A 43,137-nucleotide genomic window follows, 5' to 3' on the forward strand; every position below is an offset into this window, starting at 1 on the left:
GGCGCGTATGATCCGCGCCTACGCCCTCCCGGCGCTCGAAAACGTGGCTCTGTGGCACGAGCGCGATATCTCGCACTCTTCGGTCGAGCGTTTCATCGGACCCGATGCGACGATCACGCTCGATTTCGCCCTCGCCCGCCTCACCGGCGTGGTCGACAAGCTGCTCGTCTATCCCGAGCGCATGCAGGCGAACATGGACCGCATGGGTGGCCTGATCCATTCGCAGCGCGTTCTGCTTGCCCTCACCCAGAACGGCGTGAGCCGCGAGGACGCCTATCGCCTCGTCCAGCGCAACGCGATGAAGGTGTGGGAATCGGACGGCAAGCTGATGCTGCTCGACCTTCTCAAGCAGGACGAGGAGGTGACCGCCGCTCTCACCCACGAGCAGCTCGAGGAACGCTTCGACCTCGATTACCACTTCAAGCAGGTGGACACGATCTTCGACCGGGTGTTCGGCTAGACGGCGCGGTTTTCTGGGCCTAGCATCACTCTCAAACACAACGGGAGGCACGAACACATGCAAGTCGTCAGAACGGTCCTGTGGGTCTTCCTGCTGGTGGGCATTCTCGCCTTTTCCTTCGGCAATTGGGACAAGCAGATCGACGTGCGCATTTGGCCCAACATCGTTTGGGACACGCGCGTTCCCGCCCTTGTGATCGTCTCCTTCCTGATCGGCATCATCCCGATGTGGCTCTATCATCGCGGCGTGCGCTGGCGTCAGTCCCGGCGCATTTCGGCGCTTGAAACGGCCACGCAGAAGATGGCCGGCCCCAAGCCGATCGAAGCGACGCCCGCCCCGACCCCGACGCATGCATCCACCCCCGCCGAACCCGGCAATCCTATCGATCCGGAGCCCACGACAAACTCATGAGCAATCCCGTCTATCTCGCCCTGGATGTGCCGCGCCTTCGTGACGCGGTCGACCTGGCGGAGAAGGTCAAAGCGCATGTCGGCGGTATCAAGCTGGGGCTGGAATTCTTCAACGCCCACGGCGCGCACGGCGTGCATATGCTATCGCAAATCGGCCTGCCGATCTTCCTCGATCTGAAACTGCACGATATTCCCAACACCGTTGCCGCCGCGATGCAGGCGATCCACGTGCTCGAACCTTCCATCGTGACGATCCATGCCTGTGGCGGTCGTGCGATGATGGAAGATGCCAAGGCGGCCGCGGGCGAGCATACCAAGGTTGTCGGCGTCACCATGCTGACCAGCCTGGACGAGCGCGATCTTGCCGCCACGGGCGTTGGCGGCACGCCGCACGATCACGTCATGCGTCTGGCAGATCTCGCACACAAGGCCGGGCTCGACGGCGTCGTCTGCTCGGGCCACGAGGTGAAGGCAGTGCATGATCAATGGAAGGACGGCTTCTTTGTCGTGCCCGGACTGCGCCCCGAAGGCAGCGACGTGGGAGACCAGAAACGGGTGGTCACCCCGCGCCAGGCGCGCGATCACGGCGCCAGTGTCCTCGTCATCGGTCGTCCTATCAGCCGCGCCGAAGATCCCGAGGCCGCCGCCCGCGCCATCGAAGCGACGCTTTAGGCCTGATTTCCCATGCCAACCGCAATCAAGATCTGCGGCATCTCAAGTGTCGAGGCGCTCGACGCGGCAATCGAGGCGCGTGCCGACTACATTGGCCTCGTGTTCTTCCCGCCCTCCCCGCGCCATGTCGATGCGCACGCCGCGAGCGCGCTGGCCATGCGAGCCGGTGCCCGGATCGGGCGCGTCGGTCTATTCGTCGATGCCGATGACGGCCTGATTGCCGAAGGCATCGCAAGCGGGCGGCTGGATGCGGTACAATTGCATGGAGAGGAAACGCCCAAGCGCGTGGCCGAGGTCAAGGGCCGGTTCAAACTTCCCGTCTGGAAAGCGATATCGGTCGCCTCCGCCGGGGATGTGGCAGCAGCGGAGACTTATCGGGACGTGGCTGACCTGCTGCTGTTCGATGCCAAGACCCCGAAAGATGCCGCTCTCCCAGGCGGCATGGGCCTGCGTTTCGACTGGTCGTTACTGAAAGGCTGGAAGGGCCGTCACGGCTGGGGCCTTGCCGGCGGCCTGACCCCGGCAAATGTCGCCGATGCAGTGGCCCAGTCCGCAGCCCCGCTGGTTGATACGTCTTCGGGCGTCGAGAGCGCGCCGGGCATCAAGGACGCCGCCCTGATCCGTTCGTTCTGCGAAGCTGCACGCTCGATCTAGGGCCGCAAAAAAGGGGCGGAACCGCATAGCGGCCCGCCCCTTCGAGAACCGTGGCAGTTAGACCTTAGAAGGTCGCACCGATCACGAGGTTCAGCGCATCAGCATCTTCGAAATCAGCGAAGAAGTGACGGTATTCGGTGCCGATGTAGAGCGACTGGCCCAGCTTGTGGTGGTAGCCAGCACCGAGGTGCCATGCGTCGCCTGCGTCGTCGTCGAGGCCGAAGGTGTAGCCACCCGCTGCAAACAGCTTGCCGCTGTCGCCGAGGCGCGTACCAAAGCGAGCGGTCGTGCCGAATGCGACGTCCGCACCGTCAACGAGAACCTTGTCGCCCGACAGTTCGACACCGGCGAAAGTCGTTTCACCCAGGTCGAAATCGTAGCCCACAGCAGCACCGGCAGTCGCTTCGCTTTCGTCGAATGCCCAGATAATGCCACCGCGCACTTCTGCACGCACTTCGCCTTCAGCGGCGGCGGGGGTTGCGATGGTGGCAGCGCCGGCAGCAGCCAGCACCAGAGCGATCTTACGCATAAAGATATTCCTTTGTTTTTTGCCCAATTACGGGTCCCGCCAAGCGGGAGGCGGCATCTGGTCGCCAAGACTTAACAATTCAACTATGCGAAACTTAATTCCCTGAAAAGAATGCTTTGTGTGTTCCGTAGGTCACATTCGAATTGTCATAAATTAATTTAATGCCCGATCAATCGATGTCCCGGAAGCAGAGATTCGGCCTCGTCCCTTCCGATCCTGCTTGACGCAAATGCCAATCCTGCTATGCGCGCGCCTTCGCTGATTGGCTCCGCACCCCGGTGAAGCGGTAGCCGCGTCGAGATCCTCGGATTTTGGCGGTGCGATGCCGGGTTGGATGGCCGCCAATGGGGCGGCTCAGCAAATTGAAGGAAAGACTTATGTCGAAGCGCAAGAGCGCCAAGTACAAACTCGACCGCCGGATGGGTGAAAACATCTGGGGTCGTCCGAATTCCCCGGTTAACAAGCGTTCGTATGGCCCCGGCCAGCACGGCCAGCGCCGCAAGGGCAAGATGTCCGACTTCGGCCTGCAGCTGCGCGCCAAGCAGAAGCTCAAGGGCTACTACGGCGACGTGACCGAGAAGCAGTTCAAGCGCACCTACAAGGAAGCGTCGGCCATGAAGGGCGACACCGGTCAGAACCTGATCGGCCTGCTCGAACAGCGCCTCGATATGGTCGTGTACCGCGCCAAGTTCGCGCCGACCATCTTCGCTGCTCGCCAGCTGGTGAGCCACGGCCACATCTACCTGAACGGCGTGAAGACTAACATCGCATCGGCTCGCGTGCGCGTCGGCGACGTCGTCAGCCTCGGTAGCAAGGCCAAGGAAATGGCGCTGGTTATCGAAGCACAGAGCCTGCCCGAGCGTGAAATCCCCGACTACGTCGCACCCGACGGCAACGACAAGGTGACCTACACCCGCGTGCCGAAGCTCGACGAAGTGCCCTACCCGGTTACCATGGAACCGAACCTCGTGGTCGAGTTCTACTCGCGCTAAGAGGTCCGGCAACGGAACACGAAAGGGCGGTCCTTCGGGGCCGCTCTTTTCGTTTGCGCGCTATGCAGAATGCACGCGCTTCAGCGACCAGATGACCATCGCGCCGATAATGATGGTGATCATCCCGCCCCAGAACCAGTAGGGCAGGAAAAGTGCCTCGGCGATGTGTTGCGTGTCCGAGGCTTGCGGGCGGCCTTCCATGACGCCGCCTGCACTGAAGAGATATCCGAAGTCGCGGTAGATGGAGATGCATCCCTGCACTCCAAGGAACTGCACGGCGAAGCGGCGGTATTTCTCGCGGCCGTAGAAGGCGAGGACGAGGCTCGTCACGCCCAGTGCCGGTAGGATCAGCCATCCGGTCAGCGAGCGAACCCAGATTAATGTCGACAGGAGTAGCGCGAGGCCGAGCACGACCAGTGCAATCTGTGTCGACCTGTGGGTTCGCGCAGCCAGGATCAGCGCACACCCCGCTGCGGTAGGTCCCAAAAGGCCCGCTGCCGCGATCATGGCGCGTGAGAAGCGCGATGGTTCGGCTTCGGCATAATGAAGAGCGTAGCCCGAGCCATCGGGAAAAATTACCAATTGCTCGAAGTCGTTGCCGAACGACATGGCCATCAACCCATGGCCCATCTCGTGGAACCAGGTGGCAAGGATGCTGAAAGGGTAGAGAAGATATCCGCCCCCAGGCGCACCCCAGAGCACGATCGAAATGAAGGCGAGGCCGACAAGCAGGGTCACTTCCTGCTTGCCGGCCTCGCTTTGCCATGATGGCGGGCGGTAGGATCCCGGACCGTTGGTCGACGAACCCATTCCGCCCTTCCCCAATCAGTCAGCCAGTTCGCTCGAGAGGAACTGATCGATCCGCGTCAGCATTTCGTAGCGGGTCTTGCTCTCGGCGAGGCTGTGGGTGAGCTTGTCGAACTCGACATAGTCCACTTCCTTGCCAGCGCTCTCCAAAGCGCTGCGCATACGGCGCGACTGCATCACGTCCACGTTCTGGTCGTAGGTGCCGTGGAACAGAAGGACCGGCGACTGGAACCGATCAGCATTGCGAGCCGGGCTGCCGGCGGCAACATGCGGGCCTTGGCCAATGAACTGGTCGACGAGAGTGCCACTCGTATAGCGCATGGCCTCGCTGCGCAGCTGTTCGAGGTCGGCAACAGGCGCAATGGCCACGATGGCCTGGTAAAGCGACGGATCGAGCACCTGCGACTGGAGCGCAGCATACCCGCCGTAGGACCAGCCCACGATGGCAAGCTTCGAAGGATCCGCGATGCCCTGCGAAACAAGCCAACGGCCCGCATCGTTGACGTCGGAAATAGCCGTTTCCCAGGCCTGGAAACCGTTGCGGCCGAACCATTCGTTACCAAGACCCGCAGACCCGCGATAATTCGGCTGCAGCACGGCATAGCCGCGCGATGCGAAGAATTGCACCAGCCAGTCGAAACCCCACTCGTCGCGCGCCGAAGGTCCGCCATGCGGAAGGACGATTGCCGGGATATTCTTGCCGTCGGAACCCGGCGGAAGCGTCAAATAGCCCGGAACCTGGACTCCGTCGCCCGCCGGATAAGTGATCGATCGCATCTCACCGAGCGCCCGGTCATCCATGTGCGAGCGGATAGGGAGAAGCGGTTCAAGCCTACGGCCCGCCTTGTCATAGAGATAGGTCATGCCCGGATCGGTGTCGCTGGCAGCGACGATCAGCAGCTTGTTCTCATCGGCGCTGGCATCGATGATGTTGACCAGCGGCTTGCCCGGCAATGCCTGCGTGAGACCTCGCGCCAGGGCCGCGAGTTCGGTGTCGATATACTCCACCTGGCGCCGATCGGTCGCATAGCTTGCCCCAACCACGCGGCGCTGGCGACCGATCCGGATCAGCCCGTCAACCTCGACATTGTCCTTTGCGAGGACCAGCTGCGGCCGGCCACCTTCAACCAGCGGGATGGAATAGAGAGCTTCGAACCCGTCCTTGTCCGCAAAGGCATAGGCGACGTTCTTGGCGCCATCCACGGCCACCGGATAGAAACCGTCATAGGTCTGGCCGTCAACGGTGACTTTGGAAAGGAGTAGCCATTCGTTGGAATCCTGCGGGCGGAACCAGAATTCGCGGCGGTTGCCCATCATGCCCGTCGCCCGATCGGGCTGGCGGATCTTGAGGCGGACACGCCCGGTCTCATCGGCCACATAGGAAATGGTATCGGGCGAGGGTTTTTCCTCGCGCGAACGCTTGCCGGTGTGGATGTCCACACGTTCGACGCCAAGGCCCTCGTCCGTATTGGCAAGCCTTGTTGCGATGCTGCGTTCCTTGACCCACTGGCGGGTCATCAGGACGCGGTCTTCCTCTTCGAGATCGAGCGCGATCACATTGCCGCCATGCTGGATATAGCTAAGCGAACTCATGCTCTGATCTTCCGTCAGCATGATCGGATTGGACCCGTCAGCACTCACCGACATCACCCGGCTGAAGCCGAGCAGCAGCCCGTTATCGTCGTGGATGTAGCTCACGTAGCAGACGAGCCGCTCCTCGGTCGCCCACTCGCAAGACCACAGGCGCGCCTCTTCATCGTCGAATTTCATGATCGGCTTGGGCTGCCCGCCTTTGACCAGATCGACAATGAAGATCGCTTCGGTGGAGAAGCCGATCGACGAGATATAGGCGAGCTTCTGGCCCGATGGCGACAGGCTGACGTCGAGCAGCGCCTCGCGCTTGCCGAATACGGCCGCCGCTTCCTCGATATCGGTTTCAGCGATAGCAGGCTGAAGTGCGGTGCACGCAGCGAGCAGGCCAAGAACTAGACGTTTCATAATACGACCCCCAAAATCAAATCCGGGTCGACAATAACAAATCGCCCGCTTCATCCAAGGGTATTGCCCAAACTATTCGCAAAACGGAACAGTCCAGCAGTAGATTCATGCTTAAGGCGCTATTTCCTTCCCCGCCCAATCGAAACAGCGCCCGCTGTCCCCAGTCCCTAGGTGGGCGAGCACGTCCAGCAGTCTCTGCGCCGAATAGTCGGCTGTGAAGAGCTTTCCCTCGGGCACGTTGCTTTGGAAGGGTTCGCTGAGCTCCGTGTCGACGGTGCCCGGATGCAGCGCGACACAGAACGCATCGGGCTTCTTGCGCGCAAGTTCCACCGACAGAGTGCGGATCAACTGGTTCAGCGCCGCCTTGCTCGCGCGATAGGAATACCAGCCGCCAAGCCGGTTGTCGGAGATGCTCCCGACGCGGGCGGAGAGGGCTGCGAAGCCTGCTCGACCTTCCCTTGGTAAAAGCGGCAGGAAATGCTTCGCCACCAGCGCCGGTCCGGTCGCGTTAATGGCGAAGTTGCGGGCCAGTTCCTCAACCGAGAGGTGCCGCCAGTCTTTCTCCGGCCCCGCCCCCTCCTCGTGCAAATAGCCGGTGGCTACCAGCACCAGGTCCAAGGGACTGTCGCTGACGTGCAGCCTAGCCGCCGCTTCAATCGACGCCTCGTCGGTCAGGTCGAGATAGGCGTCGCCCGACATGCTCCGCGCGTAGCGATGAACGGTCGTTCCTGCCGCTTCGAGCCGGTCGGCAAGCGCCTTCCCGATCCCGCCCGAGGCGCCGATCACTGCCGCGCGCCGCCAGCTCAAGTGGCCGCGCTTCCAAGATAATCGCGCCGGAAGTCTACGGCGAACGCGGCAAACCGCTCCTCAGAAATCGCATCGCGCATCGCCTGCATCAGCTGCTGGTAGAAGGCGATATTGTGTTCGGTCATCAGCATCGCACCCAGGATTTCCTGCGATTTCACGAGGTGATGCAGATAGGCGCGGCTGTAGGTCCCGCAGGTATCGCAGCTGCAACGCGAATCGAGCGGCTCCCGGTCTTCGGCGAACCGCGCATTCCTGAGGTTGAGGGGACCGTCCCAGGTGAAGGCCTGCCCGTTGCGGCCCGAACGGCTCGGCAGGACGCAGTCGAACATGTCGACCCCGCGTTCGACCGCACCGACGAGGTCGTCGGGCTTGCCAACACCCATAAGGTATCGCGGCCGGTCGTCGGGCAGCTGGCCGGGAGCAAAATCGAGCGTGGCGAACATCGCCTCCTGACCCTCGCCCACCGCAAGGCCACCGATGGCATAGCCGTCGAAGCCGATCTCGGTCAGCTTCTCCGCGCTGATCTTGCGAAGCTCCTCGTCGAGTGCGCCCTGCTGGATACCGAACAGCGCTGCAGTCCGCGCATGATCGCCGCCCGCATCGAACCCATCGCGGCTCCGCTTTGCCCAGCGCATGCTCATTTCCATGCTCGCCGCGATCTCGTCACGCGGGCGGTCGGCGCGCGGACATTCATCGAAGGCCATGACGATATCGCTGCCGAGCAGTCGCTGGATTTCCATGCTGCGTTCGGGCGTGAGCATGTGCTTCGACCCATCGATATGGCTGCGGAATTCAACCCCCTCTTCAGTCAGCTTACGCAAGTCCGACAGGCTCATCACCTGGTACCCGCCACTGTCCGTCAGGATCGGCCGCTGCCAGTTCATGAAATTGTGCAGCCCACCCAGCTTCGCCACCCGCTCGGCACCGGGCCGCAGCATGAGGTGGTAGGTGTTGCCGAGGATGATGTCCGCACCCGTCTTGCGCACGGTCTGCGGCTTCATCGCCTTGACCGTCGCCGCCGTACCCACCGGCATGAAGGCCGGCGTACGGATATTGCCGCGCAGCATGCGGATCGTACCGGTGCGGGCAGCCCCGTCGCGGGCGTGGATGTCGAAAGCGAAACGGCTGCTCATTGCGTCAGAACCCGTAGATAATCGTGAAGCGTGTCAGCGTGTCGGTCTGCACCGCGTCATCGGGAGGATTGCTGTCGTAATCGACTGCATAAGAGAGGCGTGAGCGCAGCTTCTCCGAGATAGCGAAATCGAGACCGCTGACGAGGTTGATACTGGTGTTGGAGCCGTCGACCAGCACCTGCACCTCTCCCCCGCCTTCGGCCATAGCATTGGCGTCCTGCGTGAAAGTCAGCCCCTTGACGATTTCCCAGTCGAAGTCGGTCGCGAACAGGCCCGCAATCCTGCTCCTGCTCGTACCATCGCTGAATTCCGTGACGCGCCAGGCGGGCCCTGCCTTGACCGAAAACTTGAAGCCTTCCTCGTCGACGACCTTGTATCCGAGTCCGCCCGACACGGCGTAGCGCGCATCGAAACCTTGCAATCGGTCGCGCTCGAACTGGGCGAGTCCATAGAGGAACAGGTCCTCGCTGAACTGCCAGCGCGGTTCGTATGCCGCGAGGAACTGCTCGCGCTTGGTCTCGTCGTCCTGCCGCTGGTAGTCGAGCCGGGCGCGGAAGCGATGGCTCCAGTCGATCCCTTCGCGCTTGAGCTTGATCGAGGCGGAAAGACCCAAGCTGTCGGTATTGCCGGTCGACTGGAAGCCGCCGATCTCGCCCTCGCCGCTCCACCGGTCGAACAGGCCCGCCCGGCGGATTTCCTGCTCCTTGGCTGCTTCCTTCTCGGCAAGTTTCGCCGCCTGGGCAGCTTTCCATTCGGCCTCGATCGCGTCGAGCGTTTCGGCATCGTCAGGATTGGTCGCGCGTGCCAGTTCGAGCACCGTCACCACCTTTGCCGCATCGCCAGTCGCTATGGCGGCGTCGATCATGTCCTTCACGCCTTCCGGCAATTCGGCCACAGCAGGCGAGGCGGAAAACGCAAATGCGGCAGCGACCGCGAGATGGTGCAGCTTGGTCATGGCCCGCCGCCTAGCGGTTTGGAAGCGCGCTCGCCACCCCGCAAAACTATGGGGCGGACTTCAGAACGAAGCCCGCCCCACCAATTGTCCTTGCCGAAAGGCTTAGAACTTGAAACCGACACCTGCGGTTGCGCGAACGGTGTCGAAGCTGATCGTGTCGAGGTTGACGCGGATCAGCGAACCGCCGAGCGGAAAGTCCGCACCGAGGCCGAGGATGTAGTCACCGTCGTCATCGTCGAGGTCGAAACCGCTCAGATCTTCGTCGAAGATCTCGTCGAGGTCGAAGTCGACCTGCTGGTAGCCGCCACGAGCATAGAGCTTGGCGCCACCTGGCAGGCGGGTACCGATACGACCGGCGATGCCGTATTCGCTGTCAATCGCACCGAAGCCGGTGTTGTAGTTGACTTCGGCACCTACGAACGCGCCCGGACCCAGCGGAAGGTCGTACCCGGCAAAAACGCCGAGGATCGTGCCGCTGCTGTCGAGGTCGATGCCAAAGTCGTCTTCGATGTCGCCAAGGCCGAGGTCGTGGACACCGGCCTGGACGCCGATGAAGCCTTCACCCGGCAGAACGTCCTGCGCCTGTGCGGCGGTGGGAAGAGCGAAAGCTGCGGCTGCAGCGGCGGGAATTAGAAATTTGGTCTTCATGATAGCCCTCATTCTTGTCCTTGATTGGAGTGGACGGAGGGCGGTGTGCGCTTGCCGACATTGCAATTTTCTGAATGAAAAATGCTTACCGACGTAATAATCATTAATTCCCGTTCAGGCTCTAAGGCGCCATCCGGTCTTGAAGATGTAGGCAATCACGCCCGTACAAGCGGCAAGGAATGCCAGCGTGATCCCGAAACTGATCCAGATGTTCACATCGCTCGATCCGTAGAAGGTCCAGCGAAGGCCGCTCACCAGGTAGACGATCGGATTCGCCAGCGCGATCGTGTCCCAGGGCTCGGGCAACATGTCGATCGAATAGAAAGTGCCACCAAGGAATGTGAGCGGCGTGAGGAAAAGCATGGGAATGATGCCAAGCTTCTCGAAGTTGTCCGCCCAGATGCCGAGGATAAAGCCGAAGAGGCTGAAGGCTGCGGCCACCAGCATGATGTAGAGCACGGCAAGTAGGGGATACGCGATCGAGTAATCGACGAAGAGCCGCGCGGTAACGAGGATGATGGCCGCAAGGATCAGGCTCTTCGTCATCGCAGCTCCGACAAAGCCGATCAGCGTCTCGGCAACGCCAACAGGTGCGCTCAGCAGTTCGTAGATCGTGCCGGTAAAGCGCGGCATGTAGATGCCGAAAGAGGAATTGCTGGTCGTCTCGCCGAGCAGGGTCAGCATCAGCAAGCCGGGGATGATGAAGGCACCATAGTCCACTCCGCCAAGATCGGGCATGCGCCCGCCAATGGCCGCGCCGAAAACGATGAAATAGAGCGAGGTCGTTAGAACCGGCGCAAGCACTGACTGGAAGGCCGTGCGCAGGAAACGCATCAGCTCGCGCGTGTAGATGGACCAGGTGGAGCGCCAGCCGATCATGCCGCCTGCTCCTGTTCTTCGCCCAAGAGGGACACGAAGATGTCCTCGAGGCTGCTCTCGCGCACATCAATGCCGGTGTAGTCGATCCCCTCCGCGATCAGGACCTTGGTGATGTCGGCCACCTCCTGCTTGCCGCGCCCGGTCCCATCTCCGCCGCGATAGCAAAGCGAGGTACCGCCCTCCTCGATCTCGATCGGGTATCGGGCGAGTGCCGGAGGGAGCGCAGCAATTGGCGTAGAGAGCGAAATATGCGCCTCGGTCCGGCCGAGCCGCGCCATCATCGCCTCCTTCTCATCGACCATCAGCAGCTTACCGCGATCGATGATCCCCACGCGGTCAGCCATCAATTCGGCTTCCTCGATATAGTGTGTGGTCAGGATGATGGTGACGCCGCGATCGCGCATCTGGTCGATGATCGCCCACATGCCCTTGCGCAGTTCGACGTCGACTCCAGCCGTCGGCTCGTCGAGGAACAGCAGGTCCGGCTCGTGCGCCAATGCTTTGGCGATGAGGACGCGGCGTTTCATCCCGCCCGAGAGCGCCATGATCCTTTCGTCCTTCTTGTCCCACAGACTCAGCGAGCGAAGGATTTCCTCGATCCGCGCCGGATCGGGCGCAAGGCCGAAGAGCCCGCGCGAATAGGCGACCGCGCGATGGACGGGTTCGAACATGTCGGTCGAGAGTTCCTGCGGCACCAGCCCGATGCGAGAACGCGCTTTCCGCCAGTCGGACGCCATATCGTGACCGAATGCACGGATGCTGCCTGACGTCGGACGAACCAGTCCGCAGACCGCGCCGATCAGCGTGGTCTTGCCCGCGCCATTGGGGCCGAGAAGCGCGAAAATCTCGCCCCTCCGGATCGTGAGATCGACGTTGTCGAGCGCCTTGAGGCCGCCCGGATAGACCTTGGAGAGCCCTTCGAGCTCGAGGATCGGTTCGTTCATGCAACCGAGCTAGGGCAGCAGGAGCGAGGAGTCACCATAGGAATAGAAGCGATACTCATGCGCGATGGCATGCGCGTAGGCAGCTTGCATGTGTTCGCGGCCCATCAGCGCGCTCACCAGCATGAACAGCGTCGACTTGGGCAGGTGGAAATTGGTCATCAGCCCGTCGATCGCGCGGAAGCGGTAGCCGGGCGTGATGAAGATGTCCGTATCGCCAGAGAATGGCCGGATGATCCCGTCTTCACCGGTCGCGCTTTCAAGCAGGCGCAGGCTGGTGGTCCCGACCGAAATCACGCGATTGCCCCGCGCCCGCGCTGCGTTGAGACGGTCGCACACGTCCTGTTGGAGCCGACCGAACTCGGCATGCATCTTGTGATTGTCGGTATCGTCGGCCTTTACCGGCAGGAAAGTCCCCGCCCCCACATGCAGCGTAAGCGTCTCGGTCTCGATCCCGCGTTCCGCGATTGCCGCCATCAGCCTGTCGGTGAAATGAAGTGCCGCAGTTGGCGCAGCGACAGCGCCGTCCTCCCTGGCGAACATCGTTTGGTAATCTTCGCGGTCCTGCTCGTCGGTTGCGCGCTTGCCCGCGATATAGGGTGGCAGTGGCATGGTCCCCGCGCGGTCGAGCAGCACTTCGACCGGCTCCTCGCCTTCGAAGAACAGCACGAAGCTGCCGTCTTCCAGCCGCTCCTCGGCGATTGCAGTCACTCCGCCACCGAACATGGCGATATCGCCCACCCTCAGCCGCTTGGCGTTGCGCACGAAGGCCTGCCAGCGGCGCAGGTCGATGCGCTTGTGCAGCGTCGCGCCAATCCTGGCCTCGCCGCGGCGGCCTTCGAGCTGAGCGGGGATCACCCGCGTGTCGTTGAAGACAAGCACATCGCCCGGCTCGAGCAGGTCGGGCAGGTCGCGCACGGTCCGGTCGGCGAAGGGCTCGTCGCCCCGTAAAACCAGCATGCGCGCGGCATCGCGCGGCCGTGCCGGGCGCAGGGCTATCCGTTCGTTGGGAAGCTCGAAATCGAAGAGGTCGACGCGCATGACAGCGCCCCTAGACGCTGGCGCACCGCATGCAAGTCCTAGTTCTCGATCGGAGCGCTGAGGTCGTCGAGAGTGACTTCGGCTTCGCCCGCCGGGGCTGCTGCGGGCATCGGTGCCGGAACGGGCTTGTTCTGCGAGGCGATCGAAGCCTGCAAGATGCGTGTGGGGTTAGCCGGCGGCTCGCCACGATTGATTGCATCGACGGCGGCCATGTTCGAAATCACGCGGCCAAAGTTGGTGTACTTCTTGTCGAGGCTGAAGCGTGGGTAGAAAACGATGAAGAACTGGCTGTTGGCGCTGTCTTCGCTCGCCGCGCGAGCCATCGACAACGTACCGCGGATGTGCGGCATCGGGTTGAATTCTTCCTTGAGATCCGGAAGCTCGCTGCCGCCCTGACCCGTACCAGTCGGGTCGCCCGTCTGCGCCATGAAGCCATCGATGACGCGGTGGAAGATGATCCCGTCGTAAAAGCCCTGGCTGGCCAGCGTCTTGATCCGCTCGACATGCGCAGGAGCCCAGCTCGGCATCAGCCGAACTGCAACCCGCTCGCCATTGGAGAGATCGAGCAACAGGATGTTGTCGCGGTCTTCGGCAAGGTCGTAGCTGATTGGCTGGTAGACCCTGTTATCCTGCGGCGCGGCTTCGGCTTCCTGGGCCGTGGCAGCAAGCGGTGCGATCGCCGTAAGCGCGGCGGCAGCAAGGGCAAGCGAAGACTTGAACATCAAAATTTCCGTCGAATTATCCCGTATGGTCCACGCCCTAGCGGCGCGGCGCTGTCGGTTCAATGAATGGTTTGGCGAAGGCGGTCAGTAATCCCCGAGCCGGCCCTTTTCCTCCACGCGCGCAATCACATCCTCACACACATCCTTGCTCACGAAGGGGGTGATATCGCCGCCGAACAGGGCGATCTCCTTGACCAGCTTCGATGCGATCGGCTGCAATGAGACATCGGCCATGAGGAACACGGTTTCGATATCGTCGTCCAGTTGCTGGTTCATGCCGGCCATCTGGTACTCGTATTCGAAGTCGGCGACTGCGCGTAGCCCTCGGATCAGGACCGAGCCCCCCATCTTCTGCGCGAATTTCACCAGCAAAGCGTTGAACCCCTCGACCACGACATTGTCGAGACCCAGGTTGGCAATCTCGCGTTCGACCATGCGGAAGCGCTCTTCGGTCGAGAACATGGGATTTTTCGAAGGGTTGGTCGTCACCCCGATAATCAGCTTGTCGACCAACTTGCTCCCGCGCCGGATGATGTCGGCATGGCCGAGCGTGATGGGATCGAAGGTTCCGGGGTAAATGCCTATGCGTTGGGTCATTCCTCTGTCCACTATTCCTTGATCCAGACGATCCTCGAGACAGCGCCATCCTTGATGTATATTGCGACGAAATCCGGTTGGCGATGGGGCTTGCAGGTGTGCTCATGAATTCCTGGAAAGCAAGAATACTCTGCTGATCGGTCCAAATCTTGAAACCAACGCGACATGCATTCTTTCGAGCCAGTGAATCTCCAGTCGTAGCCTTTACCTTCTACACCTCCCCCAGGAATTCTCGCTACCGGTCGAATGCCTTCTACGTCGCAAGAAGGCAAATCGGCCAATTCAAAGAGCAGGTTTCGCAATCGCTCATCGTTCTGCTGATTGTTGCACGCGGCGGATAGTGCAACCATGGCAATAAGGCAGATGATGCGGATCAATGATCCCTCTTAACCACGAAATGTGCGAGTTCGACCAGCACGCGCGCGTCCTCGCCATAGCCTGCCAGATGGTCGCCTGCCTGGTCGACCAGCATCTCGGCCTGCGCCCGCGCCTTGTCGCGGCCCATCAGCGTGACGAATGTCTGCTTGCCCTGCCCCTCGTCCTTGCGCAGCGCCTTGCCAGCCTTCGCCTCGTCGCCTTCCACGTCGAGCAAATCATCGGCGATCTGGAAGGCGAGCCCAATGTCGCGCGAATAGGCGCGCAGGTGCGCGCGACCTTCGGGCGGAAGCTTGCCGAGGATAGCCCCCATCTCGACACTGGCGGCCAGTAGCGCGCCGGTCTTCAATTGCTGGAGACGAGTAACCTGCCGGATGTCATATTCCTGCTCGTCCGAGACGATATCCATCATCTGGCCACCCGCCATGCCTTCGTGCCCGCTTGCCTTGGCCAAGGTCGCGACCAGTTCCGAGCGCACGAAGGGATCGGTGCTTGTGCCCGGCATGGTCAGGATGTCGAAGGCGAGTGCATGGAGGCAATCGCCCGCCAGCACCGCCGTCGCTTCGTCGAATGCCCGGTGGAGCGTGGGCTTGCCGTGCCGCAAGTCGTCGTCGTCCATGCAAGGCAAGTCGTCGTGGATCAGCGAATAGGCATGGATCGCCTCGACCGCGCAGCCCGCGGCAACCGCGGCGTCACGGTCGACCCCGAACAGTTTGGCCGTGGCGCAAACCAGCAGCGGGCGCACGCGCTTGCCACCGCCGATTGCGGCGTAACGCATCGCCTCGACCAAACGGGCACGCGTATCCTGCGGTACGGGAAGATAAGCATCGAATGCGGCATCGACGTCCTGTTGTACCTGATCGAAAGCCTCGGCCAGTACATCGGGCATGGCGGTGGTCACGCTCACGCCTCAGCTGTCCGCATCGAACGGGACCGTGCCGGTCGGCTTGCCATCGCTATCCGCGACGATCTTGTCGATCTTGGCCTGCGCCGCATCGAGCCGCGCCTGGCAGGCCTTGCGCAACTCCTCGCCGCGTTCGTAGAGCGCAATACTCTCATCGAGCGGAACTTCGCCGCTCTCCAGCCTGCGCACAGTCACTTCCAGCGCGCGCAAAGCCTCTTCGAAGCTCATCTCGCCGATTGGTTTTTCTTGACCCTCTGTCATGGCCGCGGAGCATTGACGGGGCGCGGGCGCGCGGTCAAGAAGGCGCAAAACAGGGGGAGCGGATATGACGTGGATTATCGCATTCGTCGCGGCGGCGATCGCCTTCGGAATTCTCGATGCGATCTGGCTCGGCTGGGCGGGAGAGAACTTCTACCGGCCACGGCTCGGGGACATGTTGGCCGACAGTTTCCGGATGGGTCCGGCACTCGTCTTCTATGCCCTCTACGTTGCGGCCATCGTCTGGTTCGCAGTGCGTCCCGGCCTCGCCGGCGGCGTGGGAGCGGCGGCCCTCAACGGGGCATTGCTCGGCGCAATTTGCTACGCCACCTACGATCTGACCAACCAGGCCACACTCAAGCAGTGGTCCACCACCATCACGATCGTCGACATATGCTGGGGTGCCTTCGCCACCGCTATCGCGGCGAGCGTTGCAACCTTCGTGGTCAGTAAGTTCGCCTGAGGGGTAGGCCGCAATGTTCATAGGTCACTTCGCGCCGGCCCTCGCCGCACGTGCCGTCACCAGCGAAGCACCCAAACTCGGCACGCTCTTCATCGCCGCCCAGCTCGTCGACTGGGCATTCTTCCTGTTTGTCCTCGGCGGGATCGAGCATCTCCGCATCGAGCCCGGCATCACCGCGATGAACTCGCTCGACCTGTATAATATGCCGATTACCCATAGCTTGCTTGGGTCAGTTTCCTGGTCGCTCGGCTTCGCGCTCGTGATCTGGATCATCTCTCGCAATTCGGTGGCCGCCACCTGGGGCGGGATCGTGGTGATGTCGCACTGGGTGCTCGACTGGATCACACACCGGCCCGATCTCACGATTGCGGGAGGCGGCGAACGCTACGGCCTTGGCCTATGGAACTACCCGGCTGCTGCGATCACTCTCGAACTGGCGCTCATTGGCGGTGCATTCTGGTGGTATCTCCGCCGCACCAAGGGGCCGATCGTGCCGCCCCTGATCCTCCTCGGCATCATGCTGCTCTTCCAGGCGATCGACTGGTTCGGGCCCGGTCCGCAGGAAGCCGATGCCATGATGGTGGGTATGGCCTTGCTTTCCTACGCCATCATGACCGCGCTTGCCTTCTGGGCAGGCTCGACGAGATGGCACAAGAGCGAGGTTGGGCTCGGCGTAGGCAAGGCGACATTCTGACCCTCCCAGGTGTTGCACCCACCCGAAGCGAACCCTAATGGCTGAATTCGTGCCTCAGCCTTTCCCTCCAGCATGTCCGGCGTCATGAGCGAACCCCTTACCCAGCGTATCGTCATTCTCGGCGGCGGAACCTCCGGCTGGTTATGCGCAGCCTACATGGCCAACAATCTCGGTCGCCACGATCAGGGTGGGCCGCACATTACCCTGGTCGAATCCTCCGACATCCCCACCATCGGCGTCGGTGAGGCAACCATTCCTCCGATCAAGAGCGCGATCGCCGGGACGGGCCTTGGCGAACGCGAGTTCCTGAAGGCGGCCAATGCCAGTTTCAAACTGGCGATCCGCTTCGATGGCTGGATGAAGGCGCCGGCCGACTCGCCCCATTCCTTCTACCATGCCTTCGGCCCGCATGGACGCATGGGCAAGGAGCCGCTGGCACCCTATTGGGCCATGCTACCCAAGGATGAGCGCCCGAGTTTCGTCGATTGGTCGATGAACAATGCGGCAGTGATCCATGTCCTGAAGGGTGCCAAGCGCCCAGGGGACAAGGATTTCACCGGTCCGATCGATTATGCCTATCACTTCGATGCAGGGCTGCTTGCCCAATTGCTGAAGGAACGGGCCAAATCTCTCGGTGTCGATCATGTCGTGGACACGGTGCAGTCGGTGCGGCGGGACGGCGAGACGATCCTTTCGATCACGACCGACGGCGGCCAGGTCCTGGAAGGGGACCTCTTCGTCGACTGTTCGGGTTTCCACGCGAGACTGATCGAGAAGGAACTGGAGGAGCCCTTCCGCGATCTGAACGACGTCCTGTTTTGCGATCGCGCAATCGCCTGTCCGGTCAAATACGGCGACCCCGATGCCCCGATCCTGCCTTATACGAAGTCGACCGCGCGGCGAAACGGATGGATCTGGGACGTGCCGCTGCAGGATCGGCGCGGGACCGGGATTGTATTCTCGAGCCGCCATACCGACGCGGAAGAAGCGCGCGCCGACCTGCTCGAATATCTCGGCGAGGCCGCCGAGGGCGCAACACCGCGCGAACTGAAATTCCGGGTCGGCTATCGCGATCGGTCCTGGCGAGGCAATTGCGTCGCAATCGGCCTGTCGGGCGGTTTCATCGAGCCGCTCGAATCGACCGGCATCTACATCACCGATATCGCCATCCGATGGCTGACCGATTTCTGCCTGCCCAAGGGGCAATATGCAGCAGCGGCCGAAGCCTTCAACGCCCGCATTCGCGGCTGCTACGAAGACGTGATCGACTTCGTGAAACTTCATTATGTACTCAGCGATCGCGACGACAGCGATTTCTGGATCGAGAATCGCGATCCGGCCTCGATCCCCGAAAGCCTGCAGCAGAAGCTCGACATGTGGTCGCTGCGTATGCCGAGCGAGTACGAATTCGGCCATTTGCCCGCCGTCTTCAGCTACAGCAATTATGTGCAGGTCATGCTCGGCATGGGCTTCCATCCACCCGCTGAATTGCTGGCCGGTCGATTCTCACGGACAGAGGAAGCGGCAAGAGTGTCCGCGGAGATACAGAAAGTCGCTAAAAGCGGGGTATCCGTGCTTCCGGGGCACAGAGAATTGCTGGAGCAGTTGACCGCCAAAGCCTGATGCGTATGGGCATCTGCATGAGCGAAATCACCCCCGACATCGTCGCCCAGCACGGCCTCTCCGAAGAAGAATACGAGCGCGTCCTCCACGCACTGGGCCGCGAGCCCAATTTGGTAGAACTGGGCATCTTTTCGGTCATGTGGAGCGAGCATTGCTCCTACAAGTCCAGCCGCCTTCACCTGAAGAAACTGCCGACCGAGGCGCCTTGGGTGATTTGCGGACCGGGCGAGAACGCGGGTGTGATCGATATCGGTGACGGGCAGGCCGCCATCTTCAAGATGGAGAGCCACAACCACCCCTCCTACATCGAACCCTACCAGGGCGCGGCGACCGGTGTGGGCGGCATCCTGCGTGACGTGTTCACCATGGGCGCGCGTCCGGTGGCCAATGCCAATGCACTGCGTTTCGGTCGTCCCGACCACCCCAAGATGAAGCACCTCGTGCAGGGCGTTGTCGCGGGCATCGGCGGCTACGGCAATTGCGTCGGCGTGCCGACCGTTTGTGGCGAAACCAATTTCAACCCGGCCTATGACGGCAACATCCTCGTCAACGCGATGACCGTTGGCGTCGCCGATGCCGACAAGATTTTCTATTCGGCTGCGACCGGTGTCGGGAATCCGATCGTCTATGTCGGCTCCAAGACCGGTCGCGACGGTATCCACGGCGCGACCATGGCCTCTGCCGATTTCGAGGAAGATGCCGACGCCAAGCGCCCAACGGTGCAGGTGGGCGACCCCTTCACCGAGAAGCTGCTGATCGAAGCCTGCCTCGAACTGATGGCGACCGATGCCATCGTCGCGATCCAGGACATGGGCGCTGCAGGCCTCACCTCCTCCAGTGTTGAAATGGCGACCAACGGTAAAGCCGGCATCCGTCTCGACATGGACAAGGTCCCCTGCCGTGAAGAAGGCATGACGCCCTACGAAATGATGCTGAGCGAGAGCCAGGAGCGCATGCTCATGGTCCTCAAGCCCGGCAAGGAAGAGATGGCGGCGGCCATCTTCGAGAAATGGGAGCTCGATTTCGCAGTCATCGGCGAAGTCACCGACACGCGGCACATGGTGCTCGAATTCGGCGGCGAGGTCGTGTGCGACATCCCGCTCGGCCCTCTCGCGGCTGACGCGCCCGAGTACGACCGTCCGTACCTCTCGAAGGAAGACTACACGGCTTGGGCTGGCATCAAGCCGATGACCGAGCGTCCAGACACGGACGATGTCGGCGGCGATTTGATTAAGCTGCTCGCCTCGCCCAACCTGTCCTCGAGGCGGTGGATCAGCGAGCAGTACGACAGCCAGGTCGGCGCCGATACGCTGCAGACCGGCGGCGATGCGGGCGTGGTCCGCGTCCACGGCACCAAGAAGGCGCTGGCGATCAGCACCGACTGCACGCCGCGCTATGTCCATGCCGACCCCTATGAAGGCGGGAAGCAGGCGATTGCAGAGGCCTATCGCAACCTTTGCGCAGTGGGTGCGCGTCCGCTGGCTGTGACCAACTGCCTCAACTTCGCCAACCCGCAGCGCCCCGAGATCATGGCGCAGTTCGTCCACGCGCTCGAAGGCATGGGCCGCGCCTGCCGCGTGCTCGACTTCCCGATCGTGAGCGGCAACGTCAGCCTCTATAACGAGAGCAAGGCGACTGGCGGCGGCAGCGCGATCCTGCCCACGCCTGCCATCGGCGGCGTCGGCCTGATCGACGACTACGATCACATGATGACGATGCCGTTCAAGGCCGAGTGCGAAGCGATCTACCTCATCCACGCCGAGGAATGGGCGACCGCCGATCCGGAACGTTCGCATCTCGGAAAGTCGCTCTGGCTGTCGGAAATCCACGGCCGCGACGAAGGCCGCACCCCGCCGACCGACCTCACGGTCGAAAAGAACGCGGGCAAGATCATCCTCCAGCTCATCGCCGACGGCCTAGTGAGCGCAGTGCACGACGTGTCCGACGGCGGCCTCGCCATTGCACTTGCCGAAATGGCCATGGCCGGCGGCATCGGTGCGGAAGTCGAGTGGAACGAGGAATATTCCAAGGCCGCATGGTGGTTCGGCGAAGACCAGGGCCGCTATGTCGTGACCGTTCCCGATACGGAGGCGCTCAACGAAAAGCTCGCCAAGGGTACCGAGAACGACGAAACCGCTTCCATCGGCTTCCGCCGCATCGGCAAGACGGGCGGCACCACGCTGTTCGGCAAGTCGGTCGACGAGATGTGCGCCGCACACCGCAGCTTCTTCGACGAGTGGATGGAGAGCTGAGGCACCGCAATTGGCGCTGCTCCAATTCACGCTCCATTACGGCGGGCACTGGCTCGCCCCGCTTCTCTTCGCGCGCCTGACGCAAGGCGTGCACTGGCTGCGTTTCGGTGCCGTCATGATCACGGCCAACCTCATCGACCTAGACCACCTGCTGGCCGACCCGATGTTCGATCCCAATCGCTGCAGCATAGGCTTCCACCCGCTGCACGGCTGGGTAGCCGGCTTCGCGTACCTAGCCATGCTTGCCATCCCGCGCTGGTGGGTTCGCGCTTTTGGTCTTGGCGCGCTATGGCACCTCGCAGTCGATTGGGGCGATTGCGTGATGCAGGGATGGAGCTGATACGATGACCGCTGGCTATTCCGGAACCCCGCTCGCCAAGAAGCTCAACCTTCGCGACGGGCAGCGTGTCTGGTTCCACGCCATGCCCGAAACCGTGATCGACGAGATAGACGAATATGCGCTCGAGCTGATTTTCGTCGCCGATCCGGCAGAGGGTGTCGATGCCGCGCATATCTTCGTGACCGAGACCACCGACCTCGAAACGCGCCTCGCGAGGCTGAAAGATCAGATCGCAAAGGATGGCCAGATCTGGGTCAGCTGGCCCAAGAAGGGAAGCGGTTTCGAGACGGCACTCGACCAGGCAGAGGTGCAGCGCATCGGTCTCGCCTGCGGTCTGGTGGACACCAAGAAATGCGCGGTCGACGAAATCTGGTCCGGCCTCAAGTTCGTCATTCCCAAGGCTGACAGGTAACCTTTCCGGGGCATCGCGCGAACCAGCTTCGCGCCTCGCCCTTTCAAAAGCGGGCATTCCTAGACATAGGGTAGACATGAAAGACCACGATTCCGTCCCATACTCGCTTCCGGAAATGACCGATGCCGAGCGTATCGAGCGCGCAACCGCCATGCGCAACAAGCTCGCCAGCCGCAGGACCTGCCGCTATTTCACCGATGAGCCGGTCCCTCGCGAGATTATCGAGCAGGCGATCCTGACGGCCGGCGGCGCTCCGAATGGGGCTAATCACCAGCCGTGGCACTTCGCCGTGGTGTCGTCACCCGAGAAGAAGAAAGCGATCCGCGAAGCCGCTGAAGCGGAGGAACGGCGCTTCTACGGTGTCGAAGGTGGCACCGCCAAGGCAGGCCAGGAATGGCTCGAGGCCCTCGCCCCGATCGGGACCGATGCTGACAAGTCTTTCCTCGAAACGGCCCCTTACCTCATCGTCGTATTCGCGCAGCGTAAAGGCGGGATCGAGGAAGATGCGAGCAAGCAGAATTACTATGTCAGCGAAAGCGTCGGCATTGCCGTGGGCATGATGCTGACGACATTGCACGAGGCGGGCCTCGCCACGCTGACCCACACGCCTTCGCCCATGGGGTTTCTGCGCGACCTGTGCGAAAGACCCGATTGGGAAAAGCCACTGATGGTGGTGGTTGTCGGTCACGCGGCTGCAGACGCGACCGTACCCACACATGCGTTGAAGAAGAAGCCACTCGAGAAGATCACCACCTGGCTCTAACATAGCAGTCCAGCGGGGGGACAACGATGAGCAAGACCGTGCAGCGCTGGCCACTCGCTTTCGCAACCATGCTGGCGCTGGCGGCAGTGGCGGCCGGTTTTCTCATTGGCGACGACGTGGTCGAGAACTGGCAGCTGGCGGCGCGATGGACCGCTCGCGTCGGTGCCCCCATCTTCCTGTTGACCTACTCTGCCTCGTCGCTCGTACGGCTGTTTCCATCATCGACAACCAAGGCGTTGCTGCGTGATCGAAGATGGTGGGGGCTCGGCTTTGCCGCATCCCATACGATCCACCTTGGCGCGCTTGCGACCTATCTGATGATCGGACCGGAAAGCAGGACGCTGGCCTCGCTGATCCCTGGGGCGGTCGCCTACTCCATGATCTACCTCATGGCAGCTACCTCGAACGGCTATTCCATGCGCAGGCTGGGTCGCAACTGGAAGCGACTGCACAGCTTCGGGATCCATTACATCTGGCTGATCTACATGGCGGCCTATGCCGGACGTATCCTGCAACCGGAGAAGCAGGTTGAAGGCGTCATAGCGACGACAATATTCCTCGCAGCGCTGGGGTTGAGGATTGCAGCACGCAAGCCGCGCAGGGTGGCAACGGCTTAGGCGGCGATGGATGCCTCGGCCTTCTTGCGCGGTGCGAGCAGGTCGTAGGGATCGTATCCCTCTTCGCGCCATACGCGGTGACATTCGCGATACCAGCTGGGATCGGGAATGTTCAATTTCGCACGCGCTTCCTGAAGATCCATTGCCAGCAGTTCACGGATCGACATGCCGACCAGCGGCGGGCATGCCTTCCCGGTCTTGTGTGCCTGGCGGCAAGCTTTGAAGACGGGGGCTGCGCTCTTGACCGTCTTCTTGATCTGCACCGCGCCGGCATAACCGATCAGGAGGTGGCCATGGCTAGGGCTCTGGCCATGGGTGAAGAGCAGGACGCACTGTTCGCCCAGGCCGTCGCGTCCGTAGCCGGTGAGCACATGCATCAGATCGTGCGTATCGCGCTGGCGGAATCCGAACCACTCGACGAGATCGCCATATTTCGGATTGCCGAGCTTCTCAGCCTCTTCGACGAGGCCGGCAGCCGAAAGACCTTCGCTCTCCATGAAGTCGCAATAGGAATGCGCCACGCTGCCTTCGGGCAGTTTGCGCAGGGCATCGTGGTCATCGAGGATCGGCGGCAGGAATGGTTCGTCTGCGCGCAGCTTCTCGCCGTGCTCGCTCAGGGTCAGGGCACGCACGCGCGGCATGAAAGTCTTGCTCGGCAGCGATTCGAAAATCTTGAAGACCTCTGCCGTGTCTTCCTTGTCCTTCAGCAACTCGCGGAAGTGATGGAAGGCCTTGGGCAGCGAATATTTCGGCTCCGGGCGGCGCGGATCGCGCAGCAGCGTGCCGTCCTTTGCGGCTTCAACATCGGGGGTAATGGTCGAATGCTGGTTCATGCTTGGGCCTCTACTGACAGAAGTGTCAATATCAGGTTTCGGTTCCATTTCAAAACCGGATTTAGCCAAGCACCCATTCGGCCTCGGGAATGCCGAGCAATTTGAGGATGACGGTAAGGTTCTCGCTCGTGATCCGCCCGTTCGCCGCATCGCGCGCCTTTGGCTTGGCGCGGTAAGCAATGCCATAGTCCGCTGCCTCGATCATCGGGATATCATTGGCGCCGTCGCCGGTGGCAAGGACACGCGCGCCTTCGCCCAGCTTCGTGCGCTCGTCTTCGAGAGTAGCGAGCTTCGTCGAGGCATCACTGACCGGACCGGCCAGCTGCCCCGTCAGATGCCCATTGGCCACGGCAAGGCGGTTTCCGACCACGCGGTCGAAACCCAGGTCTTCCGCCACACGGTCGGCAAAATGATGGAACCCTCCCGTGACGAGCACCGTGCGGCAGCCCCTGGACTTGAGCGTCTGCACAAGCGTGCGAGCCCCAGGCACCGGGGCGATCCGTTCCGCCAGGCAATTGTCGATCGCCCGTTCACCGAGCCCATCGAGCAGGCCAACCCGTTCGCGCAAGGCGCTTTCGAATTCCAGCTCCCCGCGCATGGCACGTTCGGTGATATCCGCGACCCTGTCCTTGATCCCAGCGAAATCTGCCAGTTCGTCGATGCATTCCTGCCCAATCATGGTCGAATCCATGTCGGAGACGAACAGGCGCGGCACTTCGATTGCATGATCGGCCACGAGCAGGTCTATCTCGCCGAAATGTTCTGCGAGGATCCCAGCCGCACGAAGCCTGTCACCATGAGGGAGCGAAATCTCGAGCACGTCGCCGCAGAAATCGAGCATCGCCGCCTCGGCCACGGGCATGCCGGCCTCGCCCAGTGCCTTGCTTGCGGTATCGAGCCGGGTTTCCAGTCCTTGGCTGTCTGCTATCAGCCGGGCGATGAGCATCGATAATTCCCCTGATCTGCCACCGGTGGCGCTCATTGCAGGGCCGACCGCCAGCGGCAAGAGCGATTTGGCGGTCAGGCTGGCACAGCGATTGGAAGCGCAGGGAAAGCGCGCGGTGGTGCTCAATGCCGACAGCGCGCAGGTCTATTCCGATTTGCAGGTCCTGTCCGCCCGGCCGACCGAGGAGGAGATGGGCGGGATCGAGCATCGTCTTTTCGGCGCATGGGATGGAGCGACAGCCTGCTCTGCGGCCGATTGGGCCGCGGCTGCCAAGCGCGAGATCGCCGATCTCCACGCAGAGGGCGCAGTGCCGATCCTGTGCGGCGGGACCGGCCTCTACATGCGCACCCTCCTCGAAGGGATCGCGCCGGTACCCGAGATAGACGCCGAGGTCAGAGCGCAAGTGCGGGCCCTATCGCAGGAGGAGGCGCGCACTGCATTGGAGACCGAAGACCCTGATGCGGCTGCCCGCCTCGCCCCAGCGGACACCTCCCGAACCTCGCGCGCGCTCGAAGTCGTGCGCTCCACCGGGCGGACGCTGAAGGATTGGCAGGCGGATAAAGTCGGAGGGATCGGCGATCGGGTCTCGCTCTATCCTCTTGTACTGCTGCCCGATCGCGATTGGCTCTACGAGCGGTGTGATCGGCGCTTCATCCTGATGCTGGAGGGCGGTGCCGTCAGAGAAGTCGAGACACTGCTCGCGCGCAAACTCGATCCTTCCCTGCCCGTCATGCGGGCCATCGGCGTACCCGAGATCACTGGATTGCTCGAAGGCGAACTATCGCGGGATCAAGCCATCGTCGCTGGCCAGACCGCCACACGGCGCTACGCCAAGCGGCAATACACCTGGTTCAGGCACCAGCCGCCGGGTTCGTGGCCGCGCGATGACAACAAAACTATCGATGAATACGATCTTTTTGTTTCTTTATTGCGCAAAGAGAGTTGACAGGACACCTTTCGTTTCGCATACGGAGGCTCTGTCGGCCCGGCGCTACGACCCCAGCGCCGGGCCGATTTGTGCCTAGAAACGGAGGAAACAGTGTCGGAAGAGCGCAGCGGAGCTGCCATATTGATCGAATGCCTCAAGCGGCAGGGAGTCGAATTCGTCTTCGGCTATCCCGGCGGCGCCGTGCTGCCGATCTATGACGAACTCTTCGCCGACAGCGACATCCGCCACATCCTAGTCCGCCATGAAGCGGGCGCGGCGCACGCGGCGGAAGGCTATGCGCGATCGACCGGCAAGCCCGGCGTGGTGCTGGTCACCAGCGGCCCGGGTGCGACCAATGCGGTGACCGGGATCGCCGATGCCTATATGGATTCGATCCCCATGGTGGTGATCACCGGGCAGGTGCCGACCGCGCTGATCGGGACAGATGCTTTCCAGGAAGCCGACACGGTTGGCCTCACCCGCCATTGCACCAAGCACAATTACCTTGTGAAGGACCCCGAGCGGCTGCGCGCTACGATCGAGGAAGCGTTCCGCATTGCCACGACCGGGCGTCCCGGCCCGGTGGTGGTCGATATTCCCAAGGACGTGCAGATCGCTCTCGCTGCGTGGGAGGAGCAGGACGAAACGCCCCTGCCCTCGCATCGCTACCAGCCGCGTATGGTTGGCGCTGCGGACGAGATTGCCGAAGCGATCGACATGCTCAGCCAGGCAGAGCGTCCGGTTCTCTACACGGGCGGCGGCGTGATAAACGCTGGACCCGGTGCATCCGAAGCCCTGCGCAAGCTTCAGCGTGCGACCGGCGCCCCGGTGACCAGCACGCTGATGGGCCTAGGCGCCTTCCCCGCCGACCATCCCGACTGGCTCGGCATGCTGGGCATGCATGGTACTTTCGAAGCCAATATGGCGATGAACCGCGCCGACTTGATCGTGGCGGTGGGCGCGCGTTTCGACGACCGTGTGACGGGCAGGCTCGACGCCTTCGCGCCCGAAGCCAAGAAAATCCACATCGACATCGACCGGGCCAGCATCAACAAGATCGTACCCGTCGATCTCGGCATCGTGGGCGATTGCGGCCACGTGCTGGAGCAATTGCTCGATGCATGGGGCAGCCGCAAACCGCGTGACCTGTCGGAATGGAAGGCCCGCATCCTCGGCTGGAAGGCACGCGATTGCCTCGCCTACCCCGAGAAGTCCGAACAGATCATGCCGCAAAAGAGCATTGAACGGCTCTTTGCGCTGACCAAGGATCGCAACCCGATCATCACCACCGAGGTCGGCCAACACCAGATGTGGGCGGCGCAGTATTTCGGCTTCAGCACTCCGAACAAGTGGCTCACCAGCGGTGGTCTCGGCACGATGGGCTATGGCCTGCCCGCCGCCATCGGCGCGCAGCTGGGCAATCCTGATGCGCTGGTGATCGATATCGCCGGTGAAGCGAGCATCCAGATGAACATCCAGGAGCTCGGCACAGCAAGCCAGTTCCGCCTGCCGGTGAAGGTCTTCATCCTCAACAACGAGTACATGGGCATGGTGCGGCAGTGGCAGGAACTGACCTATGAAAGCCGCTATTCGAACAGCTATTCGGACAGCTTGCCCGATTTCGTGAAACTCGCCGAAGCCTACGGCTGGAAGGGCATCCGCATCGAGGACGAAAGCCAGCTAGACGCGGGCATCGAGGCCATGCTTGCGCATGATGGCCCCGTGATCGTCGATTGCCAAGTGGCCAAGGAAGCCAACTGCTTCCCGATGATCCCCAGCGGCGCGGCGCACACCGAGATGCTGCTCTATGGCGACCAGGTCGAGGGCACGATGGACGACGAAGCGAAGGCACTGGTGTGATGGTTATCTCGAAAGAACTTCCCGACGCCCTGGCGGCCAAGGCGCAGCGCCGCAACTGGTACACGCGTGATAATGCCGACCAGTTGCTCGACTGGATCGAGGAGACGGGCCAGCGCTTCTTGGGGGTCGATGTCGCGCAGACGCAAGACGACGGCAGCTGGCTACTGATCGACGAGGGACTGGACCTATCGCGCCAGACCGAGAATTTCGAGGCGGTTCGCCGCGGTCGCCAGTTCATCGCCGAATATGATGGCAAGGGCCGCATGTTTGCGCCCGTCTGGCAGGATCGCGGCGAATGAAAATCGCCCAGCAGGCTAACGAACGGCACGTGCTCAACGTGATCGTCGACAACGAGGCGGGTATCCTTGCGAAGATATCCGGCCTCTTCACCGCGCGCGGCTACAATATCGACAGCCTGACCGTGGCCGATATCTCGGAAGACCATGCTATCAGCCGGATCACGATCGTCACCAACGGGCCGGAGCCGGTGATCGACCAGATCCGCGCCCAGCTCGAACGGCTGGTGCCGGTACACCGTGTGATCGATCTCACCGAAAGCGGCGCACATGTCGAGCGCGAGCTGGCCTTGGTCAAGGTTGCAGGAAAGGGTGACGCGCGCGTCGAGGCGCTGCGAATCGCCGAGCTTTTCCGTGCCAATGTCGTCGACACCACCACCGAAAGCTTCGTGTTCGAGCTGACCGGCTCGCCGGACAAGGTGGACAGTTTCATCGCCCTGATGCGCGAATTGGGCCTCGTCGAGGTCGGCCGCTCAGGGATCGTGGGTATGATGCGCGGGCCTTCCGCGGAGTAAGTGAGGAATTCAATGCAAGTCTATTACGATGCCGATTGCGACCAGCAGCTGATCAAGGACAAAAAGGTCGCTATCGTCGGCTATGGTAGTCAGGGCCACGCCCACGCCCAGAACCTGCGCGACAGCGGGGTTGGCGAGGTCGTAATCGCGCTGCGCGAAGGTTCGGCCACGGCGAAGAAGGCCGAGGGTGCAGGCTTCACCCTGAAGACCGTGTCTGAAGCTGCCGAGTGGGCCGACGTGCTGATGATCCTCGCCCCGGACGAGCATCAGGCCGCGATCTACGCCAATGAAGTCGCGGGCAAGATGCGTCCGGGCACAGCCCTCGCCTTCGCGCACGGCCTCAACATTCACTTCGGCCTGATCGACCCGCCCGCCGATGTCGATGTCATCATGATAGCTCCCAAGGGCCCCGGCCACACGGTCCGCGGCGAATACATCAAGGGCGGCGGCGTGCCCTGCCTCATCGCGGTCCATCAGGAGAGCAACCAGTCGGGCGGCAACGGCTTCGCCAAGCAGCTCGCGCTCTCCTACGCCAGCGCCGTCGGCGGCGGCCGTTCGGGCATCATCGAGACCGATTTCAAGGAAGAGTGCGAGACCGACCTCTTCGGCGAACAGGCGGTGCTGTGTGGCGGGATCACCCACCTTATTCAGGCCGGTTTCGAAACGCTGGTCGAGGCGGGATACGCGCCCGAAATGGCCTATTTCGAGTGCCTCCACGAAACCAAGCTGATCGTCGACCTGCTCTATGAAGGCGGCATCGCCAACATGCGCTATTCGATCTCGAACACCGCCGAGTACGGCGACATCAAGACCGGCCCGCGCATAATCACGGAAGACACCAAGGCCGAAATGGGCCGCGTCCTAAAGGACATCCAGTCAGGGCGCTTCGTGAAGGACTTCGTGCTCGACAACCAGGCGGGCCAGCCTGAACTCAAGGCCAGCCGAAAGGCGGCCGCCGCGCATCCGATCGAAAAGACCGGCGCGCAGCTTCGCGCCATGATGCCCTGGATCGGCGCTAACAAGTTGGTAGACAAGGAAAAGAACTGAGTTAAGATCGCGCCCAAGGGAGCAATCTCATGGGCGCGACTACCGATCTTCCGTTCAGCTGCAGCTGCGGCCAGTTCCAGGGGATCCTGCATGATGTCGGCCCCGACGAGGGCGACCGGCTGACCTGCTACTGCTCCGATTGCCGCGATTTCCTGCGCGTTATCGGGAGGCCCGAGTTGCTCGATGCCAATGGTGGAAACGCGGTCTACCAGACCCGTGTAGCCAAGCTTGAGATCCTCTACGGCTCCGATCGCCTTGCAACCCTGCATATGACCGAAAAACCAACCATGCGTTGGTACACCACCTGCTGTAACACTCCGCTGTTCAACACGCTGCCGAAGGCAAAGCCCGCATTCCTGAGCGTGAATACCTCCGCATTCGATCAGGCAAAGGTCGATGCGGCGCTCGGTCCTTCCAATGGTGATTTCCTCGCGAAGGAGGCGGAGCCTCCGCTGGCACACCCGAAGGCCTTTTCGCAGTTCAAACTGGCGCTTGGTTTCATTCCCCGCCTGGTCAAGGACTCCTTTTCCAGCGCATGGAAGCGGTCTCCCCTGTTCGATCCTGACACACGGGAACCGCTTGCAAAGCCGCGCAGGGTTAGCCCCGAAGAACGCTTGGCCGCGGGGAACCGCTGAGACAATACTCGACAAGTTGAGACTTAGGCGGCATCTCCGGCCAGATGGGGGACGCATCCAACGAGAAGTGGCTTTACGGCCTGTGCGCGGTCGCATTCATCGGCGTGATGTTCAGCCTGCTCACGCAGGAACGTGCGCCCGCACGTGAGCGGATCGTGAGTACCGATGAACTGACACGCTATGCCCGCGCGGAACTGGAAGATCTCCAGGCTCGTTCGATAACGAACAACCAGGAGTACTGCGGGGTCATCTTCGAGGACGAGGATGGAGGTCTCCATACATCGAGGATCTATGAAGGCGACCGGGCGACCTGTGCCTTCGACTGGGGCGTGCCGCTGGGCAATCATGTCGTCGCGAGTTTCCATACGCATGGCGGATATGACGAGGACTTCGATTCCGAGATGCCCTCGATCGAAGATCTTGCCAACGATATCGATGCGCGGATCGACGGGTTCATTTCCACCCCGGGCGGGCGGCTGTGGCATGTTCACTGGCAGGACGAGACCGCGACGCAGGTTTGCGGTGAAGGCTGCATGGAGCAAGACCCGCGCTATGCCGGCACCCAGACGGAACAGCTCCAGCGCAGCTACAGTTTCGAAGACTTGCAAGCGCGTGGGCGCACGATCATTCTCGACCAGTGAGACTGTCCGACTGCCATAACATCGACGATTTCCGCCGGCTTGCGAAGGCGCGGCTGCCGTGGCCGGTGTTCGACTATATCGACGGCGCCGCCGATGACGAGCAGACCAAGGCCCGCAACACCAGCGCCTTCGACATCGTCGATCTCGTGCCTGACGTGCTCGCGGGCGTCGAGACCATCGATACCAGCTGCACAATCATGGGCTGTCGCAGCGAACTGCCGCTGATGCTGAGCCCGACAGCGCTGCAACGCGCCTTTCATCGCGATGGGGAGCGCGCCGTGGCCAAGGCGGCGGAGAAGTTCGGCGTGTGGTTCGGCATTTCCAGCCTCGCTACGCATTCGATCGAGGAAATCGCCGCGCTTACGACCGCGCCCAAGCTGTTCCAGCTCTACGTGCACAAGGACAAGGGGCTGAACGCCAGCATGATCGAGCGCTGCAAGGCTGCCGATTTCGATGCGCTGGCGCTGACCGTCGATACGATCGTTTCGGGCAAGCGCGAGCGATGCCTGCGCTCGGGCTTCACCACACCGCCCCGCTTTTCCGCCAGCTCGCTGTGGAGCTATGCCACGCGGCCGCGATGGACGCTGGACTATGTCTTCGGGCCGAAATTCCGTCTTCCCAACCTCGATACCTACGTGGCCGAAGGAACGGGCAAGGCGGTCAGCATCCAGGAATATTTCAACACCATGCTCGATACCGGCATGGATTGGGACACTGCGGCCCGCATCAGGCAGGATTGGGGCGGCACTTTCGCGCTCAAAGGCGTGATGAGCGTCGCCGATGCCCGCCGCGCAGTCGAGATCGGGGCAGATGCGATCTGGATCTCGAACCACGGCGGCCGGCAGCTGGACGGCAGCCGCGCGCCTTTTGACCAGCTTCGGGAAATCGTCGACGAGGTCGGCGGCGAAATCGAAATCATCTGCGACGGCGGCGTCCGGCGCGGGACGCATGTGATGAAAGCCCTGTGCGAAGGCGCAACGGCGGCTTCCGGCGGCAGGCTTTATCTCTACGCTTTGGCGGCCGCGGGGCAGCAAGGCGTCGAGCGCGCGCTCCTGATCCTCAAGGAAGAAATCGAGCGTGCGATGCGGCTGATGGGCGTCACCAGCTTGCAACAACTGAACCGCGAACGGCTGAGGCGGCGATAATTTCGCAAACTCTTGCTTGATGTCGCGGCAATATTGCGCAATGCAGCATGGCATGACCCGTATCGGACTAATCCTGCGACTTACCCGCCCTTGGGCGTGACACTGGCGTGCCATGAGGGTGCGCCGCGCACCCAAGGGCCGAAGAACCAGCCGCAGTAACCGACACGAGTATTCCTCCGATGCCCATGCTCTCCAACCCGAGCGCCAAATATTCTCCCTTCCCGCAGGTCCCCCTGAGCGACCGGCAATGGCCCACGCGCACCATCACCGCCCCGCCCCGCTGGCTGTCGACCGATCTGCGCGATGGAAACCAGGCGATCGTCGACCCGATGGACGCGCACAAGAAGAACCGGTTCTTCGACCTGCTGATGGAAGTCGGCGTGAAGGAAATTGAGGTGGGCTTCCCCAGCGCGGGCGCCACCGAGTTCGACTTCATCTCGAGCCTCGTGCAGTCGGGCCGGATCCCCGACGATGTGCTGGTCCAGGTTCTCACCCAGAGCCGCGAGGATCTGATCCGCACCAGCTTCACCAGCCTCACCGGTGCGCGCGCGGCCATCGTCCACCTCTACAACGCCGTCAGCCCCGCGTGGCGTGAGGTCGTGTTCGGCATGACCAAGGACCAGGTACGCGACATCGCGGTCCACGGCGCCAAGGTCATGCGCGACGAGGCGGCAAAGCAGCCCGATACCGACTGGCACTTCCAGTACAGCCCTGAAACCTTCTCTACTGCCGAGCTCGATTTCAGCCTTGAGGTTTGCGAGGCGGTGATGGACGTGCTCGCCCCCACTCCCGAACACCCGATCATCCTCAACCTGCCCGCCACGGTCGAGGCGGCAACGCCCAATATATACGCAGACCAGGTCGAATACTTCATCCGCAACCTGCCCAATCGTGAGAGCGCAGTGATATCCTTGCACACCCACAACGACCGCGGGACGGGCGTGGCTGCGGCGGAACTGGCGCTGATGGCGGGGGCGGACCGTGTCGAAGGATGCCTCTTCGGAAATGGCGAGCGCACGGGCAATTGCTGCCTCGTGACGATGGCGCTCAACATGTACACGCAAGGCGTCGATCCGAACCTCGACTTCTCGGACATCGACCGAGTGATCGAGACGGTCGAATATTGCAACGAACTGCCCGTCCACCAGCGCCACCCCTATGGCGGTGAGCTGGTCTACACAGCCTTTTCCGGCAGCCACCAGGACGCGATTAAGAAGGGATTCGCAGCGCACCAGGTCCAGAACGACCCACACTGGCGCGTGCCCTACCTGCCCATCGACCCGGCCGACCTGGGTCGCAGCTACGAAGCAGTAATCCGCGTCAATTCGCAGTCCGGCAAAGGCGGCTTTGCATGGGTGCTCGAGCAGGACCAGGGCCTCAAACTGCCCAAGAAAATGCAGGCCGATTTCTCGCCCCATGTCCAGCGCATGGCCGATGAACTGGGCCGCGAACTCAACGCCGCGGACATTTGGGAAGCCTTCAAGCAGGCCTATCACGTCCAGACCGAAGACAAGCATTTCCAGCTCGTCGATTACGAGGAGCGCCGCGCGAGCGACGGCACTCGGCTCTTCAGCGGCACCATCGCGGTCGAAGGCAAGGAACAGACAGTCTCCGGTCGCGGCAACGGCCTGATCTCCTCCGTCCTATCGACCATCGAGCAAGCCTTCGGCCTAAGCCTCGAGATCGTCGATTACACCGAACACGCGCTCACAACCGGCCGCGACAGCCGCGCCGCCGCCTATCTCGAATGCCGGACGCCCGACGGACGCACGATCTGGGGCTGCGGCATCGACGAGGACGTCGCGACAGCCAGCGTGCGCGCCGTGCTCAGCGCTGCGAATTCGGCAGTGGCAGCCTGAGCAGGCCGGGCAGGACTACTTCACGCGCTCGTCGTACCATTCCAGCCAGCGCTCCATCCGGTCCACGATGAAGCTGGGCCGGTCGATGCCGTGTGCTTCGCCGGGATAGACCACGAGCCGGGTTTCAATCCCGCGGCTGCGTAGGGCCTGGTACATCTGCTCGCTGGCCCAGGTGGGCACGTTGACGTCCTCACCGCCCACCATGAACAGCGTCGGCGTGACGATCCGCTGGTTCTCGTAGAAGGGGTAGCTGATCCGGTCCCAAGTCTCTCGGTTTTCCCACGGATGGCCGAGTTCCACATCGTATTCGTAAATGTAATGATCGGTGCCGTACCCGGCGATGATGTTGGAGATGGAGGCGCCCGATACAGCCGCCTTGAAGCGCGTGTCACTGGCGATCGTGTAATTGGTCAGCATCCCACCATAGGACCAGCCGCCGATGACCAGTCTGTCGGGATCGGCGACGCCCATTTCGACCACGTGATCGACAGCAGCAAGCACGTCCTCAACGTCGACCGAGCCCCAGGCCGCATCGATAGCAGCCGCAAAGTCCTGCCCTCGGCCCGTGCTGCCGCGCGGATTGACATAGACGACGGCATATCCGCGCGCGGCCATGATTTCGCTCATCATGTTGAAGCCGACGTCATATTGGGAGGTCGGTCCCCCGTGGATCATCAGCATGGTCGGCAGGCGCTTGCCCTTGCGCCAGCCGTGCGGCGTCTTGAGGAATCCGCGAACCTCCGTGCCGTCTTTGCTGGCGAAGCTGATCCGCTGGACAGTGCCGAGGTCGAGTTCGGCGGCAAGATCGGCGTTATGCGTGGTCAGCCCGCGCAATTCGCCGCTGTCCAACGCATAGATTTCGTCCGGCGCACCAAGGTGGCCGACGCGCATGGCAACGCGACCGTTGTCCGAGACGGACGGATCGGCCAGCACCCACTCGCCGCTCTTCACATCGTTCACAGCACCGCCTGAAGCACCGACCGAGGCGAGCCGCTGAACTCCATTGTCCTCGACGATAAAGCTGATGCTCGACCCGTCGGCCGACCAAGTGGGGTTAGAAACATTGCGGTCGAGCGCCTGCGTCAGCACCTCGCCATCGCCGCCTGTGGCCGGAACCACCGCAAGATCGTTGACGGCATACCAGATCAGGTCGGGATCTCCGGATCGGATGTAGGCGATCTGGCGGCCGTCGGGGCTCCATGCAGGGTATGACCCGAAGCCTGGATCATTATCGGCGCCTTCGTAACGCGTGACCTGCTGGGGAGCCTGTCCGGGTCTATCGGTGCGCGCGAGATAAATGTTGTGGTCTGGCGAACGTTCCGCATCCTCCATGCGGCGCGAGACGAAGGCCACGCGAGTGCCATCGGGCGAAAAGACCGGCATCGCCTCGTCGAAATCCCCGTCGGTCAGGCGTTCCGCCTTGCCGCTGGCAATATCATAGAGCCACAGCCGCTCGCGCCGATTATCGAGATATCCGGTGCCATCCCGCTTGAAGAGATAGCGGTCGATGACGATCGGTTCGGGACGGTCATTCTTGTCCTTTTCCTTCTTGGGTTTGGGATCGTGGACAATCAGCGCCAGCTTCTGGCCATCCGGGGAGAAGGCAAAATCGGTGACCGAACCCTCGACGTCCTTGATCGGATAGGCCTCGCCCCCGGCAAGCGGAAGGAACCAAAGACGATCCGGCTTGTCTTCCGCATCCTTGTCCTTGGCGTCGCGCGAAGAGATGAAGGCGATCGTCCGCCCATCGGGGCTGAAACGCGGGTTGCTCTCGCTCTCTCCCGCACGATGCGTCAGCTGGCGTGCGCCGCTGCCGTCCCAGCGGGCGATCCAGACATGCCGTGCAGTCTCGTCCTTCTCCACATTCGTTTCGCTTACGGTGTAGACGACCTGCGTCCCGTCGGGCGAGATATCGGGCGCGGACAGGCTCTTTTCCCGCAAGAGATCGGCAATTTCCGCAGGACGGGCAAAGCTTGCGGAAGGCACGGCGATTGCCAGCATGCTGGCGGCAAGGAGCAACTGGCGCATCGGATTCCCCTGTAGTTGGACGCGATGCTTACTCCATATTCGAAGTCGCGCAAGCTGGTCGATTTCCTACATTCTTGCGGGGCCCTAGCCGCTGCGCATAGCCTCGACCGATCCTCCCGAGAACCGCGGAACTCCGGGCGAGAAGAGCGAACTCGGCAGCGCACCCTACCCAAAGCAGAAGGCTGACGGCAAGGATCCCCAAGCGAACCTCACTTTTCGAGCAAGCGCTTGGTGACCGCTGCTACAAGGTCGATGCCGCTATGCATGTATTCACGGTCGATCGTCTTGTCACCACCGCGATGGTAGGTCGGATTGATGTCATTGTTGGAGAAATCTTCCGACAGGCACACGGCGCGAAAGCCATACCTGCGGAAACTCGCATGGTCCGATGTGTTGAAGGTATCGCGTGCGATAGGAATGCCGAGGGTCTCTGCTTCCTCGAGATAGATCTCGGCAAGTTCTCCATCGGGCACATCGAGGTCGAACCGTCCATCGCCATTCCCGTCGAAGCCGATCATGTCGATGTTGTGCATGGAGTGCAGCGCCAGCCCGCTCGCCCTCCAGTTAGCAGCGAAGATCTTGCTGCCGACCAGCCCCACCTCTTCCTGATCGAACCAGACGAAGACCACGTTCATGCGTCGCACGGGCATCTCGGACACGCGCTTCGCCAGCTCGATCACGGCATAGATGCCGCTCGCGTTGTCGTCGGCACCGGGACTGCCCTTCACGCTGTCGTAATGGGCACCGATGACGATGGTCTGCTCGCTCGGTTCGGTCGAGGGAATTTCGACTGCGACATTGGCGCCGGAAACCGGGGGAAGAACGATGTCGAGCGAACGATTGCTATTACCTGTGTCATATGGCTGCAGCCTGGCCTCGATTCCGATGGTGGCCAGTTCCGACATGATTCGGACAGCTGCGGTCCGGCGCTGCTCGGGGGTGACACGTTCGCCAATGAAGGCCTCGACACTTATCGCGTATTCTGTCGCGCGCCCCGCATCCGTGTAGCCCGCAACCATCAGGAAGCCCGCAAGGCCTGCGGCGGCAATCCCGAGTTTACCCCTCAATCCCATTTCCTACCTCCCCGGCGACACAGTAATGCCAAGCCATGACCGTGCAAGCATTCCCGATCGCCCCTTCCTGCAAGAACCGCGCTCCACGTGCAGGCCCGTTTTCCTTGCATGGACCGTGTTCCATGTGTTCCAAGCTGTAGGAAGATTGCAGGGCCGGCCCCAACCGCGACCTGCGCCGATAAAGGGGAGACGAGAAGATGAGCGAAACGATACTCGAGCCCGACCTGCCGATCATCGACCCGCACCACCATCTGTGGGACTTGCGACCGCTCGTCCCCGCCTTCCCCGAACCCCGACACGACTTCATCGAGGCGATCGCAGGTGCGGCCTATTACACCTTCGACGAATTGCAGCAGGACACGCGCGGCGGGCTTGAAGGCGGCCACAACATCGTCGGCACCGTCTTCATGGAATGCGGCGCGTTCTATGATGCCGCGCGCGACGATGCGATGAAAAGCGTGGGCGAGGTCGAGTTCGTCAACGGCGTCGCCGCGCAGGGTGCGAGCGGGCTCTACGGCAATTATCGTCCCTGCGCCGGGATAGTGGGTCACGCTGACCTGACGCTGGGCGATGCGGTGCAGCCGGTAATCGAGGCGCTGATTGCAGCGGGCAACGGGCGCTTTCGCGGAATCCGCCATGCCGCCGCATGGGATGCCGATCCCGAGGTGCTCGGCCCCCCGTTTCATGCGCCCGAAGGTCTGTACCTGTCCGATGCATTCCGCGAAGGCTTTGCCGCCTATGCCAGGCATGGCCTGACCTTCGATGCATGGTTGCTCGAGCCGCAGCTTGGCGACGTCCTCGACCTTGCCAAGGCCTTTCCCGACCAGACGATCGTGCTCGATCACTGCGGAACGCCGCTCAATATCGCCTGTTATCGCGGAAAGCTTCACGAAAACTTCGATCGCTGGCGGCGTTCGATCCACGCACTCGCCGAATGCGAGAACGTGCAGGTGAAGCTCGGCGGCCTTGCCATGGCCTTCTGCGGCCTGCCCGAAGACGGCCCGATGAACGGGCATTCGTCCGAACATCTGGCTGGTCTCTGGCGACCCTATATCGAGACCTGCATCGAGGCCTTCGGCGCCAGCCGCGCCATGTTCGAATCGAACTATCCGGTCGATCGCTGGGGCGCGAGCTACGAGGTCTTGTGGAATGCGTTCAAGCGCCTCTCGCACAGCCATTCCGAAGACGAGCGCAAGGCGCTGTTCGCAGGCACGGCGGCGCGGGTCTACGGGCTGGAGCACCTGCTGGAGGCTGCCTGACGTTTACGTAACGTCACTCTCGACAAGCGCCCGCCGTCGCCATACGCCCCCGCAAAACCAGTAGAGGAGCCGCCTGCCCATGACCCTGCCCGTCCCCTTCGACAAGCTGCGCATCCCCGTAATCGGCTCGCCGCTGTTCATCGTTTCGGGACCGGAACTGGTCATCGCGCAGTGCAAGGCAGGAATCGTCGGCAGCTTCCCCGCGCTCAACGCGCGGCCGCAAAGCGAGCTCGACGAATGGCTGCACCGCATCACCGAAGAACTGGCAGCGCATAATCGCGACAATCCGGATCGCCCCGCCGCACCTTTCGCGGTGAACCAGATCGTCCACCGCTCGAACGACCGGATCGAGGCCGACATGGCGACATGCGCCAAGTGGCAGGTGCCGCTCGTGATTACCTCGCTCGGCGCGCGCGAAGAGATCTTCGACGCCGTGCGCGGCTGGGGCGGGATCACCATGCACGACGTGATCAACAACCGCTTTGCAAGAAAGGCGATCGAAAAGGGGGCCGATGGTTTGATCCCCGTCGCGGCGGGTGCTGGCGGGCATGCCGGCACGCTCAGCCCATTCGCGCTGATGCAGGAAATCCGCGAGTGGTTCGACGGGCTGGTCGCGCTCTCGGGTTCGATCGGACACGGTCGTTCGATCCTGGCCGCGCAGGCGCTGGGGGCGGACTTCGCCTATATCGGCTCACCCTGGATCGCGACCGAAGAGGCCAATGCGGTCGAGGGTTACAAGCAGGGAATCGTCGAAGGTAGCGCCGACGGGATAGTCTATTCGAACCTCTTCACCGGCGTGCATGGCAATTACCTGCGCTCGAGCATCGAGAATGCGGGGCTCGACCCTGACAACCTGCCAGAAAGCGACCCGAGCAAGATGAACTTCGGCAGCGGCGGCAACACGAAGGCCAAGGCGTGGAAGGACATCTGGGGTTCGGGCCAGGGCATCGGAACGGTCAAGAAAGTCGGCCCGGTCGAGGACATGGTCGCACGGCTGGAAAGCGAATACATCGCCGCCAAGGAAGCCCTCGCGGCGCGCACGGCCTAGGCTGCCGCGCTCCACAACGCTTCGGCCATGGCGTCGAGGTGGGTGAAATCGGGCTGGCGCGCTGCCGGGTCGCGCGTGTTCAGCATCAGGGGCCGCGACTGATCGAGCAAGCGGCGTCGCAGCGCATTTTGCAGCAGCCCCAGCCGCATGAGCGCATCCTCGCAAGCAAGCCGCGGGTCATGGATCCGCTTGCGGGCCCAGCAGCTTTCGATGTGACCGACGCGTTCGATCACCATCGCGTTGTAATCGCGATGCGGGCCGCGGTGGAGCGGCAGCAGCGTTCGCCAAACGGCCTCGTCGCGAGCCGGGAGAAGAATGCCGTTGCGCCGGAAATCGTCGAAGCCGACTGAGCGCCTGCCGACAGAATCGAACATGGCGCCGAAACATCGCCGAGAAAGGAGTTGCCTGGGAAGGAGATGATGCCGTTGTAGACCCCGGTCGTGCCCCGGAAGACCGCATCGATTGACCGCGCGAAACGGCAGGCTGCTGCGCCTCTCAAGTCCGAAATTGCCCCCCATCCCAGCGCGCAGCTACATCCGCCTGACCTCGATCTGCGAAGCGTTTTCCGAAGGAGAGAGGAGGAACCCGAGACCATCCTCCGCGATGAATTCCCGTGGAGCATCGAGAGGGCCGCTCGCCACGAGATCATGCACCAGACGTGCGCCCAGCCTCGTCGCCGCGATCCGGTCTGAAGCGAGTTCTGGAGCAATCGACAGTTCCTGGCCGAGGAAATGGGCAAGTCCCTCGCTTCGCATCGCCCCACGCTCGTCGAGAGCAAAGCTGGTCAGGCCCAGTGCGGGGAAAGGTCCGCCCTCAAGCCATTGCTCGACGCTCTGGCAGAACATCGGCATCGCAACCGCCGAGCGCGCCGGGCTCCAGCAAATGGTCCTGACCCCATCGACACGGCGGGCAATCCCGCAGGCGAGATCGAGCATCGCGCGCACGATCGGCAGGCTGTTTGCCCCGTCTGCGAGATGCGGTCCCGGGAAGAGCGCGATCGCTTCATGATCCGCAGGGTCGAAATGCGCATCGCAGGCAAGGCGATGGGATATGGTCGGCGACGCAACCGAGGGACCGGGAGACAGCCCAAGCAGGTCAAATGTCATCCCCGACTGGAGAAGCTCGAGCCATTCGCCCGGCTGCCTGCCTTCCGCATCGCAACCTGCCGAGGAAGTTGCAGCTTGTTCGGCCGGATCATGGGTAATCGCCGCAAGCGGCATGTCCTCAATCGCAGCGAGCAATTGGCTGCGATCTGGCCGGTCACCGGGGGAAAACAGCAAGTAAACGCCATCGGCGATTCTCGAGCCGGGCAAGTCCGAAGCTTGACCTTGCGGCATAAACTTTGACGCCCCCCCTGCAGTCCCCGAAGTAATTCTTGCCGCTTTTCAGACGGTTCGTCGAGTCATGAGTTGCCAAATCGATCCGAATTGGCCCGGATCGAATGTCAGATGATGCCGTCGACAATCCCCTGCGCCAACGCCTCGCCCATCTCGCGCGCCCGTGCAAGGTCCGTTTCTCCGATTGTCTTGGGTGCAAGAATTTCCTTCTCGGTTTGAGCACCCGTGTCGAGGATCCAGTGATCGGCAACCCTTCTCAGCCGCCATCCGGTTGCAATCCTGTCTAGCTGCTTTTGAGCGCCCTCCCCATCGGAACCAGCCGCGATGATAGTGGCATAGGGGCGGCCGTTGAGCTTGCCGAGTACCGGATAGTAGCACCGGTCGAGCATCTCCTTCATCTCGCCGCTCATGCTGGCGAGGTTTTCGGGACAGCAGAAGAGGTACCCTGCGGCTTCCAGAAGATCGTCGGGGCCTACATCGCAGGCCCGCAAGATGATGCCTCGTTGGCCAGCACCCTCGGAGGCAGCCCGGGCTACCGCCTCACTGCTTCCGGTCCTGCTGTGCCAGACGATCAAGAGGTGAGGTCCTGACATAAGCGTGACCTCGCCCCCTACCTGTCGATTGTCAACGCGACGGAGCTTGCTGGCTCATGGCGCCTCGCGGTAGGACTGAAACATGGCTTCCACTGCCCTCCCTCAAGTCTTCGGCGTCTCACAATCCCTCACCGGCCGCGCGTGGCGCTGGCGTGGCGGGAATATGGATCTCGGCCAGGGCCATTTCGGCGATGACGAGGCAATCGTCCGTCAGGTCCTGCTCGCCCGCGGCGTAGCGCAGGACGACCTACAGCGGCATCTCTCGCCGACCTTGCGCGATTTCCTGCCCGACCCGTCCGAATTCAACGACATGGATGCGGCGGCTGACAGGATTGCTCAGGCCGTCCTCTCTTCCGAGCGCATCACAATATATGGCGATTACGACGTAGACGGAGCGACCAGCTCGGCCCTCTTAATTCGCCTGCTTCGCGAGCTTGGCGTCGAGGCGGACTACTACATCCCCGACCGCCTGCTCGAAGGCTACGGTCCCACCGGCGAAGCTCTGGTGAAACTGGCGGAAGCCGGATCGAGCCTGATCGTCACCGTCGACTGCGGGGCAATGGCGCATGAAGCGCTAGCCATGGCAAGCGATGCTGGTGTCGATGTGATCGTCGTCGACCATCACAAATGCTCGCCCGAACTGCCCCGAGCCGCTGCACTGGTGAATCCCAACCGCCTGGACGAGAACGACCTTGCCGCGGCTCACGGTCACCTGGCTGCGGTGGGCGTCGCTTTCCTGCTTGCGATCGCGCTGGTCCGCACCTTGCGGGCGCGTGGATTCTTCGAGGATCGCAAGGAGCCCGATCTGCTGGCCCTGCTCGATGTCGTGGCGCTCGGCACGGTCGCGGATGTGGCAGCGCTTCACGGCCTCAACCGTGCCTTCGTGGCTCAGGGTCTCAAGGTCATGGGACGGCGAGACAATATCGGGATGTCGGCGCTCATCGACGCCAGTCGTTTGAAACGCGCACCGATCTGTTCGGACCTCGGATTCGCGCTCGGCCCCCGGATCAACGCGGGTGGACGTGTGGGCGAATCGACTCTGGGCGTACGCCTCCTGACAACCGAGGACACCGAAGAAGCGCGACAGATCGCAGCGCAACTCTCCGCGCTCAATGAAGAACGCCGCGCAATCGAGGCAGAAGTCCAGCAGGCGGCCGAAGAACAACTAGCCGCGCAGCACAATCGTGCGGTCCATGTCGTCGCCGCGCGCGGCTGGCATCCCGGCGTCATCGGGATCGTCGCGGGTCGCATCAAGGAGAAGACGGGCAAGCCATCGCTTGTCATCGCGCTCGACCAAGACGGCGAAGGCAAGGGATCGGGTCGCTCGATACCCGGTGTCGATCTGGGCGCCGCAATCATCCGGGCGCGCGAAGAAGGCCTGCTCGTCAAAGGCGGAGGCCACGCGATGGCTGCCGGCCTGACGGTTGCCGAAGACAAGCTCGAAGCCTTCACTGACTGGCTCGATGCGCATCTCGAAGGCGCAGTCGCACGCGCAGGCGAGAATCGGGAAATGCTGCTCGATCTCGCTGTCGCCCCGGGAGGACTGACCCCCGAACTCGTGAACGCACTCGAAGCTGGCGGGCCGTATGGCGTGGGCTGGCCCGGTCCACGAGTTGCCGTGGGTCCGGTCCGGCTCGTGAAGTGCGATATCGTCGGCACCGACCATGTCCGCCTTATCGCCAGCGGCGATGATGGAAAGAGCTTCAAGGGAATCGCCTTCCGCGCGGCAGACAGCGACATGGGGCAGGCACTCCTCCACGGATCTCGTGGGCGCAGGCTATGGCTCGCAGGACGTGTGAAGATCGACGATTGGGGCAGCAGGCCGCAGGCAGAACTGCATCTCGAAGACGCCGCATTCGCAGATTGATCGCAATTTGCCCAATTGCAGGGTTGACGCATTTTCACCCCGCGCCTAAGTGCGCCGCCACGCCACCGACCCCGCAAGGGGTGTGGCCCGTTCGTCTAGCGGTTAGGACGCGGCCCTTTCACGGCTGAAACACGGGTTCGATTCCCGTACGGGTCACCATCGGTGGCGTTATTGCATCTGCAATCCGCGCAAGAGTGCCACCCCTGTGGCCCGTTCGTCTAGCGGTTAGGACGCGGCCCTTTCACGGCTGAAACACGGGTTCGATTCCCGTACGGGTCACC

Annotated in this window: 47 protein-coding genes and 2 tRNA genes (1 of these 49 running past the window's edge); 27 read left to right on the plus strand and 22 right to left on the minus strand. The window is 62.3% G+C overall.

All coding sequences use genetic code 11. The features are described 5' to 3' along the window. The 4 genes in view from purB to K3146_RS05350 are tightly spaced (at most 57 nt apart) and all read left to right on the plus strand, a layout consistent with a single transcriptional unit that may run on beyond the window. Positions 1-460, plus strand: partial view of an adenylosuccinate lyase gene (purB, locus tag K3146_RS05335; protein WP_221545121.1) — the 3' portion only. 851 nt of this gene lie to the left of the window's left edge; only the last 460 of its 1,311 coding nucleotides appear in the window; its start codon lies off the left edge, out of view; it ends in the stop codon at positions 458-460. Positions 461-517: 57 nt separating this feature from the next. Further along, on the plus strand, positions 518-871 hold the full coding sequence (locus tag K3146_RS05340) for a DUF1049 domain-containing protein (protein ID WP_221545122.1): 354 nt from the start codon (positions 518-520) through the stop codon (positions 869-871). After that, positions 868-1,542, plus strand: coding sequence for an orotidine-5'-phosphate decarboxylase (pyrF, locus tag K3146_RS05345; protein ID WP_221545123.1), 675 nt, complete (start codon positions 868-870; stop codon positions 1,540-1,542). Before K3146_RS05340 ends, pyrF begins: the two co-directional genes overlap by 4 nt. A 12-nt stretch (positions 1,543-1,554) precedes the next feature. After that, a complete protein-coding gene (locus tag K3146_RS05350) occupies positions 1,555-2,196 on the plus strand; it encodes a phosphoribosylanthranilate isomerase (RefSeq protein WP_221545124.1) in 642 nt (213 codons plus the stop codon). Between the two features lie 64 nt (positions 2,197-2,260). On the opposite strand, the gene K3146_RS05355 is transcribed toward K3146_RS05350, so the two are convergent. Then, positions 2,261-2,725: an outer membrane protein gene (locus K3146_RS05355; protein WP_221545125.1), complete on the minus strand. Its 465-nt coding sequence runs from the start codon at positions 2,723-2,725 to the stop codon at positions 2,261-2,263. 377 nt (positions 2,726-3,102) lie between these two features. Between K3146_RS05355 and rpsD the strand changes: the two genes are divergently transcribed. Then, positions 3,103-3,717: a 30S ribosomal protein S4 gene (gene rpsD / locus K3146_RS05360; RefSeq protein WP_221545126.1), complete on the plus strand. Its 615-nt coding sequence runs from the start codon at positions 3,103-3,105 to the stop codon at positions 3,715-3,717. Positions 3,718-3,777: 60 nt separating this feature from the next. Here the strand turns inward: rpsD and K3146_RS05365 are convergent, their stop codons facing one another. The 14 genes from K3146_RS05365 to K3146_RS05430 form a co-directional block, all read right to left on the minus strand. Continuing rightward, positions 3,778-4,527, minus strand: coding sequence for a M50 family metallopeptidase (locus tag K3146_RS05365; protein ID WP_221545127.1), 750 nt, complete (start codon positions 4,525-4,527; stop codon positions 3,778-3,780). Positions 4,528-4,542: 15 nt separating this feature from the next. Further along, positions 4,543-6,522, minus strand: coding sequence for a S9 family peptidase (locus K3146_RS05370; RefSeq protein ID WP_221545128.1), 1,980 nt, complete (start codon positions 6,520-6,522; stop codon positions 4,543-4,545). A 111-nt stretch (positions 6,523-6,633) separates the two neighbouring features. After that, a complete protein-coding gene (locus K3146_RS05375) occupies positions 6,634-7,329 on the minus strand; it encodes an SDR family NAD(P)-dependent oxidoreductase (RefSeq protein WP_221545129.1) in 696 nt (231 codons plus the stop codon). Further along, entirely contained in the window at positions 7,326-8,462 is a 1,137-nt protein-coding gene (gene tgt / locus K3146_RS05380; protein ID WP_221545130.1) for a tRNA guanosine(34) transglycosylase Tgt, read from the minus strand. The genes K3146_RS05375 and tgt overlap by 4 nt, the downstream gene beginning before the upstream one ends. Positions 8,463-8,466: 4 nt before the next feature. Next, positions 8,467-9,417, minus strand: a complete 951-nt coding sequence (locus tag K3146_RS05385) for a DUF481 domain-containing protein (RefSeq protein WP_221545131.1) — start codon at positions 9,415-9,417, stop codon at positions 8,467-8,469. Positions 9,418-9,519: 102 nt separating this feature from the next. Next, the gene (locus tag K3146_RS05390) at positions 9,520-10,065 is read right to left on the minus strand and encodes an outer membrane beta-barrel protein (RefSeq protein ID WP_221545132.1); all 546 of its coding nucleotides are present in this window, start codon (positions 10,063-10,065) and stop codon (positions 9,520-9,522) included. A gap of 114 nt (positions 10,066-10,179) precedes the next feature. Then, positions 10,180-10,944, minus strand: coding sequence for an ABC transporter permease (locus K3146_RS05395; protein WP_221545133.1), 765 nt, complete (start codon positions 10,942-10,944; stop codon positions 10,180-10,182). Then, a complete protein-coding gene (locus K3146_RS05400) occupies positions 10,941-11,888 on the minus strand; it encodes an ABC transporter ATP-binding protein (protein WP_221545134.1) in 948 nt (315 codons plus the stop codon). The genes K3146_RS05395 and K3146_RS05400 overlap by 4 nt, the downstream gene beginning before the upstream one ends. A 9-nt stretch (positions 11,889-11,897) precedes the next feature. Then, a complete protein-coding gene (gene queA, locus K3146_RS05405) occupies positions 11,898-12,926 on the minus strand; it encodes a tRNA preQ1(34) S-adenosylmethionine ribosyltransferase-isomerase QueA (RefSeq protein WP_221545135.1) in 1,029 nt (342 codons plus the stop codon). 38 nt (positions 12,927-12,964) lie between these two features. Beyond that, a complete protein-coding gene (locus tag K3146_RS05410; protein ID WP_221545136.1) occupies positions 12,965-13,648 on the minus strand; it encodes a peptidylprolyl isomerase in 684 nt (227 codons plus the stop codon). Between the two features lie 84 nt (positions 13,649-13,732). Beyond that, the gene (coaD, locus tag K3146_RS05415; protein WP_221545137.1) at positions 13,733-14,245 is read right to left on the minus strand and encodes a pantetheine-phosphate adenylyltransferase; all 513 of its coding nucleotides are present in this window, start codon (positions 14,243-14,245) and stop codon (positions 13,733-13,735) included. A gap of 11 nt (positions 14,246-14,256) precedes the next feature. After that, positions 14,257-14,622 (minus strand): hypothetical protein, encoded by a 366-nt coding sequence (locus K3146_RS05420; RefSeq protein WP_221545138.1) that lies wholly within the window; start codon positions 14,620-14,622, stop codon positions 14,257-14,259. Next, positions 14,619-15,509, minus strand: coding sequence for a polyprenyl synthetase family protein (locus K3146_RS05425; protein ID WP_221545238.1), 891 nt, complete (start codon positions 15,507-15,509; stop codon positions 14,619-14,621). The genes K3146_RS05420 and K3146_RS05425 overlap by 4 nt, the downstream gene beginning before the upstream one ends. A gap of 21 nt (positions 15,510-15,530) precedes the next feature. Further along, positions 15,531-15,785 (minus strand): exodeoxyribonuclease VII small subunit, encoded by a 255-nt coding sequence (locus tag K3146_RS05430; RefSeq protein WP_221545139.1) that lies wholly within the window; start codon positions 15,783-15,785, stop codon positions 15,531-15,533. A 64-nt stretch (positions 15,786-15,849) separates the two neighbouring features. Here K3146_RS05430 and K3146_RS05435 point away from each other — a divergent pair, with 64 nt between their 5' ends. The 8 genes from K3146_RS05435 to K3146_RS05470 all read left to right on the plus strand — a co-directional run bounded on the left by K3146_RS05435 (position 15,850) and on the right by K3146_RS05470 (position 22,946). After that, positions 15,850-16,245 carry a DUF2177 family protein gene (locus K3146_RS05435; protein ID WP_221545140.1) on the plus strand — a complete coding sequence of 132 codons (396 nt, stop codon included), beginning with the start codon at positions 15,850-15,852 and terminating at the stop codon, positions 16,243-16,245. 13 nt (positions 16,246-16,258) lie between these two features. Beyond that, the gene (locus tag K3146_RS05440) at positions 16,259-16,939 is read left to right on the plus strand and encodes a hypothetical protein (RefSeq protein WP_221545141.1); all 681 of its coding nucleotides are present in this window, start codon (positions 16,259-16,261) and stop codon (positions 16,937-16,939) included. A gap of 84 nt (positions 16,940-17,023) precedes the next feature. Further along, positions 17,024-18,562 (plus strand): tryptophan halogenase family protein, encoded by a 1,539-nt coding sequence (locus tag K3146_RS05445; protein ID WP_221545142.1) that lies wholly within the window; start codon positions 17,024-17,026, stop codon positions 18,560-18,562. A gap of 17 nt (positions 18,563-18,579) precedes the next feature. Then, positions 18,580-20,814: a phosphoribosylformylglycinamidine synthase subunit PurL gene (gene purL / locus K3146_RS05450; protein ID WP_221545143.1), complete on the plus strand. Its 2,235-nt coding sequence runs from the start codon at positions 18,580-18,582 to the stop codon at positions 20,812-20,814. 10 nt (positions 20,815-20,824) lie between these two features. After that, the gene (locus K3146_RS05455) at positions 20,825-21,154 is read left to right on the plus strand and encodes a DUF6122 family protein (protein WP_221545144.1); all 330 of its coding nucleotides are present in this window, start codon (positions 20,825-20,827) and stop codon (positions 21,152-21,154) included. 4 nt (positions 21,155-21,158) lie between these two features. Next, positions 21,159-21,566 (plus strand): DUF3052 family protein, encoded by a 408-nt coding sequence (locus tag K3146_RS05460; RefSeq protein WP_221545145.1) that lies wholly within the window; start codon positions 21,159-21,161, stop codon positions 21,564-21,566. Positions 21,567-21,642: 76 nt separating this feature from the next. Then, the gene (locus tag K3146_RS05465) at positions 21,643-22,329 is read left to right on the plus strand and encodes a nitroreductase family protein (RefSeq protein WP_221545146.1); all 687 of its coding nucleotides are present in this window, start codon (positions 21,643-21,645) and stop codon (positions 22,327-22,329) included. 26 nt (positions 22,330-22,355) lie between these two features. Then, positions 22,356-22,946, plus strand: a complete 591-nt coding sequence (locus K3146_RS05470; RefSeq protein ID WP_221545147.1) for a hypothetical protein — start codon at positions 22,356-22,358, stop codon at positions 22,944-22,946. Here K3146_RS05470 and K3146_RS05475 read toward each other — a convergent pair. Continuing rightward, positions 22,943-23,779, minus strand: a complete 837-nt coding sequence (locus tag K3146_RS05475) for a Coq4 family protein (protein ID WP_221545148.1) — start codon at positions 23,777-23,779, stop codon at positions 22,943-22,945. The two genes, K3146_RS05470 and K3146_RS05475, sit on opposite strands and share 4 nt — an antisense overlap. A 61-nt stretch (positions 23,780-23,840) precedes the next feature. Then, positions 23,841-24,725, minus strand: coding sequence for a phosphoserine phosphatase SerB (gene serB / locus K3146_RS05480; RefSeq protein ID WP_221545149.1), 885 nt, complete (start codon positions 24,723-24,725; stop codon positions 23,841-23,843). Between serB and miaA the strand changes: the two genes are divergently transcribed. The 9 genes from miaA (at position 24,718) to leuA (ending at position 33,651) form a co-directional block, all read left to right on the plus strand. Beyond that, entirely contained in the window at positions 24,718-25,671 is a 954-nt protein-coding gene (gene miaA, locus K3146_RS05485; RefSeq protein WP_221545150.1) for a tRNA (adenosine(37)-N6)-dimethylallyltransferase MiaA, read from the plus strand. The two genes, serB and miaA, sit on opposite strands and share 8 nt — an antisense overlap. Before the next feature lie 93 nt (positions 25,672-25,764). Continuing rightward, on the plus strand, positions 25,765-27,513 hold the full coding sequence (ilvB, locus tag K3146_RS05490; protein WP_221545151.1) for a biosynthetic-type acetolactate synthase large subunit: 1,749 nt from the start codon (positions 25,765-25,767) through the stop codon (positions 27,511-27,513). Continuing rightward, positions 27,513-27,812, plus strand: coding sequence for a hypothetical protein (locus tag K3146_RS05495; protein ID WP_221545152.1), 300 nt, complete (start codon positions 27,513-27,515; stop codon positions 27,810-27,812). The genes ilvB and K3146_RS05495 overlap by 1 nt, the downstream gene beginning before the upstream one ends. After that, a complete protein-coding gene (gene ilvN, locus K3146_RS05500; protein WP_221545153.1) occupies positions 27,809-28,324 on the plus strand; it encodes an acetolactate synthase small subunit in 516 nt (171 codons plus the stop codon). Before K3146_RS05495 ends, ilvN begins: the two co-directional genes overlap by 4 nt. A 12-nt stretch (positions 28,325-28,336) precedes the next feature. Then, positions 28,337-29,371, plus strand: coding sequence for a ketol-acid reductoisomerase (gene ilvC / locus K3146_RS05505; protein ID WP_221545154.1), 1,035 nt, complete (start codon positions 28,337-28,339; stop codon positions 29,369-29,371). A gap of 29 nt (positions 29,372-29,400) precedes the next feature. Next, a complete protein-coding gene (locus tag K3146_RS05510; RefSeq protein ID WP_221545155.1) occupies positions 29,401-30,006 on the plus strand; it encodes a DUF6151 family protein in 606 nt (201 codons plus the stop codon). Between the two features lie 44 nt (positions 30,007-30,050). Beyond that, positions 30,051-30,647: a DUF4329 domain-containing protein gene (locus K3146_RS05515; RefSeq protein ID WP_221545156.1), complete on the plus strand. Its 597-nt coding sequence runs from the start codon at positions 30,051-30,053 to the stop codon at positions 30,645-30,647. Beyond that, positions 30,644-31,792 (plus strand): alpha-hydroxy acid oxidase, encoded by a 1,149-nt coding sequence (locus tag K3146_RS05520; protein WP_221545157.1) that lies wholly within the window; start codon positions 30,644-30,646, stop codon positions 31,790-31,792. The genes K3146_RS05515 and K3146_RS05520 overlap by 4 nt, the downstream gene beginning before the upstream one ends. A gap of 179 nt (positions 31,793-31,971) precedes the next feature. Further along, positions 31,972-33,651, plus strand: a complete 1,680-nt coding sequence (leuA, locus tag K3146_RS05525) for a 2-isopropylmalate synthase (RefSeq protein ID WP_221545158.1) — start codon at positions 31,972-31,974, stop codon at positions 33,649-33,651. Positions 33,652-33,666: 15 nt separating this feature from the next. Here the strand turns inward: leuA and K3146_RS05530 are convergent, their stop codons facing one another. Continuing rightward, a complete protein-coding gene (locus K3146_RS05530; RefSeq protein WP_221545159.1) occupies positions 33,667-35,679 on the minus strand; it encodes a S9 family peptidase in 2,013 nt (670 codons plus the stop codon). A gap of 209 nt (positions 35,680-35,888) precedes the next feature. Continuing rightward, positions 35,889-36,752 carry a M28 family metallopeptidase gene (locus tag K3146_RS05535; protein WP_221545160.1) on the minus strand — a complete coding sequence of 288 codons (864 nt, stop codon included), beginning with the start codon at positions 36,750-36,752 and terminating at the stop codon, positions 35,889-35,891. A 197-nt stretch (positions 36,753-36,949) separates the two neighbouring features. Between K3146_RS05535 and K3146_RS05540 the strand changes: the two genes are divergently transcribed. Both K3146_RS05540 and K3146_RS05545 read left to right on the plus strand, forming a co-directional pair. Then, the gene (locus K3146_RS05540; RefSeq protein WP_221545161.1) at positions 36,950-38,011 is read left to right on the plus strand and encodes an amidohydrolase family protein; all 1,062 of its coding nucleotides are present in this window, start codon (positions 36,950-36,952) and stop codon (positions 38,009-38,011) included. 79 nt (positions 38,012-38,090) lie between these two features. Then, positions 38,091-39,059 carry an NAD(P)H-dependent flavin oxidoreductase gene (locus tag K3146_RS05545; RefSeq protein WP_221545162.1) on the plus strand — a complete coding sequence of 323 codons (969 nt, stop codon included), beginning with the start codon at positions 38,091-38,093 and terminating at the stop codon, positions 39,057-39,059. Here the strand turns inward: K3146_RS05545 and K3146_RS05550 are convergent. The 3 genes from K3146_RS05550 to K3146_RS05560 all read right to left on the minus strand — a co-directional run bounded on the left by K3146_RS05550 (position 39,056) and on the right by K3146_RS05560 (position 40,887). Further along, complete coding sequence (locus tag K3146_RS05550) at positions 39,056-39,577, minus strand: AHH domain-containing protein (RefSeq protein WP_221545163.1); 522 nt, start codon at positions 39,575-39,577, stop codon at positions 39,056-39,058. The genes K3146_RS05545 and K3146_RS05550 overlap by 4 nt on opposite strands. 12 nt (positions 39,578-39,589) lie before the next feature. Further along, the gene (locus tag K3146_RS05555; protein ID WP_221545164.1) at positions 39,590-40,339 is read right to left on the minus strand and encodes a hypothetical protein; all 750 of its coding nucleotides are present in this window, start codon (positions 40,337-40,339) and stop codon (positions 39,590-39,592) included. A gap of 164 nt (positions 40,340-40,503) precedes the next feature. Further along, a complete protein-coding gene (locus K3146_RS05560) occupies positions 40,504-40,887 on the minus strand; it encodes a flavodoxin family protein (protein ID WP_345723787.1) in 384 nt (127 codons plus the stop codon). A 184-nt stretch (positions 40,888-41,071) separates the two neighbouring features. On the opposite strand from K3146_RS05560, the gene recJ reads away from it, so the two are divergent. The 3 genes from recJ (at position 41,072) to K3146_RS05575 (ending at position 43,135) form a co-directional block, all read left to right on the plus strand. Beyond that, complete coding sequence (gene recJ / locus K3146_RS05565; protein ID WP_221545166.1) at positions 41,072-42,856, plus strand: single-stranded-DNA-specific exonuclease RecJ; 1,785 nt, start codon at positions 41,072-41,074, stop codon at positions 42,854-42,856. A gap of 84 nt (positions 42,857-42,940) precedes the next feature. Further along, positions 42,941-43,015: transfer RNA gene (locus K3146_RS05570), tRNA-Glu, on the plus strand. A 48-nt stretch (positions 43,016-43,063) separates the two neighbouring features. Further along, positions 43,064-43,135: transfer RNA gene (locus K3146_RS05575), tRNA-Glu, on the plus strand. Positions 43,136-43,137: the final 2 nt, after the last annotated feature.

The organism is Qipengyuania vesicularis (assembly GCF_019711415.1).
Taxonomy (GTDB): Bacteria; Pseudomonadota; Alphaproteobacteria; order Sphingomonadales; family Sphingomonadaceae; genus Qipengyuania; species Qipengyuania vesicularis.

Excerpts from the sequence above, each read along its gene's own strand:
- ilvC (WP_221545154.1), top strand. The coding sequence starts at position 28,337 with ATGCAAGTCTATTACGATGCCGATTGCGACCAGCAGCTGATCAAGGAC.
- K3146_RS05425 (WP_221545238.1), bottom strand. The coding sequence starts at position 15,509 with ATGCCCGATGTACTGGCCGAGGCTTTCGATCAGGTACAACAGGACGTC.
- leuA (WP_221545158.1), top strand. The coding sequence starts at position 31,972 with ATGCCCATGCTCTCCAACCCGAGCGCCAAATATTCTCCCTTCCCGCAG.
- K3146_RS05515 (WP_221545156.1), top strand. The coding sequence starts at position 30,051 with ATGGGGGACGCATCCAACGAGAAGTGGCTTTACGGCCTGTGCGCGGTC.
- pyrF (WP_221545123.1), top strand. The coding sequence starts at position 868 with ATGAGCAATCCCGTCTATCTCGCCCTGGATGTGCCGCGCCTTCGTGAC.
- K3146_RS05390 (WP_221545132.1), bottom strand. The coding sequence starts at position 10,065 with ATGAAGACCAAATTTCTAATTCCCGCCGCTGCAGCCGCAGCTTTCGCT.
- K3146_RS05540 (WP_221545161.1), top strand. The coding sequence starts at position 36,950 with ATGAGCGAAACGATACTCGAGCCCGACCTGCCGATCATCGACCCGCAC.
- K3146_RS05510 (WP_221545155.1), top strand. The coding sequence starts at position 29,401 with ATGGGCGCGACTACCGATCTTCCGTTCAGCTGCAGCTGCGGCCAGTTC.
- K3146_RS05340 (WP_221545122.1), top strand. The coding sequence starts at position 518 with ATGCAAGTCGTCAGAACGGTCCTGTGGGTCTTCCTGCTGGTGGGCATT.
- K3146_RS05445 (WP_221545142.1), top strand. The coding sequence starts at position 17,024 with ATGAGCGAACCCCTTACCCAGCGTATCGTCATTCTCGGCGGCGGAACC.
- ilvN (WP_221545153.1), top strand. The coding sequence starts at position 27,809 with ATGAAAATCGCCCAGCAGGCTAACGAACGGCACGTGCTCAACGTGATC.
- miaA (WP_221545150.1), top strand. The coding sequence starts at position 24,718 with ATGAGCATCGATAATTCCCCTGATCTGCCACCGGTGGCGCTCATTGCA.
- K3146_RS05410 (WP_221545136.1), bottom strand. The coding sequence starts at position 13,648 with ATGTTCAAGTCTTCGCTTGCCCTTGCTGCCGCCGCGCTTACGGCGATC.
- K3146_RS05545 (WP_221545162.1), top strand. The coding sequence starts at position 38,091 with ATGACCCTGCCCGTCCCCTTCGACAAGCTGCGCATCCCCGTAATCGGC.
- K3146_RS05430 (WP_221545139.1), bottom strand. The coding sequence starts at position 15,785 with ATGACAGAGGGTCAAGAAAAACCAATCGGCGAGATGAGCTTCGAAGAG.
- K3146_RS05530 (WP_221545159.1), bottom strand. The coding sequence starts at position 35,679 with ATGCGCCAGTTGCTCCTTGCCGCCAGCATGCTGGCAATCGCCGTGCCT.
- rpsD (WP_221545126.1), top strand. The coding sequence starts at position 3,103 with ATGTCGAAGCGCAAGAGCGCCAAGTACAAACTCGACCGCCGGATGGGT.
- K3146_RS05535 (WP_221545160.1), bottom strand. The coding sequence starts at position 36,752 with ATGGGATTGAGGGGTAAACTCGGGATTGCCGCCGCAGGCCTTGCGGGC.
- queA (WP_221545135.1), bottom strand. The coding sequence starts at position 12,926 with ATGCGCGTCGACCTCTTCGATTTCGAGCTTCCCAACGAACGGATAGCC.
- purL (WP_221545143.1), top strand. The coding sequence starts at position 18,580 with ATGAGCGAAATCACCCCCGACATCGTCGCCCAGCACGGCCTCTCCGAA.
- coaD (WP_221545137.1), bottom strand. The coding sequence starts at position 14,245 with ATGACCCAACGCATAGGCATTTACCCCGGAACCTTCGATCCCATCACG.
- K3146_RS05395 (WP_221545133.1), bottom strand. The coding sequence starts at position 10,944 with ATGATCGGCTGGCGCTCCACCTGGTCCATCTACACGCGCGAGCTGATG.
- K3146_RS05400 (WP_221545134.1), bottom strand. The coding sequence starts at position 11,888 with ATGAACGAACCGATCCTCGAGCTCGAAGGGCTCTCCAAGGTCTATCCG.
- K3146_RS05435 (WP_221545140.1), top strand. The coding sequence starts at position 15,850 with ATGACGTGGATTATCGCATTCGTCGCGGCGGCGATCGCCTTCGGAATT.
- tgt (WP_221545130.1), bottom strand. The coding sequence starts at position 8,462 with ATGAGCAGCCGTTTCGCTTTCGACATCCACGCCCGCGACGGGGCTGCC.
- K3146_RS05470 (WP_221545147.1), top strand. The coding sequence starts at position 22,356 with ATGAGCAAGACCGTGCAGCGCTGGCCACTCGCTTTCGCAACCATGCTG.
- K3146_RS05550 (WP_221545163.1), bottom strand. The coding sequence starts at position 39,577 with ATGGGGGGCAATTTCGGACTTGAGAGGCGCAGCAGCCTGCCGTTTCGC.
- K3146_RS05460 (WP_221545145.1), top strand. The coding sequence starts at position 21,159 with ATGACCGCTGGCTATTCCGGAACCCCGCTCGCCAAGAAGCTCAACCTT.
- K3146_RS05495 (WP_221545152.1), top strand. The coding sequence starts at position 27,513 with ATGGTTATCTCGAAAGAACTTCCCGACGCCCTGGCGGCCAAGGCGCAG.
- K3146_RS05475 (WP_221545148.1), bottom strand. The coding sequence starts at position 23,779 with ATGAACCAGCATTCGACCATTACCCCCGATGTTGAAGCCGCAAAGGAC.
- K3146_RS05465 (WP_221545146.1), top strand. The coding sequence starts at position 21,643 with ATGAAAGACCACGATTCCGTCCCATACTCGCTTCCGGAAATGACCGAT.
- K3146_RS05350 (WP_221545124.1), top strand. The coding sequence starts at position 1,555 with ATGCCAACCGCAATCAAGATCTGCGGCATCTCAAGTGTCGAGGCGCTC.
- K3146_RS05385 (WP_221545131.1), bottom strand. The coding sequence starts at position 9,417 with ATGACCAAGCTGCACCATCTCGCGGTCGCTGCCGCATTTGCGTTTTCC.
- K3146_RS05440 (WP_221545141.1), top strand. The coding sequence starts at position 16,259 with ATGTTCATAGGTCACTTCGCGCCGGCCCTCGCCGCACGTGCCGTCACC.
- serB (WP_221545149.1), bottom strand. The coding sequence starts at position 24,725 with ATGCTCATCGCCCGGCTGATAGCAGACAGCCAAGGACTGGAAACCCGG.
- recJ (WP_221545166.1), top strand. The coding sequence starts at position 41,072 with ATGGCTTCCACTGCCCTCCCTCAAGTCTTCGGCGTCTCACAATCCCTC.
- K3146_RS05355 (WP_221545125.1), bottom strand. The coding sequence starts at position 2,725 with ATGCGTAAGATCGCTCTGGTGCTGGCTGCTGCCGGCGCTGCCACCATC.
- K3146_RS05370 (WP_221545128.1), bottom strand. The coding sequence starts at position 6,522 with ATGAAACGTCTAGTTCTTGGCCTGCTCGCTGCGTGCACCGCACTTCAG.
- K3146_RS05365 (WP_221545127.1), bottom strand. The coding sequence starts at position 4,527 with ATGGGTTCGTCGACCAACGGTCCGGGATCCTACCGCCCGCCATCATGG.